54 protein-coding genes and 1 pseudogene (1 of these 55 only partly in view) are annotated in these 55,350 nt (G+C 62.8%); 30 read left to right on the plus strand and 25 right to left on the minus strand.

Annotation, left to right across the window (positions count from 1 at the left end; all coding sequences use genetic code 11):
- The 3 genes from Q0Y42_RS02720 to Q0Y42_RS02730 form a co-directional block, all read left to right on the plus strand.
- On the plus strand, positions 1–1,130 hold a 1,130-nt coding region (locus Q0Y42_RS02720; protein WP_297799905.1), incomplete at its 5' end, for a 3-hydroxyacyl-CoA dehydrogenase.
- Positions 1,131–1,153: 23 nt separating this feature from the next.
- The gene (locus tag Q0Y42_RS02725; RefSeq protein WP_297799907.1) at positions 1,154–2,404 is read left to right on the plus strand and encodes an acetyl-CoA C-acetyltransferase; all 1,251 of its coding nucleotides are present in this window, start codon (positions 1,154–1,156) and stop codon (positions 2,402–2,404) included.
- Between the two features lie 123 nt (positions 2,405–2,527).
- Positions 2,528–2,959: a hypothetical protein gene (locus Q0Y42_RS02730; RefSeq protein ID WP_297799909.1), complete on the plus strand. Its 432-nt coding sequence runs from the start codon at positions 2,528–2,530 to the stop codon at positions 2,957–2,959.
- Here the strand turns inward: Q0Y42_RS02730 and Q0Y42_RS02735 are convergent.
- Together Q0Y42_RS02735 and Q0Y42_RS02740 are read right to left on the minus strand one after the other, a co-directional pair.
- On the minus strand, positions 2,946–4,481 hold the full coding sequence (locus Q0Y42_RS02735; RefSeq protein ID WP_297799911.1) for an acyl-CoA synthetase: 1,536 nt from the start codon (positions 4,479–4,481) through the stop codon (positions 2,946–2,948). The two genes, Q0Y42_RS02730 and Q0Y42_RS02735, sit on opposite strands and share 14 nt — an antisense overlap.
- 104 nt (positions 4,482–4,585) lie before the next feature.
- Positions 4,586–7,045, minus strand: a complete 2,460-nt coding sequence (locus tag Q0Y42_RS02740) for a TonB-dependent receptor (protein WP_297799913.1) — start codon at positions 7,043–7,045, stop codon at positions 4,586–4,588.
- 181 nt (positions 7,046–7,226) lie between these two features.
- Here Q0Y42_RS02740 and Q0Y42_RS02745 point away from each other — a divergent pair, with 181 nt between their 5' ends.
- From Q0Y42_RS02745 to Q0Y42_RS02755, 3 genes are all read left to right on the plus strand, one after another.
- The gene (locus Q0Y42_RS02745) at positions 7,227–7,952 is read left to right on the plus strand and encodes a helix-turn-helix transcriptional regulator (protein WP_297799915.1); all 726 of its coding nucleotides are present in this window, start codon (positions 7,227–7,229) and stop codon (positions 7,950–7,952) included.
- A 109-nt stretch (positions 7,953–8,061) separates the two neighbouring features.
- Positions 8,062–9,672: a fatty acid--CoA ligase gene (locus Q0Y42_RS02750; RefSeq protein ID WP_297799918.1), complete on the plus strand. Its 1,611-nt coding sequence runs from the start codon at positions 8,062–8,064 to the stop codon at positions 9,670–9,672.
- An 8-nt stretch (positions 9,673–9,680) separates the two neighbouring features.
- Positions 9,681–10,874: an acyl-CoA dehydrogenase family protein gene (locus Q0Y42_RS02755; protein ID WP_297799919.1), complete on the plus strand. Its 1,194-nt coding sequence runs from the start codon at positions 9,681–9,683 to the stop codon at positions 10,872–10,874.
- A gap of 42 nt (positions 10,875–10,916) precedes the next feature.
- Here the strand turns inward: Q0Y42_RS02755 and Q0Y42_RS02760 are convergent, their stop codons facing one another.
- The gene (locus Q0Y42_RS02760; protein ID WP_297799921.1) at positions 10,917–12,179 is read right to left on the minus strand and encodes a Glu/Leu/Phe/Val dehydrogenase; all 1,263 of its coding nucleotides are present in this window, start codon (positions 12,177–12,179) and stop codon (positions 10,917–10,919) included.
- A 193-nt stretch (positions 12,180–12,372) separates the two neighbouring features.
- Entirely contained in the window at positions 12,373–13,479 is a 1,107-nt protein-coding gene (locus tag Q0Y42_RS02765) for an acyl-CoA dehydrogenase family protein (protein ID WP_297799923.1), read from the minus strand.
- An 89-nt stretch (positions 13,480–13,568) separates the two neighbouring features.
- Between Q0Y42_RS02765 and Q0Y42_RS02770 the strand changes: the two genes are divergently transcribed.
- Positions 13,569–14,711 carry an acyl-CoA dehydrogenase family protein gene (locus Q0Y42_RS02770; protein ID WP_297799926.1) on the plus strand — a complete coding sequence of 381 codons (1,143 nt, stop codon included), beginning with the start codon at positions 13,569–13,571 and terminating at the stop codon, positions 14,709–14,711.
- A gap of 163 nt (positions 14,712–14,874) precedes the next feature.
- Here Q0Y42_RS02770 and Q0Y42_RS02775 read toward each other — a convergent pair whose 3' ends face one another.
- Positions 14,875–15,510 carry a TetR family transcriptional regulator gene (locus tag Q0Y42_RS02775; protein WP_297799929.1) on the minus strand — a complete coding sequence of 212 codons (636 nt, stop codon included), beginning with the start codon at positions 15,508–15,510 and terminating at the stop codon, positions 14,875–14,877.
- 128 nt (positions 15,511–15,638) lie between these two features.
- Positions 15,639–15,899: a hypothetical protein gene (locus Q0Y42_RS02780; protein ID WP_297799931.1), complete on the minus strand. Its 261-nt coding sequence runs from the start codon at positions 15,897–15,899 to the stop codon at positions 15,639–15,641.
- A gap of 205 nt (positions 15,900–16,104) precedes the next feature.
- Here Q0Y42_RS02780 and dnaG point away from each other — a divergent pair, with 205 nt between their 5' ends.
- The 3 genes and pseudogenes from dnaG to Q0Y42_RS02795 all read left to right on the plus strand — a co-directional run bounded on the left by dnaG (position 16,105) and on the right by Q0Y42_RS02795 (position 20,696).
- The gene (gene dnaG / locus Q0Y42_RS02785; RefSeq protein WP_297799933.1) at positions 16,105–17,982 is read left to right on the plus strand and encodes a DNA primase; all 1,878 of its coding nucleotides are present in this window, start codon (positions 16,105–16,107) and stop codon (positions 17,980–17,982) included.
- A gap of 78 nt (positions 17,983–18,060) precedes the next feature.
- Positions 18,061–19,983 (plus strand): annotated as a pseudogene (gene rpoD / locus Q0Y42_RS02790) (RNA polymerase sigma factor RpoD).
- A gap of 71 nt (positions 19,984–20,054) precedes the next feature.
- The gene (locus Q0Y42_RS02795; RefSeq protein WP_297799935.1) at positions 20,055–20,696 is read left to right on the plus strand and encodes an HAD-IA family hydrolase; all 642 of its coding nucleotides are present in this window, start codon (positions 20,055–20,057) and stop codon (positions 20,694–20,696) included.
- Between the two features lie 36 nt (positions 20,697–20,732).
- On the opposite strand, the gene Q0Y42_RS02800 is transcribed toward Q0Y42_RS02795, so the two are convergent.
- From Q0Y42_RS02800 to Q0Y42_RS02820, 5 genes are all read right to left on the minus strand, one after another.
- Entirely contained in the window at positions 20,733–21,080 is a 348-nt protein-coding gene (locus tag Q0Y42_RS02800) for a DUF1428 domain-containing protein (protein WP_297799937.1), read from the minus strand.
- A 13-nt stretch (positions 21,081–21,093) separates the two neighbouring features.
- Positions 21,094–21,582, minus strand: coding sequence for a VOC family protein (locus Q0Y42_RS02805; RefSeq protein WP_297799939.1), 489 nt, complete (start codon positions 21,580–21,582; stop codon positions 21,094–21,096).
- On the minus strand, positions 21,582–22,052 hold the full coding sequence (locus Q0Y42_RS02810) for an SRPBCC domain-containing protein (protein ID WP_297799942.1): 471 nt from the start codon (positions 22,050–22,052) through the stop codon (positions 21,582–21,584). The genes Q0Y42_RS02805 and Q0Y42_RS02810 overlap by 1 nt, the downstream gene beginning before the upstream one ends.
- Positions 22,049–22,468: a lactoylglutathione lyase gene (locus tag Q0Y42_RS02815; RefSeq protein ID WP_297799944.1), complete on the minus strand. Its 420-nt coding sequence runs from the start codon at positions 22,466–22,468 to the stop codon at positions 22,049–22,051. Before Q0Y42_RS02815 ends, Q0Y42_RS02810 begins: the two co-directional genes overlap by 4 nt.
- A 99-nt stretch (positions 22,469–22,567) precedes the next feature.
- Entirely contained in the window at positions 22,568–22,951 is a 384-nt protein-coding gene (locus Q0Y42_RS02820; RefSeq protein WP_297799946.1) for a VOC family protein, read from the minus strand.
- Between the two features lie 278 nt (positions 22,952–23,229).
- Here Q0Y42_RS02820 and Q0Y42_RS02825 point away from each other — a divergent pair, with 278 nt between their 5' ends.
- The gene (locus Q0Y42_RS02825; protein WP_297799948.1) at positions 23,230–23,928 is read left to right on the plus strand and encodes a methyltransferase domain-containing protein; all 699 of its coding nucleotides are present in this window, start codon (positions 23,230–23,232) and stop codon (positions 23,926–23,928) included.
- An 83-nt stretch (positions 23,929–24,011) separates the two neighbouring features.
- Positions 24,012–24,707: a methyltransferase domain-containing protein gene (locus Q0Y42_RS02830; protein ID WP_297799949.1), complete on the plus strand. Its 696-nt coding sequence runs from the start codon at positions 24,012–24,014 to the stop codon at positions 24,705–24,707.
- Between the two features lie 142 nt (positions 24,708–24,849).
- On the opposite strand, the gene Q0Y42_RS02835 is transcribed toward Q0Y42_RS02830, so the two are convergent.
- Positions 24,850–25,062 (minus strand): flagellar hook protein FlgE, encoded by a 213-nt coding sequence (locus Q0Y42_RS02835; RefSeq protein WP_297799952.1) that lies wholly within the window; start codon positions 25,060–25,062, stop codon positions 24,850–24,852.
- 215 nt (positions 25,063–25,277) lie between these two features.
- Between Q0Y42_RS02835 and Q0Y42_RS02840 the strand changes: the two genes are divergently transcribed.
- Positions 25,278–27,224 carry a DEAD/DEAH box helicase gene (locus Q0Y42_RS02840; protein ID WP_297799955.1) on the plus strand — a complete coding sequence of 649 codons (1,947 nt, stop codon included), beginning with the start codon at positions 25,278–25,280 and terminating at the stop codon, positions 27,222–27,224.
- Positions 27,225–27,286: 62 nt separating this feature from the next.
- Positions 27,287–27,607 carry an Mpo1-like protein gene (locus Q0Y42_RS02845; protein WP_297799957.1) on the plus strand — a complete coding sequence of 107 codons (321 nt, stop codon included), beginning with the start codon at positions 27,287–27,289 and terminating at the stop codon, positions 27,605–27,607.
- 3 nt (positions 27,608–27,610) lie between these two features.
- On the opposite strand, the gene Q0Y42_RS02850 is transcribed toward Q0Y42_RS02845, so the two are convergent.
- On the minus strand, positions 27,611–28,729 hold the full coding sequence (locus Q0Y42_RS02850) for an N-acetyltransferase (protein WP_297799960.1): 1,119 nt from the start codon (positions 28,727–28,729) through the stop codon (positions 27,611–27,613).
- 269 nt (positions 28,730–28,998) lie between these two features.
- Here Q0Y42_RS02850 and Q0Y42_RS02855 point away from each other — a divergent pair, with 269 nt between their 5' ends.
- Positions 28,999–30,744 (plus strand): oligopeptide:H+ symporter, encoded by a 1,746-nt coding sequence (locus Q0Y42_RS02855; protein WP_297799962.1) that lies wholly within the window; start codon positions 28,999–29,001, stop codon positions 30,742–30,744.
- Between the two features lie 92 nt (positions 30,745–30,836).
- Here Q0Y42_RS02855 and Q0Y42_RS02860 read toward each other — a convergent pair whose 3' ends face one another.
- Entirely contained in the window at positions 30,837–32,879 is a 2,043-nt protein-coding gene (locus Q0Y42_RS02860) for a TonB-dependent receptor (RefSeq protein ID WP_297799965.1), read from the minus strand.
- Between the two features lie 152 nt (positions 32,880–33,031).
- Here Q0Y42_RS02860 and Q0Y42_RS02865 point away from each other — a divergent pair, with 152 nt between their 5' ends.
- Entirely contained in the window at positions 33,032–34,015 is a 984-nt protein-coding gene (locus Q0Y42_RS02865; protein WP_297799967.1) for a TraB/GumN family protein, read from the plus strand.
- Here Q0Y42_RS02865 and Q0Y42_RS02870 read toward each other — a convergent pair.
- Positions 34,012–34,626, minus strand: coding sequence for an isoprenylcysteine carboxylmethyltransferase family protein (locus tag Q0Y42_RS02870; RefSeq protein WP_297799969.1), 615 nt, complete (start codon positions 34,624–34,626; stop codon positions 34,012–34,014). The two genes, Q0Y42_RS02865 and Q0Y42_RS02870, sit on opposite strands and share 4 nt — an antisense overlap.
- 103 nt (positions 34,627–34,729) lie before the next feature.
- Between Q0Y42_RS02870 and Q0Y42_RS02875 the strand changes: the two genes are divergently transcribed.
- Both Q0Y42_RS02875 and Q0Y42_RS02880 read left to right on the plus strand, forming a co-directional pair.
- A complete protein-coding gene (locus Q0Y42_RS02875) occupies positions 34,730–35,038 on the plus strand; it encodes a YdeI/OmpD-associated family protein (RefSeq protein WP_297799973.1) in 309 nt (102 codons plus the stop codon).
- Positions 35,039–35,129: 91 nt separating this feature from the next.
- Positions 35,130–35,915 (plus strand): DUF4019 domain-containing protein, encoded by a 786-nt coding sequence (locus Q0Y42_RS02880; protein ID WP_297799975.1) that lies wholly within the window; start codon positions 35,130–35,132, stop codon positions 35,913–35,915.
- A 77-nt stretch (positions 35,916–35,992) separates the two neighbouring features.
- On the opposite strand, the gene Q0Y42_RS02885 is transcribed toward Q0Y42_RS02880, so the two are convergent.
- The 5 genes from Q0Y42_RS02885 to Q0Y42_RS02905 form a co-directional block, all read right to left on the minus strand.
- Positions 35,993–36,643 (minus strand): hypothetical protein, encoded by a 651-nt coding sequence (locus Q0Y42_RS02885; protein WP_297799977.1) that lies wholly within the window; start codon positions 36,641–36,643, stop codon positions 35,993–35,995.
- 149 nt (positions 36,644–36,792) lie between these two features.
- Positions 36,793–38,229 (minus strand): metalloprotease TldD, encoded by a 1,437-nt coding sequence (gene tldD, locus Q0Y42_RS02890; RefSeq protein ID WP_297799979.1) that lies wholly within the window; start codon positions 38,227–38,229, stop codon positions 36,793–36,795.
- 124 nt (positions 38,230–38,353) lie between these two features.
- Complete coding sequence (locus tag Q0Y42_RS02895) at positions 38,354–39,130, minus strand: DUF2807 domain-containing protein (protein ID WP_297799981.1); 777 nt, start codon at positions 39,128–39,130, stop codon at positions 38,354–38,356.
- Between the two features lie 31 nt (positions 39,131–39,161).
- Entirely contained in the window at positions 39,162–39,731 is a 570-nt protein-coding gene (locus Q0Y42_RS02900) for a DUF1700 domain-containing protein (protein ID WP_297799983.1), read from the minus strand.
- Positions 39,731–40,135, minus strand: coding sequence for a PadR family transcriptional regulator (locus tag Q0Y42_RS02905; protein WP_297799985.1), 405 nt, complete (start codon positions 40,133–40,135; stop codon positions 39,731–39,733). The genes Q0Y42_RS02900 and Q0Y42_RS02905 overlap by 1 nt, the downstream gene beginning before the upstream one ends.
- A 234-nt stretch (positions 40,136–40,369) precedes the next feature.
- On the opposite strand from Q0Y42_RS02905, the gene coxB reads away from it, so the two are divergent.
- The 11 genes from coxB to Q0Y42_RS02960 all read left to right on the plus strand — a co-directional run bounded on the left by coxB (position 40,370) and on the right by Q0Y42_RS02960 (position 50,601).
- Positions 40,370–41,332 carry a cytochrome c oxidase subunit II gene (gene coxB / locus Q0Y42_RS02910; RefSeq protein ID WP_297799987.1) on the plus strand — a complete coding sequence of 321 codons (963 nt, stop codon included), beginning with the start codon at positions 40,370–40,372 and terminating at the stop codon, positions 41,330–41,332.
- A 21-nt stretch (positions 41,333–41,353) separates the two neighbouring features.
- A complete protein-coding gene (gene ctaD, locus Q0Y42_RS02915) occupies positions 41,354–42,997 on the plus strand; it encodes a cytochrome c oxidase subunit I (protein WP_297799989.1) in 1,644 nt (547 codons plus the stop codon).
- A 69-nt stretch (positions 42,998–43,066) separates the two neighbouring features.
- Positions 43,067–44,035, plus strand: coding sequence for a heme o synthase (locus tag Q0Y42_RS02920; protein WP_297799991.1), 969 nt, complete (start codon positions 43,067–43,069; stop codon positions 44,033–44,035).
- Between the two features lie 5 nt (positions 44,036–44,040).
- Positions 44,041–44,283 (plus strand): hypothetical protein, encoded by a 243-nt coding sequence (locus Q0Y42_RS02925; RefSeq protein ID WP_297799993.1) that lies wholly within the window; start codon positions 44,041–44,043, stop codon positions 44,281–44,283.
- A 1-nt stretch (position 44,284) separates the two neighbouring features.
- The gene (locus Q0Y42_RS02930) at positions 44,285–44,851 is read left to right on the plus strand and encodes a cytochrome c oxidase assembly protein (protein ID WP_297799995.1); all 567 of its coding nucleotides are present in this window, start codon (positions 44,285–44,287) and stop codon (positions 44,849–44,851) included.
- An 84-nt stretch (positions 44,852–44,935) separates the two neighbouring features.
- Entirely contained in the window at positions 44,936–45,814 is an 879-nt protein-coding gene (locus Q0Y42_RS02935; RefSeq protein ID WP_297799997.1) for a cytochrome c oxidase subunit 3, read from the plus strand.
- Between the two features lie 72 nt (positions 45,815–45,886).
- Positions 45,887–46,255, plus strand: coding sequence for a DUF983 domain-containing protein (locus Q0Y42_RS02940; protein WP_297799999.1), 369 nt, complete (start codon positions 45,887–45,889; stop codon positions 46,253–46,255).
- On the plus strand, positions 46,255–47,001 hold the full coding sequence (locus tag Q0Y42_RS02945; protein WP_297800001.1) for an SURF1 family cytochrome oxidase biogenesis protein: 747 nt from the start codon (positions 46,255–46,257) through the stop codon (positions 46,999–47,001). The genes Q0Y42_RS02940 and Q0Y42_RS02945 overlap by 1 nt, the downstream gene beginning before the upstream one ends.
- Complete coding sequence (locus tag Q0Y42_RS02950; protein ID WP_297800061.1) at positions 46,998–48,290, plus strand: pitrilysin family protein; 1,293 nt, start codon at positions 46,998–47,000, stop codon at positions 48,288–48,290. The genes Q0Y42_RS02945 and Q0Y42_RS02950 overlap by 4 nt, the downstream gene beginning before the upstream one ends.
- Before the next feature lie 18 nt (positions 48,291–48,308).
- Positions 48,309–48,917 (plus strand): GNAT family protein, encoded by a 609-nt coding sequence (locus Q0Y42_RS02955; protein WP_297800004.1) that lies wholly within the window; start codon positions 48,309–48,311, stop codon positions 48,915–48,917.
- Positions 48,918–48,963: 46 nt separating this feature from the next.
- Complete coding sequence (locus Q0Y42_RS02960; protein ID WP_297800008.1) at positions 48,964–50,601, plus strand: bifunctional diguanylate cyclase/phosphodiesterase; 1,638 nt, start codon at positions 48,964–48,966, stop codon at positions 50,599–50,601.
- 9 nt (positions 50,602–50,610) lie between these two features.
- Here Q0Y42_RS02960 and Q0Y42_RS02965 read toward each other — a convergent pair whose 3' ends face one another.
- A complete protein-coding gene (locus Q0Y42_RS02965) occupies positions 50,611–51,207 on the minus strand; it encodes a YqgE/AlgH family protein (RefSeq protein WP_297800011.1) in 597 nt (198 codons plus the stop codon).
- Between the two features lie 177 nt (positions 51,208–51,384).
- Here Q0Y42_RS02965 and Q0Y42_RS02970 point away from each other — a divergent pair, with 177 nt between their 5' ends.
- Positions 51,385–51,870: a peroxiredoxin gene (locus Q0Y42_RS02970; RefSeq protein ID WP_297800014.1), complete on the plus strand. Its 486-nt coding sequence runs from the start codon at positions 51,385–51,387 to the stop codon at positions 51,868–51,870.
- A 65-nt stretch (positions 51,871–51,935) separates the two neighbouring features.
- Here the strand turns inward: Q0Y42_RS02970 and Q0Y42_RS02975 are convergent, their stop codons facing one another.
- From Q0Y42_RS02975 to Q0Y42_RS02990, 4 genes are all read right to left on the minus strand, one after another.
- Positions 51,936–53,846, minus strand: coding sequence for an ATP-binding protein (locus Q0Y42_RS02975; RefSeq protein WP_297800016.1), 1,911 nt, complete (start codon positions 53,844–53,846; stop codon positions 51,936–51,938).
- Positions 53,847–53,940: 94 nt separating this feature from the next.
- The gene (locus Q0Y42_RS02980; RefSeq protein ID WP_297800019.1) at positions 53,941–54,972 is read right to left on the minus strand and encodes a quinone-dependent dihydroorotate dehydrogenase; all 1,032 of its coding nucleotides are present in this window, start codon (positions 54,970–54,972) and stop codon (positions 53,941–53,943) included.
- The gene (locus tag Q0Y42_RS02985) at positions 54,972–55,322 is read right to left on the minus strand and encodes a DUF952 domain-containing protein (protein ID WP_297800021.1); all 351 of its coding nucleotides are present in this window, start codon (positions 55,320–55,322) and stop codon (positions 54,972–54,974) included. Before Q0Y42_RS02985 ends, Q0Y42_RS02980 begins: the two co-directional genes overlap by 1 nt.
- 15 nt (positions 55,323–55,337) lie before the next feature.
- On the minus strand, positions 55,338–55,350 hold the end of the coding sequence (locus Q0Y42_RS02990; RefSeq protein ID WP_297800024.1) for a histidine phosphatase family protein. 485 nt of this gene lie beyond the right edge of the window; only the last 13 of its 498 coding nucleotides appear in the window; its start codon lies off the right edge, out of view; its stop codon occupies positions 55,338–55,340.

Raw genomic sequence — 55,350 nt, forward strand, 5'->3', positions numbered from 1 at the left:
GCACCATGGGTGGCGGCATCACCATGAACTTCCTCAATGCGGGGATTCCGGTGACGCTGGTGGAGAACAATCAGGCGGCGCTGGATCGCGGCGTGGGTGTCATCCGCAAGAACTATGAGAACACCGCTGCCAAGGGCCGGATGACGCAGGAACAGGTCGAGCAGCGCATGGCGCTGATCACCCCGTCGCTGTCGAAGTCGGACCTCGGGGATGTGGACCTGATCATCGAGGCTGTCTTCGAGGAGATGGGCCTGAAGAAGGAAATCTTCGGCGAGCTGGACAAGATCGCCAAGAAGGGCGCGATTTTGGCATCCAACACCAGCTTCCTTGATCTGGACGAGATCGCGGCTTCGACCTCGCGTCCGGAGGATGTGATCGGCCTGCACTTCTTCTCGCCGGCCAATGTCATGCGCCTGCTGGAAGTGGTGCGCGGTGCCAAGACCCGTCCGGAAGTCGTCGCCACGGGCATGGCGCTCGGCAAGGTCATCAACAAGGTGCCGGTGCTGTCGGGCGTGTGCCACGGCTTTATCGCCAACCGCATTCTGGCCCAGCGCGGCTTTGCCGCCGACCAGCTGGTGCTGGAAGGGCCGACGCCGCAGCAGATCGACAAGGCGCTCTACGACTATGGCTTTGCCATGGGGCCGTTCGCCATGATCGACCTTGTGGGTCTGGATGTGATCGGGCGCGGCTCGAACGAGCGGACCCTGTACGGCGACCTCGTGGCGCTGGACCGTCTGGGCCAGAAGAAGAATGGCGGCTTCTATGACTATGACGAGAACCGCCGTGCGACGCCCAGCCCCGTCGCGGCCAAGGTGATTGCCGATTTCGCGGACTTTAAAGGTGCCAAGACGCGCGGAGAGGTGAGCGACGAGGAGATCGTCGCGACCCTGCTGTATCCGGTGGTGAACGAGGCGGCCAAGGTGCTGGAAGAGGGCATTGCCCTGCGCGCCAGCGACATCGATGTGGCCTGTATCCTTGGCTACAACTGGCCCGTCTATACGGGCGGTCCGATGTTCTGGGCCGACACTGTGGGCCTGCCGAAGATCGTCGAGGGCTTGAAGGCCATGGGGATCGAACCCGCCAAGCTGCTGGCCGAGAAGGCCGCCAGCGGCGGCAGCTTCACCCGATAACCGTACCCAAGGGGAGAGACGTTATGGGCGAGGCCCTGATCATTGACGCCGTGCGCACCCCGCGCGGCATTGGCAAGCCGGGCAAGGGGGCGTTGTCGCACCTGCACCCCACGCATCTTGGCGCGACGGTCCTGAAGGCCATTGCCGAGCGCAACAAGCTGGATACGGCGACGGTGGATGATGTGATCATCTCCACCTCGACCCAGCGCGGCAAGCAGGGCGGCGATCTGGCCCGCATGGCGGCGCTGGCGGCGGGATATGACACCAAGGCGTCGGGTGTGACGCTGGACCGCTTCTGCGGTGGTGGCATTACGGCTGTGGCGCAGGCGGCGGCGGCGGTGGCTTCCGGCTTTGAGGACTGCGTGGTCGCGGGCGGCGTGGAGATGATGTCCTATACGGCGCAACTGGCCGCCGAGGATCAGGCCCATGGCGTGCCGCCCCAGCTGATGGGCTCGGGCTATGAGGAGTTGGACAAGCTGCATCCGCAGTCGCACCAGGGCGTGTGCGGCGATGCCATCGCGGCAATCGAGGGCATCCCGCGCGAGGCGCTGGATGCGCTGGCGCTGGTGTCGCAGCAGCGCGCGGATCGGGCCATCAAGGAAGGCCGTTTCAACAAGTCGCTGGTGCCGGTGCTGAACACCGACGGCTCGGTGGCGCTGGACCACGAGGAGTTTCCGCGCCCGTCGACGACGGCTGAGGGGCTGGCGGCGCTTAAGGGGAGTTTCGGCGCTCTGGCCAACTGGGATCAGGGCAATGGCGTCACCTTTGCCAGCCAGATCAAGCGCCGCTATCCGGATGTCGAGATCGAGCCGGTGCACCATGCGGGCAACTCGTCCGGTGTGGTGGACGGGGCGGCGGCTCTGCTGATCACCTCGCCGGAATATGCAGCCAAGAACGGGCTGAAGGCGCGCGGCCGCGTGGTCACCTATGTGAACGTGGGCGATGACCCGACCCTGATGCTGAACGCACCGGTTCCGGCGGCGAAGAAGGCGCTGGCCAAGGCGGGTCTGACGGTCGCCGACATCGATGTGTGGGAGATCAACGAGGCCTTTGCCGTGGTGGCCGAAAAGTTCATCCGCGACCTCGGTCTGGACCGCGAGAAGGTCAACATCAACGGCGGGGCCATGGCTTTGGGTCACCCGATTGGCGCGACCGGCTCCATGCTGATCGGCACGGCTCTGGACGAACTGGAACGCTCGAACGGCCGTTATGCCCTGATCACCATGTGCGCCGCGGGCGGCATGGCACCGGCCATCATTATCGAGCGCGTCTGAGGGGTCAGACTGGCTGGATAATGACAAGCCCGCCGCGAGAGATCACGGCGGGCTTTTTGTATGCTGCGGAACTTTGGCAAGCATAAGGGGTTAGAACTCGAGTTTGTACGGGGAGTTATTTCAATGAATATTGAAGCTCTATTATTGTCGAGTTTGCTGGTTATGGGTGGCCAAGAGCCGTCGATTGATAGCTCTAAAACTGTGTTTATTGGGGCGCATCCCTATATCGCTAAGACATGGTCTGCAAAGTATGAATATGACTGCTACGGGAACAAGGTAAGCTTTGAATTGGCTGTGTCCGACGCGGTGCCGCGGGTATCCGGCTTGGACTTGGGGCGTGGACAGGTCGAAGATCGATTCTTGAATGAGCTAAATGAAGCGCTCTCGGATCGAACCTATCGCGGACAGGGGCTGTCGTGCCGTCCAAACAATCGCTGGAATAGCCTCATGATTCAGACCTATTCCGATATTTCGGCGGGCGGAATCGAGGAAACTTGGGTCGCTATCGAAACTACGGGATCCGATGTGTCAGACGTAATTGTCAGATCGAACTAGACCAATACCGGTCGCGCAGGAGGCGTTTGTAGAGTTTGCCGGTGTCGTGGCGGGGGAGTTGGGGCATGAAGTCGAAGCGGCGGGGAGTTTTGACGCCGCTGAGGCGGGCGCGGGTCCACTGGCGCAGTTCCTCGGCGAGGAGGGACTGGATTTCCTCGCTGTCGGACCAGTGGGCGGGCTGGATGACGGCGACGACCTGTTCGCCCATTTCGGGGCAGGGGGCGCTGACGACCGCGACGTCGGTGACGGCGGGGTGCTGGATCAGCAGGTTCTCGATCTCCTGCGGATAGATGTTCACGCCGCCGGAGATGATGGTGAAGCTCTTGCGGTCGGTGAGGTAGAGGTAGCCTTCTTCGTCCAGCCGTCCGATGTCGCCCAGCGAGGTCCAGCCGTGGCGGTTCATCGTCTCGGAGGTTTTGTCGGGATCGTTGTGGTAGGCGAAGGCGCGGCCATCGGAGAAATAGATCTGGCCGACCTCGCCGACGGGCAGTTCCTCGCCGTTTTCGTCGCAGATGCGGGCTTGCCCCAGAACGGAACGACCGACCGATCCCTTGTGCGTCAGCCATTCGGCGGAGCTGATCATGGTCAGGCCGTTACCCTCGGTTCCGGCATAGTATTCGGTAAGGACGGGACCCCACCATTCGATCATGGCTTCCTTGACCGGAACGGGGCAGGGGGCGGCGGCGTGGATGGCCAGCTGGATCGAGGTGACGTCGTAGGCGGCGCGGACTTCCTCGGGCAGTTTCAGCATCCGCACGAAATGGGTGGGCACGAACTGTCCGGCGGTGACGCGGTATTTCTGGATGGAGGCCAGCGCCAGCTCGGCGTCGAAGCTTTCCATGATGATGGCCGTGCCGCCAAGGCGGTGGACCGCCATGGTCCAGCGCAGGGGGGCTGCGTGATAGAGCGGGGCGGGCGACAGATAGACGCTCTGGTCGTTTATGCCGAACAGGCCCGCCGCCATCATGGTCAGGGCGTCGGGCTGGAGGATGTCGTCGGTCTCGAACGGCAGGGCGATGCCCTTGGGGCGGCCTGTGGTGCCGGAGGAATAGAGCATCTCTGTGCCCGCCGACTGGTCGGGCAGGGGCGTTGCGGGTTGATCCGCGCAGACGCTTTCAAAGTCCGGCAGGTCGGAGATCGGTCCACCGAGCGTATAGATGCGGGTGTCGGGCACATCGGAGACGGTGTTGTCGCGGCCTGTCTCGACGGCGGGGGAGATGATCAGGGCGCGGGCGGCGCTGTCGTGCAGGATATAGGTCAGCTCGTCGCGCGTCAGGCGGCTGGAGATACAGACATAGCGCAGGCCCGCGCGATGGGCGGCCCAGACCAGCGGGATGAATTCGATCACATTGGGCAGGCAGATGGCGACCGTATCGCCGCGCTTTAGCCCAATAGTGCGCAGGCCGTGGGCGCATCGGTTCGAGAGGGCCTCAAGGCCAGCATAGGACAGTTGCTGGCCGGTGCGGGCCATGATGATGGCCGGTTTGTCGGGCGTGGAAACGGCGTGGACACTGGGATGCATACGCGGCGAACTCCCCCATCTCGATCGCTATTAATCGATCAGATAATAAGCCGATAAAAAAACGACGGGTCACAACACAAGGCTGTGACCCGCCAGGGGAAAGATCAGTAGGCGTAAGACAGGTTCAGACCGAAGGTTCTGGGCTTGCCGGCGAAACGGACGGCAAGGTTGGCGTTGGAGGAGACGCTGGTCCAGTAATACTCGTCGGTCAGGTTGCGGCCCCACAGGTTCAGCTTCCAGCGACCGTCGAGGTCGTAGAGGCCGACAGAGCCGTTGAGGGTACCGAAGGCGTCGACTTCGAACAGCGGACCTTCGGAGAGGTCCGATGCCGTATCCGACTGCCAGCGGTAGTTCAGCGTTGCCTGGAGGCCGAGGCGTTCGCTGATGGGGGCGTCATAGCTGGCCGTGACACTGGCCTGCCATTCGGGACTGTTGGGGAAGGGGATGCCGTCATAGATCTGCGGCTGACCGTTAGCGTTGGTGCCGTGGTAGTTGATCACCTCGGTGGTCAGCTTGGTGGCGGCCATGTTCAGGGTGAAGGCATCGGTGACGCGCCACGTCACCTCGGCATCAATGCCGTAAGCCTTGGATTCCGGCACGTTCTGCAGGCGACGCAGGGCGGTGTAGATCGGGTCTGCGAAATAGACCGAGATCTGCTTGTCCGTGTAGTCGTAATAGAAGGCGGCGACGTTCAGCTGGATGCGGTTGTCGGCCAGACCTGCCTTGGTGCCCAGCTCATAGGCCAGCAGTTTTTCCTGAAGCGCGGGCTCGTTCTGGGTCGAGACGTTGGCGGCGTTGATCGGGGTGTTGCCGGCCTTGTAGCCCTCGGAGATCGAGCCGTAGATCAGGACGTCGTCCGAGGCCTTCCAGTCGAGGCCCAGACGCCAGCCGACGTTTTCCTCATCGATCTCGTGGCGACCTTCGGCGAAGCGTTCGAGGGCAGGGTTGTAGGTGTTGCACTCGTTCAGGCCGATGGTCGGGGCAAATACGCCGCCGAACAGGTTGTAGATGAGCGCGCGGTTCACGACGTTGACGTTCGGCAGCATGGAGCCGTTGTTGTCCGCCGAGCAGCCGACATAGGTCTGGCGGTCATTGGTCCAGCGGACGCCGGTGGTCAGGTTCAGTCGGTCCGACAGCTTCCATTCGCCGTGGGCGAAGATGGACTTGGTATCGGCATTGATGCGGCCAAGGTCGCGATAGCCGCGGAAGGCCCCCAGCATGTCGTCGGAGGTATAGCCCAGCGAGTTGAAGGGAGTGCCCAGGAGCAGGTTGCCCTGGTAGCGGATCATCGTGACGTTGGCGTTGTCGTTCAGATTGGTGATGTTGTTGTCGATGAGCTTGTCATCGGCATAGTAGGCCCCGATCAGCCACGTCAGACGTTCGGTCTGGCCCTCCAGTCGCAGTTCCTGCGAGAAGGATTTGGCTTCGCCATCCAGCCGCTGGATCATGATTTCGTAGGGCGCGCCCGACCAGTCGGACAGGGCGTTGCGGTCCAGATAGTTGTAGCTGGTCAGGGAGACGAGGCGCACGTCCTCGTTGAAGTCCAGCGTGGTGCGAAGCGCGGCACCGAAGAAGGACGAGTTTTCCTTCAGGTCACCATCGAGGCCGGGGATGGTGCCGACCACGCGGTTGCGGACATTGCGCGGGGCCCAGCTGGCATCCTTGCCGTGGGTCGGGCGGTTGGTGGCGACATAGTTGACCAGACCCGGCGCGTTGAAGGCGGCGAAGCGGCCCGGAATGCCGGGGTCGGTTGCGGGGGTGTAGCCGATAGCCTGACCGGTGATGGTGTCGCTGTCATTGGTCCAGCCCGACAAGGACAGGTTGAAGCTGAGGTTGTCGGTCGGTTCCCAGTCGAGGCGGAAGCGTGCGCCGAGGCGGTCGACCTTGCCCTGGGTGTCGCCCGACGACATGTCTTCCTGCCAGCCCTCGCCGGAATATTCCTTGCGTAGGGCAAAGCGGACGCGGGCGCGGTCGCCGAGCGGGCCGGAGACGGCGGTTTCAAAATTGACCGTCTCGTAGTTGCCGACCTCGATGGTGCCGGTGGCCTCGAACTCGTGGCTGGGGGCGTTGGTGACGAAGCTGACGAGGCCGGCGGTGGTGTTGCGGCCATAGAGGGTGCCTTGCGGCCCCTTCAGAACCTCGACGCGGCCGATGTCGAAGATCGGGCCGGACAACATAAAGGGATAGGCATAGGCGACTTCATCAACATAGGAGCCGACCGTGGAGGTCGAGGACAGGTTGATGGTGTTGAAGCCGATGCCGCGCAGGGTGTAGATCGGCACGCCGTGGTAGCCCTGCGTCACAGTGAAGGACGGGGCGACGATGGTCAGGTCCTTGACGTCGGTGACCTGAAGATTGTCGAGGGCTTCGGCCCCGAAGGCCTGAATGCCCATGCCGACTTCGTTGATGCTTTGCTCGCGGCGCTGGGCGGTGACGACGATGTCGCCGACGGCGTGGGCCTGTTCCTCCGCCGGAGCGGTCTGGGCGAAAGCGGGTGCGGACCAGACAGTCGCGAGCGCGACCCCGGCAAGCAGAATGGTTTTACCTCCAACTTGGCTACGCATACCCTTCCTCCCTGTGATGCGGGACTTGGGTCCCGTCATTGCTGATAAGGGTCGTGAAGTGGGGTCCGACGGGGTAGTGGGTCGCGGATTGTCACAACACGCCGTTATTTAGTCGGACGATTACATAGCTGTTGCCGGTGTAGAACCTCTCAGTAATGATAGGGCGGGGGAGAGGACGCGTATGATCGATGCCGAGTTGAGCATTTCCGAGCAGGCTGGCCGTATGGCGGTACTGGGTCAGGAGGTGGGCCTGCCGCAGGTTGCGGCCTGGGCCGACATTTCCTCGACGCGGCCTGTGGTGGATGCCAACGGCGAGCCGGTGCCGCATCTGTTCGACTTTGCCGCCCATGGGCGTGACTATTGGAAACAACCGGACCTGACGCTGCGGATGGCGATATTCGCGGTGGTGCGGCAGATGTCCGAGCCGTTTTTCTTTGATGACGGGGTGGTGGGAAGCTGGCGCCGGATGGTGCTGGACGAGGCGCTGGTGCAGCAGCTGGCCGAGTTCGATACGCCGCTGCGCCGCTCGATCATCTGTCCGGTCCATCTGCCGCGCAATGTCATCGGGGCGGTGGTGTGGGCGACCGAGGAGGTCATGGATGTGCGCGCGGCGTTCGAGACCTATTCCGAGCGGATGCAAGCCGAGGCCCTGCGCTTTATCGCCATGTGCGACGAGACGCGGCGCGGGCGCGAGCCGATAGGCGCGATCAAGCTGACCCGCCGCGAAATCCAGTGTCTGAAGCTGGCGGCGGGGGGAAAGACCGATTCCGAGATTGGCGTCATTCTGGGCCTGTCGACGCCGACGGTGCGCTTCCACCTGAAGAATGCGGGCGAGAAGCTGGGCCGGACGGGGCGGTTGCGGATCGTCCAGCAGGCGGCATCGCTGGGCTTTGTCAGCACAAGATGAGCAGAACCTATCGGTAACGATAGTTGCCAAGCGGCTCTAATTGGTCAGTTAATCCTTCCATGGCCCCGACAGAGGGCTGCCCGAGAGGGGCAAAACGGGAGGATTACCGATGGCGCTCGCGCAGGCTGACACCGCAGTATCCGACATCGACTATGATGCCATGCCGACGCTGGCGGACATTCCGCGTCACTATGGCCGCACACGCCCCCACAAGGTGGCCAGCGTGTTCGAGGGCCGCGAGACGAGCTGGGCGGAACTGGATCGCCGGTCCAATCGCGTGGCGCGGGCGCTGATCGCCGCAGGGGTGGAGCGCGGGGATCGCGTGGCCTTTGTCGGCAAGGGCTGTGACGAGTTTTTCGAAATCTACTTCGGGGCGGCCAAGGCCGGTGCGGTTACCGTGCCGATCATCTGGCGATTGGCGGCACCGGAGGTGGTGCATATCGCGTCGGACTGTGAGGCGCAGGTGTTGTTTGTGGGACCGGACCAGTATGAGCGCCTGCCTGTATTCGCCGAGACGCTGGCGGGCGTGAAGATCGTGACGCTGGAAGGCGGGGCGGAGGGCTATGACCGCTTTAGCGACTGGCGCGATGCGCAGGAGGACAGCGATCCCAAGGTCGAGGTCGATCCGCAGGATGTATGTCTGCAGCTCTATACCTCGGGCACGACGGGCCTGCCCAAGGGGGTGATGCTGAGCCACTACAACATGGTCGGCAACCGCAAGATTCCCGATGATTTCCAGCACATGGACTGGTCGCGGTGGGGGGATGACGACATCAACCTTGTGGCCATGCCGCTGGGCCATGTGGGCGGTGTGGGCTGGGCGACCGTGGGCTATTTCAACGGGGCCAAGAATATCATTCAGCGCGAGTTTATTCCCGATCAGGTGCTGGATGCGCTGGCGGCGGGGATCAGCAAGCTGTTCGTGGTGCCGACGGCCCTGCACATGCTGTTGCTGAACCCGCGTGTGCGCGAGATCGATTACAGCCGTCTTCGCTGCATCCTTTATGGCGCATCGCCGATTGCGCTGGAGTTGTTGAAGCAGGCGACCGAGGTTTTCGGCTGTGGCTTCTGTCAGCAGTATGGGGCGACCGAGACGACGGGGACGATCGTCTTCCTGCCGCCGGAGGATCATGATCCCAATGGCAACAAGCGGATGCGCGGGGCGGGCAAGCCTATGCCGGGTGTTGAGCTGCGGATCGTGGACAAGGACGGCAAGGTCCTGCCCAGCGGTGAGATCGGGGAAATCCAGACGCGCTCGACCTGCAATATGGTGGGGTACTGGAAGCGCGAGGATGCGACCAAGGAGGCGGTGACGCCCGACGGCTGGTTCGCCACGGGGGATGCCGGATATCTCGACGAGGACGGCTATCTCTATATCGCCGACCGCTTCAAGGACATGATCTGTTCGGGGGCGGAGAACGTCTATCCGAACGAGGTGGAGAACGCGATCTTTGGCCATCCGGCGGTGCTGGAGGTGGCGGTGATCGGGGTGCCCGACGAAAAGTGGGGCGAGGCGGTCAAGGCGGTGGTGGTGCTGAAACCCGGTGCCGAGGCCAGCGAGGACGACATCATCGCCTATGCGCGAGAGCGGATTGGCGGGTTCAAACTGCCCAAGTCGGTGGATTTCGTGGCGGCCCTACCCAGAAACGCGACGGGCAAGGTGCTGCGCCGGACCTTGCGTGAGCCCTATTGGGCCGGACGCGAGCGGCAGGTGAACTGAGCCACCCTATGCGCGATACCCCCGAGGAAGCCGAGTTCCGCGCCGAGGTGCGCGCGTGGATTGATGCCCATCTGACGTCCGAGTTGAAGGACGCCACGCGGCGCGCGACCAGCGTCTTTATCGAGGCACCGATCAGTCTGGCGTGGCAGAAAATCCTGCACACCAAGGGCTGGGTCGCGCCGTCATGGCCAGCGGAATACGGCGGGCCGGGATGGGATGAACGCCGCCAGCACATCTTCATGGAAGAGAGCGTGCGGGCGGGGGCACCGATGCTGGCCCCCATGGGGTTGAAGATGGTGGGGCCGTGCATCATGCGTTACGGCACGCCCGAGCAGAAATCCTATTACCTGCCGCGCCTGTTGTCGGGTGAGGACTATTGGTGTCAGGGCTATTCCGAGCCGGGGTCGGGGTCGGACCTTGCCAGCCTGTCGCTGAAGGCAGTGCGCGAGGGCGACGACTATGTGCTGAACGGTTCCAAGATCTGGACCACCCATGCCCATTTTGCCAACCGCATGTTCGCGCTGGTTCGGACCAGTCGGGACGGCAAGCCGCAGGCGGGGATCAGCTTCCTGTTGCTGGATATGGATACGGCGGGAATTACGGTCGATCCGATCATTACGCTGGCGGGTGATCACGAGTTGAATCAGGTCTTCTTCGAGGACGTGCGTGTGCCTGTCGCCAACCGTCTGGGCGAGGAGAATGCCGGATGGACGGTGGCCAAATATCTGCTGGAGTTCGAGCGGGCCAATGCGGTCGGGCCGTCCCTGCGCGGGATGGTCGAGGAGATCGCGGGGATGATGCGCGAGGCCCCCGATGGAGAGGGCGGCGTGCTGGCCGACCATGCCGACTGGCGGGCGGAACTGGGGCGTGCGGCGGCGCTGGTGGATGCGGTCGAGGCGGCTGAGGACAGTGTGCTGGCGGTGATTGCGCGGGGCGAGAACCCCGGTGTGGCCTCGTCGATGTTGAAGGTGCGCGGGACCGAGGCGCAGCAGGCCTTGCAGCGGCTGGCCGTGCGCGTCGCGGGACCTTACGCCTGTGTGCACGAGCCGCAGGTCCAGCAGGCGGGCGTGGATGCGCCGGTGTCGTCTATCGAGGTGCTGCTGGCCAGCGCCCGCTATATGAACGGGCGGGCGGCGTCGATCTATGGCGGATCGAACGAGATCCAGCGCGGGATTATCTCGCGGCAGGTGCTGGGCCTGTAGCGTCCCCGACCGAGGGTCAGGGACGCGTGCAGAGTGCGGCTATCAGCTGGTGAAGAATTGCTGGGTGCCGTGGGCCTCGATGGCGGTGGCGAGGCGGTTGAGGGCGTGGATATAGGCCGCCGTGCGCAGGGTGACCTTTTTGTCCTCGGCGATCTTCCAGACCACGTCGCCTTCGTTTTCGATGATCGACTTTAGGCGGGTGTGGACTTCGTCCAGCGTCCAGTAATAGCCCTGACGGTTCTGGACCCATTCGAAATAGGACACGGTCACGCCACCGGCATTGGCCAGAATGTCGGGCAGGACGATCACGCCCTTTTCAGCAAGGATGGCGTCACCCGCGGGGGTGATGGGGCCGTTGGCCAGTTCCAGCACCACCTTGGCCTTAACCTGTCCGGCATTGCCGTCGTGGATCATGTCTTCCATGGCCGAGGGGACGAGGACCTCGGTGTCCAGCCCGATCAGTTCATCGGCGGTGATTTCCTTGCCGCCGTGGGCAGCGTTGAGGACGGATTTGCCGTTGTTTTTTGCGTCCAGCAGGGCCTCCAGATCGAGGCCGCCGGGGGCATAGACAGCACCGCGGGAATCCGAGACGGCAACGATCTTGGCACCGACGCTGCGGAACAGCCGGGCGGCGTGCTGGCCCGCGTTGCCGAAGCCCTGAACAACGACGCGCAGGCCTTCGGTTGGCAGGCCGAGGCGCTCGGTCAGGTGACGGGTTAGATAGAAGCCGCCACGGGCAGTAGCGTCGTCGCGGCCCAGCGAGCCGCCCAGTGCGATGGGCTTTCCGGTGATGACGCCGGGGTGGGGTTCGCCCTTGATGGTGGCGTATTCGTCCGCCATCCAGCCCATGATCATGGCGTTGGTATAGACGTCGGGTGCGGGGATATCGCGGTCCGGTCCGATGATGTTGGCAAAGGCCTGGACATAGGCGCGCGACAGGCGTTCCAGCTCGGCCTTGGAGAGGGTTTTGGGATCGACCTGAACCGCGCCCTTGCCGCCGCCATAGGGCAGGTTGGTGACGGCGCACTTCACCGTCATCCAGAAGGCGAGGGTTTCGACCTCGTCGACGGTGGAGTCGGGGTGAAAACGGATTCCGCCCTTGGTCGGGCCGCGGGTGTCGTCATAGCGGCAACGCCATGCGAGGAAGGATTTTCTGGACCCGTCATCCATGCGGATCAGCAGACGTACCTTCATGGTCTCGCGCGGGTATTTCAGTTTTTCGAGGACATCACTGTCGATCTGAACATGGCGCGCGGCTTCATCAAGGCGGGTCAGGGCCGCTTGCAGGATATTCGGGTTAGACATTTTATTCCAAAATTCTGAGGCGTATGGTTCGTGCCAAGCACGAAACCGGTCAACAATCGGGGAAGCGCGCAATCTGCTGCCACGTTCGTCCGCGAAGAGCAAGACGGAGCGTTGATATTCCAGTCTAAAGTCCAAGGTGCGGCTATCGCTGGACGATGGGCCTGCGACCTGAAGGTCTAGGAGCGTGTCTGGATCAGGCTGCGGCGCGCAGGGCCTTGTGGTGGTGGGTGTCGCCCAGTTCGTGCTGGATCATCAGGGCGCGTTTGAAGGCGTGGCTGACGTCGAGTTCGTCAGTCAGGCCGATGGCGCCGTGGAGCTGGACGGCACCGGTGGAGACGATCTCGCAGGCGCGGTCGATGGTGAGTTTGGCGGAGGAGGTGGCGCGGGCGCGGACGGCGGCGTCGTCGCTGTCGAGCGCTTCGAGCGTTGCGGGCAGGATGGCCTCGGCTTCCTCTAGCGCCATGGCCATGTCGGCGAGGCGGAACTGCAGCGCCTGAAAGGCTCCGATAGGCATGCCGAACTGTCTGCGCTGGCGGACATAGTCGTTGGTGGCGTGCATCAGGCGGCGCATGACGCCGACAGCCTCCGCCGCAAGGACGAGGGTGGCTTCTTCCAATGCGCGGGTGATGACGGGCAGGGCCGTCCCTTCGCGACCCAGAAGGATGGCGGGTGCGTTGTCGAGGCGGATTTCAGAGGCGCGCGGACCGTCGTGCAGGGTGAGGACGGTGTGGGAAACGCCGTCAGTGGCGGGATCGACCGCGAAGAGGGAGAGGCCCGATGGGGTCTGTGCCGAGACGATCAGGGCGCTGGCCCACGGTGCGGCGCGGACGACGCGCTTTTGGCCGGTCAGGGTCCATCGGTCGCCGGAAGGGCGGGCGGTAATGAGGACAGCGGCGGGGTTATAGCGGCTGTGCGGCTCGTAAAGGGCGGGGGCGATGACGGTGCCTTGCAGCGCCTGTTGCAACAGGGCGCGGGCGGCGTCATTGCCATGGCGCAGCAGGGCCGGAGCGATCACGGCGCTTTCGAGGTAAGGCGTCAGGGCCAGGTGCTGGCCCAACTGTTCGCCGATGCGGATGTGGGCGGCGAGGCCAAGGCCCATGCCACCGTGTTCCTCGGCCTCGGCGGCGGCGAGGAGGCCAAGCTCGCTGGCAAGGGCGTTCCAGATGGAGGCGTCCCATCCGGTTTCGCCGGCGATGGCGCGTCGGCGGGCCTCGAACGACCAGTTGTCGGACAGATAGGCCGACAGGCTGTCAGCCAGCATGTCGAGGGCTTCGACTTGATCGGGATCGTGACGCGACATCGGAACCTCCCTTGACCACATTGCGCGGCCTACCGTAGTTATTTAATCAGATAAATAATAAACGCCAAGAGGGTTTGAGGGGATCGCCTATGTTGGATACCAGCCGCCGTACCGCCTTTGATGAACAGCACCAGATGTTCCGCGAGAGCGTGCGCAAATTCTTTGAAACCGAGGCCAAGCCGCATCTGGACCGTTGGGAAGAGGAGGGGCTGGTCGAGCAGGCGTTCTGGCTGAAGGCGGGCGAGGCGGGTCTGCTGTGCCCGACGGTGCCGGAGGAGTACGGCGGTCTGGGTCTGGATTTCCGGTTCAATGCCGTGGTGGCCGAGGAAATGGCCTATGCCATGGTGCCGGCGGGCTTTACCCTGCAGTCGGACATCATCGTTGATTATCTGCTGAACTATGGTTCCGAGGAGCAGAAGCAGAAATACCTGCCGCGCATGGTGACGGGTGAGTTGATTACCGCCATCGCCATGACCGAGCCGGGGGCAGGGTCGGACCTGCAGGGCGTGCGCACGACCGCCCGCAAGGACGGCGACGGCTATGTGATCAATGGCTCCAAGACCTACATCACCAATGGCCAGACGGCCGACCTGATCATCGTGGTGGCCAAGACCAATCCCGACGAGGGAGCCAAGGGGATCAGCCTGTTGCTGGTGGAGTCATCGGCGCAAGGGTTTGCGCGCGGGCGCAACCTCGACAAGATCGGCCTGCATGGTGGCGATACGTCGGAGCTGTTCTTTAACGATGTGCGTGTGGGTGCCGATGCCTTGCTGGGGCAGGAAGGCCATGGCTTCTATTATCTGATGGGTCAGCTGTCGCAGGAGCGGCTGTCGATCGCGGTCTCGGCGCAGGCGGCATCGCAGAAGGCGCTGGATCTGGCGCTGGAATACGCCAAGGAGCGTCAGGCGTTTGGTAAGCCGATCTTTGCCATGCAGACCATGCGCCACAATCTGGCGGAGATGGCGGCCAAGGTGCAGGTGGGCTGGGCGCATCTTGATTGGTGTCTGCAACGCCATGTGGCGCATGAGCTGACGCCGGTGGAGGCCTCGGCGGCCAAGCTGTTCCACACCGATCTGCAATGGGAGATGTGCGACCGTGCCCTGCAGGTGCATGGCGGGGCGGGCTATATGAACGAGTTCCCCATTGCCCGTCTGTGGCGCGACAGCCGCGTGACCCGCATCTTTGGCGGCACCAATGAGGTGATGAAGGAAGTCATCTCGCGCGGGATTTAAGGACCGCATTCGGATACGAAAAAGGCCGCGCAGATTGCACTGCGCGGCCTTCTTTCTGTTTCGACAGCGACGGGGTTCAGGACGCGACGTAGGTCTTGAACAGCGTCCCGCACGGCTTGTTCGGGAGTGCTGGCCAGTACGGCGGCCATGAAAATAGGAGCGATCATTCGGGCGTAAGACCTTGAGTCACAGTGAGATAAAGGTGCTCGACATAGCGACGTTTCAGGTCCTGGTCGATCTCGGTTACACCGAAAACGTGATTAAGCGTGGCTTTTCCGAAAAAGATGAAATCGCACGCCCCGATCAGGTGGAAATAGAACAGTAGCGGGTCGGTCTGGCGGAACACGCCGGCGTTGTGACCCTCGGCCAGAATGGCGGTCTGGGCATCGACCAGAGGGCGCGCGAACTCCTCGGCGATCAGCTTGCCAAACTCCTGACCGGCATCGGTCAGCAGATAGTGCATCAGGCGGTTCACATAGGGGTATTTGAAATAGGTGTTCACCACACCGTTGATGTGGATGCGCAGCTTTTCGGTGGGGTGCAGATCGGACTGGGCCAGCGGTTCCAGCTCGGCCATGCGCGGGCCGAGGACGCGGCGCAGCAGTTCGACCAGCAGGCCGTTCTTGGAGCCGAAATAGTATTTCACCAGCGCCGAATTCAGCCCGGAACGCGCGGCGATGTCCGACAGCGACACCTCGATAGACCGTGTCTCGGTCATCAGGGTGCTGGTGGTGTCCAGCAGGATGTCGCGCGCGGTGGGGGTGTCGGCGGGCTGGTTCTTGCGCGATGGACGGGCCAAGGTGTGCTCCGGATAGCGGCTCTGGAGCGGCCATGCTGTGAGATCGGGCCGGCCGCCCTAGGTGAGACTTTCCAGACCCTTAGCCTAAATTCGCGCCTTATACGAACCTTAGTCGGCCAAACCGCGCCCTAGGGCAGGGTGGCGGCGACGCGGCGTGTCTCTGCGGCCTTGGTCACGGCGCTGAAGGCGGCGTTGATCCAGTAGGCGGCGTCGTCCATCCGGTGCTCTTCGCGACGTTGCAGGCCGCGCTGGCGACGCAGGGCCGCATTGGCCAGCAGACGGGCGTGAAGGGCGCGCGGCGTCAGGTTGGCGATAGCGGGGGAACCGGGAACGGCGACGGCATCGGGGCCGACCGGTACCACCGCAGGGGAGGCGATGGTGAAGGGCATAATTTGCACTCGATAACTTTCCACAACAGTTGTGGATAAGTCTGTGTACCGAATAATATCGTTCGGAATCAGGCAGTTGTTATCGCAAAGCTGCCGCAAGGCTTACCAAAAGCTTAACAGATATGCACAGGCCATAGACCGGATTTATGGTCGCAAATTCGGCCCTTTGCCCGTAAGGTAAGGGCTTGAGTTTCCGGGGCATAACGTGCGGTTTGACGAACGTTTCATCGAAGAGCTGAAGGCGCGCTTGCGGCCGTCCGATGTGATCGGCCGGACGGTGAAACTGAAACGTCAGGGCCGCGAATATGTGGGCCTCAGCCCCTTTGCTAAGGAGAAGTCGCCCAGCTTTTTCGTCAATGACGACAAGGGTTTCTTCCACGACTTCTCGTCGGGCAAGCATGGCGACATCATCAGCTTCCTGCAGGAGACGGAGCGTCTGAGCTTTGTCGAGGCGGTGTCGCGTCTGGCAGCGGAGGCGGGGATGCAGCTGCCCGCCGAGGACCCGATGGCCAAGGAGCGCGAGGAGAAGCGTCAGGGCCTGTCCGACTGGATGGAGTGGGCGCAGAAATGGTTTGCGGCCAATCTGCGGCGGCAGGTGGGGACGGCGACCCGCGAATATCTGGAAAAGCGCGGCCTGCCCGAGGACCAGTGGGAGCGATTCGGTCTGGGTTATGCGCCCAATGACCGCGAGGGGCTGAAGAACGCCCTGATCCAGCGCGGGGCCAAGCCGGGCGAACTGGTCGAGGCGGGGCTTTTGATCGCGCCCGAGGGTGGCGGCCAACCCTATGACCGTTTCCGCGACCGTCTGATGTTCCCGATCCACGATGCGCGCGGGCGGATCGTGTCGTTCGGCGGTCGGGCGATGAACCCCGATGACCGCGCCAAATATCTGAACGGTCCAGAAAGCCCGCTCTTCCACAAGGGCGCGACGCTGTATGGCCTGCCCGAGGCGCGGCGCATTCTGGGTGCCGAGAAGAAGGGCGAGCAGGGGATCATCGTCGTCGAAGGCTATATGGATGTGATCGCCTGTCAGCGGGCGGGGCTTCCGGCGGTGGCCCCGATGGGTACGGCGCTGACGGAAGAGCAGATGGAGCGTCTGTGGCGCGTCTCCAGCGAGCCGGTGCTGTGTTTCGATGGGGATGCGGCGGGATTGAGGGCTGCGTATCGCGCCATCGAGCGGGCGCTGCCGCTGTTGAAGCCGGGGCGGTCGTTCCGCTTTGCCTTGCTGGAAGGCGGGCAGGACCCTGATGATGTGTTGCGTGACAAGGGCGCGCCTGCGCTGCGTCAGATGGTGGCGCAGACCAAGGCCTTTTCCGAAGTGCTGTTCCAGCGCGAGGTCGAGGCCGAGCCGCTGGATACACCCGAACGCAAGGCGGGCCTGAAGGGCCGTCTGCGGGCGGCGGCGGGCGCGGTGCAGGACAAGGACCTTGCCGAGCAGTATCGCCGCGACCTGTTTGACCGTTTCGATGCCTTGTTCCCGCGCCAGCAGAATGCGCGACCGCAAGGCGCGAGCGGCGGTTATGGCGAGCGGCGCAAATGGGGGCCGCAAGCGGTTCAGGGCCAGACCGTGGAAGGCCAGCGGGCCATGCAGGCCCTGTCCCGCGCCATCGAGCCGGTGGCGGCGGCGCTGGTCCATGGCGTGATCGATGATCCGGAGCGTCTGGACGACCATATGGAGGCCATCGCCCGTTACGGTTTTGGCGATCCGGCCCTGATGGATCTGGCAAAAGAGTTGGTGCGGTTACGTTTCTCGGGCCGGAGCCTTGACTCTGCGGCCCTGCGCCGCCATCTGGCATCATCGGGTCATGACGTCTTGATGCACGAGGTCGAGAAGGCGGCGGCGAAGTCCGGCGCGCCATTCCTGGCTGCAGACAAGCCCCTCGGCGAGGCGAGGACCCTTTGGTCGCAGGCGTTTGACGTCCTGATCCGCGCAGCGGCTCTGGACGAAGCGTTGGCATCTGCAAAATCGGAAGCCCACAAGGCTTTCGATGCATCGGCTTTCGCACTGGTGAAGGCCGAGCGTGACGCACTGCGCCGAGCCATCAAGACTGGAACGATTTGGACCCCACCGACCTCTTCTTAGATAGAAGAATTCCGGTGAGTTGCATTTTCGCCGCAGGTGGGCCGGAGCCGCCGCCTGACGGTGTTGGAGAGAGACTGAATGAGCGCGCAGAACGAGACGCAGGACACAGAGGCCCAATCGGATGGTCCGCTGCTTGATCTGACCGATGCCGGCGTCAAGAAGTTCATCAAACAGGCCAAGGCGCGTGGCTATGTCACGATGGAAGAACTGAACAAGGTTCTGCCGTCGGAAGAAGTCAGCGGCGATGCGATTGAAGACACTCTGGCCATGCTGTCGGAGATGGGCGTCAACGTCGTTGAAGCCGAAGAGGATGCCGCTGACGTTCAGGGCACCGAGGTCGCCAACGCCGCCGAAACGGCTGTTGCCGAGACCCCTGCCAAGTCGGCCTATGACCGTACCGATGACCCGGTGCGTATGTATCTGCGCGAAATGGGGTCGGTCGAACTGCTGAGCCGCGAGGGCGAAATCGCCATCGCCAAGCGGATCGAAGCCGGTCGCGACGCCATGATCTCGGGGCTGTGCGAAAGCGCCCTGACCTTTGAAGCCATCATGGTGTGGCGCGAGGAACTGGCCAACAACCGCATCCTGCTGCGCGATGTGATCGATCTGGACGCCACCTATGGCGTGCTGAACCCGTCGTCGCTGCCGCACAACCAGCCCGATCCGTCCGAAGAGCCCGAAGAAAAGCCGGAAGGCGAGGGCGACGAGGATGACGACGATTTCGACGACGGCGCCGGCCTGTCGATCTCGGCCATGGAAGCCGAGCTGCGTGACGGCGTCATGGAAGTTCTGGACGCGATTGCTGCCGACTTCGGTGGCTTCCGCAAGCTGCAGGACAAGCTGGTCGAAACCCGCCTGAAGGGCGAGGAACTGGCTGCCAAGGACCAGAAGGCTTACGAGACCCTGACGACGGCCATTTCGGACCGTCTGAAGACGATGAAGCTGAACAATGCGCGTATCGAGTCGCTGGTCGAGCAGCTCTACGCCATCAACAAGCGTCTGATCGGTCTGGAAGGTCGCCTGCTGCGTCTGGCCGACACCTATGGCATTTCGCGCCCTGAATTCCACAAGGCCTAATACGGTTCGGAGCTGGACCCGAACTGGGCCGAGAAGATCAAGGAAATGGGCGGGCGCTGGACCAAGTTCAGCGAGAACGAAGCCAACCAGATCGCCAAGATCCGTGGCGAAATCGCCGCCATCGCCACCGAAGCCGGTCTGCCGATCGACGACTATCGCCGCATCGTGCAGATGGTGCAGAAGGGCGAGCGCGAGGCCCGTCAGGCCAAGAAGGAAATGGTCGAGGCCAACCTGCGCCTCGTGATCTCCATCGCCAAGAAATACACCAACCGTGGCCTGCAGTTCCTGGACCTGATCCAGGAAGGCAACATCGGTCTGATGAAGGCCGTCGACAAGTTCGAATACCGCCGCGGCTACAAATTCTCGACCTATGCGACGTGGTGGATCCGTCAGGCTATCACCCGCTCCATCGCCGACCAGGCCCGTACCATCCGTATTCCGGTGCACATGATCGAGACGATCAACAAGATCGTCCGGACCCAGCGCCAGATGCTGCATGAAATCGGCCGCGAAGCGACGCCGGAAGAGCTGGCCGAACGTCTGGCCATGCCGCTGGAGAAGGTCCGCAAGGTTCTGAAGATCGCCAAGGAGCCGATCTCGCTGGAAACTCCGATCGGTGACGAGGAAGATTCGCACCTCGGCGATTTCATCGAGGACAAGAACGCTGTCCTGCCGATCGATGCGGCCATCCAGTCGAACCTGCGTGAAACCACCACGCGTGTTCTGGCCTCGCTGACCCCGCGTGAGGAACGTGTTCTGCGTATGCGCTTCGGCATCGGTATGAACACCGACCACACGCTGGAAGAAGTCGGCCAGCAGTTCTCGGTGACCCGCGAACGTATTCGTCAGATCGAAGCGAAGGCTCTTCGCAAGCTGAAGCACCCGTCGCGGTCGCGTAAGCTGCGTTCCTTCCTCGACAGCTAAGCCGGATCACGGCAAGGGGCGGTGTGGGGAGCACCGCCCTTTTTCTACTTCTGCCCTGATCAAGGACGAGAATGACGACGCCTAAACTGGTCATCTTCGATTTCGACGGGACGCTGGCAGACACCTATGGGTGGTTCCTGTCGATCCTGGACGATGCGATCGCCAAATTCCGGCTGTATAAACCGCATCCGGAAGAGGTCGAGGCCATGCGCGGGCTGTCGGCGCGTCAGGTCATGACCCGTATGAAGGTCCGTCCCTGGAAGCTTCCGGCCATCGTGCGCCATACGCGCCGCGAAAAGCTGAAGGCGGCCGCGACGACCCAGCTTTTTGACGGCATCACCGAACTGATGCGCGACCTGCGTGCGGCGGGGATCAAGGTGGCGATCGTCAGCTCGGACACCACGGAGTCTGTGCGTCGGGTGCTGGATCGCGAGGGGATCGAGGTTGATCTGCTGAACTGCGGTGCCTCGCTGCACGGCAAGACCAACAAGTTCAAAAAGGTCCTGAAGCAGATGGGCGTGGACGCCAAGGACGCGGTTAGCGTCGGCGATGAAATCCGCGACATCGAAGCGGCCAAGCCGATCAACATGCGCTGTGGGGCCGTGTCGTGGGGCTATACCCTGCCGGAGGCTCTGGAGAGCCACCATCCGACCTATCTGTTCAGGGATGTCGCGCACATGCGCCAGATCCTGCTGGGACAGGCCGAGGCATAGGATTGAAAAGGGCGGCCCCATTCGGAGCCGCCTTTTTTAATGTTCGAGGATGGTCTCGAACCCGCCAAAGATCATGCGCCTGCCGTCGAAAGGCATGTCCATATTGGCCATCTCCGGTTCCTGCTCCAGCTTTTCCCATGCGGCGTCGCAGGTGGCCTTGTCCGGCCAGACGATCCAGCCGATGACGATGGCCTCGTCCGCCTCCAGCTTGACCGACAGGGGGAAGCTGGTGAGCTTTCCATCGGGAATGTCGACGCCCCAGTTCTCGCTCATGGCGATAGCGCCGTGGCGTTGGAAGGCCGGCCATGTGGCGCGGGCGTGGGCCAGATAGCGGTCCTTGTCCGTGGTTTTCACGGGGGCGGCCATGATGCTGAGGTAGGTCATGATCTTCCTTCGGTTAGAGGCTGGATACGGCGGCTTCCAAGGTCGCAATGTCGATCTTGCCCATGGTCTGCATGGCCGCGAAGGCCGCGCTGGCGCGGGCGGGTACCGGGTCACTCAAGAGGTCTAGCAATCGTTGCGGGGTGATCTGCCAGTTGACGCCCCAGCGATCCTTGCACCAGCCGCAGGCGCTCTCCGCACCGCCATTGCCGACGATGGCGTGCCAGAGGCGATCCGTTTCAGCCTGATCTTCGGTGGCGATCATGAAGGACACGGCCTCGGTCTGGGGAAAGATCGGGCCGCCGTTGAGGCCGCTGAAATGCCGCCCCATCAGGGTGAAGTCGACGACCAGTTCCTCGCCCGCCGCGGTCGAGGGATTGTCGCCGGGTGCATTGACGATGCGCGTGATACGGCTGTCGGGCAGACCCAGTGATATGTAGAATTCGGCGGCCTTTCCGGCTTGGCCGTGGTCGAACCAGATAACGGTGACGAGATCGCGGGCCATCAGCCCTTTGCCTTTGCCTTGGCGTTGAGGCGTTCGGCGACTTCGGCCAGTTGGGCGGCGGCCATGCCCCAGCCCTGTTCAAAGCCCATGTCGCGGTGCTTGCTGGCGGCGGCTTCGTTCCAATGGAGGGCTTCGGCGGTGTAGCGGGTGCCGTCGCCGTCCGGCTCGAAACGGTCGAAGCGGACGAAGGCCATGTCGTCGGCCTGTGGTTCCCAGCCCTCGGTCATGGCTCCGGTGGTGACGAGCAGGCGCGCGGTTTGGACCTCGAGGACCACACCCTTGTAGCTGTGTTGCTCGCCGTCGGGGGATTGCATAACGATGTCGGCGCGGCCGCCGGGGCGCAGGTCGTAATCGACAACGGGCGTCGTCCACGGTCGCGGCGTGAACCATTCGCTCGCGTGGTCGATAAAGGCCGTCCAGACGGTCTCGGGCGGAGCGGCGATGTGGCGGCTGACGCTGAGGCGGGTCATGGCTGGTCCTGCGGAGGAACGGCGGCGGGGTCCATCCAGAACAGTTCCCAGATGTGGCCGTCGGGGTCGGCGACGCTGCGGCTGTACATGAAGCCGAGGTCCTGTTCGGGATTGGGATCGGCTGTGCCGCCTGCCGTAGGGGCGGCGTCGGTTAGCCTGTCCACTTCGGCGCGGTCATCGAGGTTGAGGGCGCACATGACCTGTGCCGAGGCGTGGGCGTCGGGAATGACGCGTGAGGTGAAGGTGCGCCATTTCTCGTGCGTCAGCAGCATGGCGTAGATGGTGTCCGACCAGACCATGCACAGCGCGGTATCGTCGCTGAACGCCGGATTTTTGCGCCAGCCGAGGGCGGCATAGAAGCTCTCGGTCCTGCCAAGGTCGGTGGACGGCAGGTTGACGAAAATCATACGCGCCATCTCGGATATCCTTGTGATGATCAGGAGCCGAGAAGGCGCGTATAATGTTGTGCGGTCAAGTTTTTGCGATTCAAAGTTGCGTGACGCGCGTCTGACGCATCAGCCGCCGAAGTGGACGAAGCTCATCTTGTTGCCTTCGGGATCGCGCACATAGCCGCCGAAAAAGTGCGGGCCATAGTGGGGGCGCGGGCCGGGCTCGCCCTCGCTGGTGCCGCCATTGGCGAGCGCCGCTTCATAGGCTTTGCGGACATCGTCCTGCGAGGCGCACAGGAAACCTGTCATCTGGCCGTTGCCGGGGGCGGCGGCCTCACCGTTGAACGGCTTGCACACCCACACCTTGCCGCCGCCGGGCAGATCATAGCTGACGGCATTGGGGGCGTAGTCGAGATAAAGCTTGCCGCCGATATGCGGCATGATGGCATCATAGAAGGGGAGGACGGCAGCGACGTCGTTCACGCCGATGGTCACATAGGCAAGGGTCATCCCACGCTCCGGTCGCAAGAACAAAGATGGAACTTTGTAATGCGACCGGCGAGGGTCTGACAAGCGCGTCGTTCAGGCCTTGGTGTCGAGCAGGGTGCCGAGCATGGTGTCGGCGGTGCGGATACCACGTCGCACCGTTAACCTCGGTTCGTGCCAGGTTAACGCAGGCGAAGTACGGACTTGAATGGGTAACAGTGATTTGTGTAGCGTGGAAATCTCTCAGGATCGATTTTTGCTACAGGAGATCGATCAAGCCTTAGAAAGAGTAATTGGCGATCATGGAAGATAAATCAAAGATCTGTTATAGTATTGCTAATTCTATTGTTTCTATGATGCCGGAAGGGTGTCCTTATCCGGAGTGGAGTAAGGATTCATTTTTAAGATCGCTTCAAAATAATGCTCGTATATTGGACGTAGGATGTGGAAATAATTCTCCACGTTTTACCAAAGATATAGTTCCATCCTGCTACTACATTGGTCTGGATGTCGGGGATTATAATCAGGGCGATGATAATCCTGCGGACGAGTATGTAATTTCTTCATCAGAAAAATTTGTTTCAACGATATATAAATATGCGGACAGTGTAGATGCAGTGATATCGACCCATAATATTGAGCATTGTGATGATCGATATGGTGTGGTCGAGGCTATGGCAAAGTCGCTTAACGTGGGGGGGAAGGCTTACCTGTCGTTTCCATGCGCAGATAGTGTGTCATTCCCTAATCGCGTGGGAACTTTGAACTATTTTGATGATGGATCCCACGTTGGAGATCCTCCGGACTTCGGTAAAGTCATTTCGATATTGGTTGAGAGTGGATTAAGTATCGTTTTTGCTTCTTCTCGATTTCAGCCGCCTATTCATTGGATTTTAGGCCTGGGAAATGAAGAGCAGTCCGCCAAGGATGGCGACCTAAAGGAAGGCATTTGGTGTTATTGGGGGTTTGAGAGTATTATTGTAGCAGAGAGAAAGAAATAATATTTATAAATTTCTTAGTTACTCGCTAGTACAAGTTCTCGTGCTTTGTCGTGAAATAGACATTATATATAGGTGTGGAATCCGTGGAAGAAAAATCGCAAATCTGTCTGGATATGGCCCATAAGCTATTTTCCATGATCCCCGAGGGAGGGCACTATCCTGAATGGGGTAGAGAAGCTTTTCTTGAGTCGTTATCACCGGAGGCGCGTATCCTGGATGTAGGGTGTGGAAATGGATCTCCTCGCTTAACCAAGAATATACTTCCATCCTGTTATTATGTTGGTCTTGATGTTGCTGACTACAATCAAGACCCTGACAATCCTTCGGATGAATATATCCTATCTACATCTGAGAGGTTTAGGTCAGAGATCTATAAATATGCCGACAGTATGGATGCAGTAATGTCATGGCATAATATCGAACACTGTGAAGATCGATACGGTGTTGTTGATGCCATGGCTAAAGCATTGAGAGTCGGCGGTAAAATCTATATTTCATTTCCATGTGCGGAGAGTGTGAATTTCCCTAGCCGCGCAGGCACTCTAAACTATTATGATGATGCCACCCACGTTGGCGAGCCTCCGGATTTCGGCAAAGTAGTTTCAATTTTGTCTCAGAACGGGTTGAGCATCATCTACGCCGCATCTCGTTATCAACCGCCGATCCACTGGCTTGTTGGTCTAGGAAATGATGAGTTGTCGACCCGTGACGGCGTTCTTAAAGATGGGACCTGGCGCTATTGGGGCTTTGAGTGCCTGATTTGGGCAGAACGGCGCTAACTTCGTCTTCGGGATGGGTGTGGTTCTGCGGGCGCACTATTCGGGTCAAAGCGCACTAACGCTTTGACCCGCTTGCTATCCAACAGCCGATTAGGGGAGATCAGCTTTCCGCGCTCGACACCGCGCACTTATTCTTTAGCCCTCAGGCCTTGGTGTCGAGGAGGGTGCCGAGCATGGCGTCGGCGGTGCGGGTGACGGCGAGGCTGGCGGCCAGCTGGGTGCGGGCGGCGGCGGCTTCGACCGAGCCGGTCTGGACGTTCTGGAGCGGGGCGACGGCGGTCTTACGGGCCACGGCCTCGAGGCGGTCGGCGGCGGCTTGCGGGGCGACGGTGGTGGTCGGAAGCGATTGAAGCATGACCTGATCCCGTGAAATGCCCCCAAGGGGGAGGGGCGAGTGGGGCCAGATTGCCACGGTTTGCGTCAATGGGGAATGAACCAAGATGGTGAACGCCGATTTCGCCCCACCGCGGCCTTGTTTCATGTATATAGCGCACCGATCGCCCGGCCCGAGGACCGTCCTCTGGCCGGGCGCGACCGTTTTAGGTCGAGTTCTATTTAGATCGTATATCCATGCCATTTCCAGCCGTTCATCCTGCGTTAGACCGCGCTCTCTCCAAGAAAGGGTACGCTGAACCGACTTCGGTTCAGGCTGCCGTGTTGGAAGTCGGGCATGGGGATGCAGATCTGCTGGTATCGGCGCAGACGGGTTCGGGTAAAACCGTAGCCTTTGGTCTGGCCGCTGCCTCTACACTCTTCGACGGCGAAGAGAACCTCGGTCAAGCCGGCGCTCCGCTGATGCTCGCCATTGCTCCAACCCGCGAACTGGCCCTGCAGGTCGCCGCCGAGCTGTCGTGGCTCTACGGTGAAGCCGGTGCCAAGATCACCACCTGCGTCGGTGGCATGGATTCCCGCAAGGAAGCCCGCGCCCTCAGCTTCGGCACGCACATCGTGGTGGGCACGCCCGGCCGTCTGAAGGACCACATCGACCGTGGTGCTCTGGACCTGTCGGCGGCGCGCGTCATCGTGCTCGACGAAGCCGATGAAATGCTGGACATGGGCTTCCGCGAGGACCTCGAGTACATCCTCGAGCAAGCGCCGGAAGACCGTCGTACCCTGCTGTTCTCGGCCACCATCGCCCGTGACATCGCTGTTCTGGCCAAGCGTTACCAGCGCGACGCCGTGCGTATCGACACCGTCGACCGCAGCCAGCCGCACAACGACATCGAATACCGCGCCATGCGCCTGTATCCGAACCAGATCGAACATGCGGTCGTGAACGTGCTGCGCTACTTCGAAGCGCCCGCCGTTCTGGTCTTCTGCTCGACCCGTGCCAGCGTGAACCACCTGCAGGCTGCCCTGCTGGAGCGCGGCTTCGGCTCGGTCGCCCTGTCGGGTGAGATGGGGCAGCGCGAGCGTAACGAAGCCCTGCAAGCGCTGCGTGATGGCCGTGCCCGCGTCTGCGTCGCCACCGACGTGGCCGCCCGTGGCCTCGACCTGCCGGACCTGGGTCTGGTGATCCACGCTGAACTGCCGATCAACAAGGCCACCATGCTGCACCGTTCGGGCCGGACGGGCCGTGCGGGCAAGAAGGGCATCTCGGTCATGCTGGTTCCGGCTTCGCGCCGCCGCAAGGCTGAAATGCTGCTGCACTCGGCCGGTGTCGAAGCTGTGTGGTCGGCTGTGCCGAGCGCCGAGGAAATCCTCGAGAAGGACGAACAGCGCCTGCTGGCCGCCCCGATCTTTGCCGAAGAGGCGAACGAGGACGATGCAGGCCTGATCGCGCAAATGGTCAAGGAGCGTACGCCGGAAGAACTGGCCACCGCCGTGATCAACATGCTGCGCAAGAACCTGCCGGCACCGGAAGAGGTTAACGATCCGGGCGAAGGCCCGCAGCGCAAGCGCCGCGAGGACGGCTTCGACAAGGGTGCCGCCGGTGCTTCGCCGTTCGACCGCCTGTCGTCGGAAGAGTGCAGCTGGTTCCGCATGGACATCGGCCGCAACCGCAATGCCGATCCCAAGTGGCTGATCCCGATGATCTGCCGCATCGGTGGCATCACCAAGCAACAGATCGGCTCGATCAAGACCTTCCCCGAAGAGACCCGTTTCGAGATCGCAAACACCCACGTGGATGCCTTCGCCAAACTGGCCCAGATGAACACCGAAGAGGCGAACATCACGCCGTCGGAAGCCCCGCACGCGGGCATGTTCAAGGGCGGTCGCGACCGCAATTTCGGTGACCGTGGCCCGCGCGAGGGTGGTCGTCCGCCGTTCGCCCGCAAGCCGTTCGGTGACCGCGACCGTGGCGAGCGTTCGGATCGTCCGCGCGGCGAGTGGAAGGAACGCGGCGAGTTCAAACCGCGCGAGGGCGGTGACCGTCCGGACCGTGGCGCCAAGCCGTTCCGTCCCAAGCCCGCTGGCGGTTTCGCCGGTAAGCCGTCGGGTGGCTTCAAGGGCGGTGCGGGCAAGCCTGCCTTTGCCGGCAAGGGCGGCCCGCGCAAGGCCAAGCGCTTCGACTGATTGACGCGCTAACGCTGATAGATGAAGGTGCCTCCGGAAGCGATTTCGGAGGCATTTTCTTTATGACGAACCCGAAAACCGGCGAGCGTTACGCCTCGTTCGAAGCCTTCTATCCCTATTACATCCACGAGCATTCCAATCAGGTCTGCCGTCGCATCCATGTGGTGGGGACGGGGCTGGTGATCGCGGCCTTTGTGGTGTTTCTGGCGACGCGCAATCCGTGGTGGCTGCTGGCCATGCCGCTGGTGGGCTATGGCTTTGCATGGGTGGGGCATTTCTTCTTCGAGAAGAACAAGCCCGCGACATTCAAATATCCGCTGTGGAGCCTGATGGGGGATTTCCGCCTGTTCTGGGAAACCGTCAGCGGCAAGCGCAGATTCTGAGCCTTAGGCCTCGGTGACGGCCAGCGCGGAGTTGCGGCTGCGCGAGCGGGCGCGGGGCTGTTTCACCTTGGGCTGGCGCAGGGTGAAGCCATAGCTGCCCTCCAGCGCCGTCGGCTCCCAATCAGCGAAGTCTTCGGCTTGGCCGGTGAAATGGACATAGGCGTGGCCCCAACCGCCCTCATTGCGGGCCTTGGGCACCTTATGGTCAAGGGCTTTGAGCAGGCTCGGCCCCAGGAGAGGCAGGCGAACCTTGCAGGCACCGGACTTATAGCCTGCCGTCTTGAGTGCGCGGATCAGGGTCGGGATGGTCAGCGGCGGTGCGCGGTCCAGTTTTACCAGATCGATGATTTCGAGCGTTGGCACGTCGACCGGACCTGTCTTGGACATGATGGCCATGGCATAGGCGCACAGCCCCTGTGCGTCATGGTAGCCGAGCAGCAGGGGCGGATAGGTCAGGTCCGGTTGGGCCATGCGCCAGCGGATGACGGCAGGACTGCGGTCAGCGACCAGTCGGCCCTCGGCCTGTAGCGACTTCCATAACTCGGCGTAGGAGCCGCTGTCGGACAAGTCCTCGATGGGGTGGATGCCCTTGGGCCAGATGACGCTGCGCGGGTCGAACATGGCCGCGCCGCGCGGGGAAAAGGGCTCGCCGATGAGGGCGAGGGTCTGTGGCCAGACCTCAATGACCTTGCGCAGAATGCGGGCGCTGAAGGTGAGCGACGGGGACAGGATCCACGACAGTTTGATCGCGCTGGTCTCGGCGGGGTAGGGCTGCATCCCCAGCTTGGCATAGATGGGGCCGCCGATCTGGTTGGCGTTCAGCATGCTGGCGGCAAAGACGCCGGATTGGCGGGTGAAGGGCTCCAGCAGGTCGCGGATCGCTCCGCGGGCACGTGGCGAGACAATGACGGAGTGGCCGCTGGCGGCGATATAGCGTTGGCGTTCGCGGAAATAACGGCTGACGAAATTGCCGATGAAGCCGTCTATGCGGCCATCATGGTCCAGCACCCAGCCCAAGGGCATGTCCGGCGGGCGCGCAGGATTGCTGGCCAGCCACTGCCATTTGGCTGGGGTCAGTTCCGGCCAGTTAATCTCTGAATGGAGGGCGTTGACGCCGTCCATGTCGCTTAACTCAAAAGGCCGAATCGACATGCCCCACCGTCTGTCGGCTAACCTTATAATGGCCTTGAGAGTGTCATATTGTCGCGGAGGTGTCGATGCCGTTGGTGTGCGGCAAAGCTTCACGAACGGCGATTTTCGTAGGTGATTTATGGCAACTTTGCGCCGCCAAGTGGACGATTATATCGGTTAACATCTTGTGACATCGCCCGCGTCGTGCTGTTTCTGACCCTTTAGCGCCTAAGGTGGCGCCAGCAGACATGGAGTTCCGTGTGTCAGCGACGGAAAGTGGAGGCCCCCTCGCGGTTGAGCCTCGTAAGACCATTCTCGGGCATCCCCGGGGTCTGGTCATCCTGTTCCTCACCGAAATGTGGGAACGCTTCTCCTACTACGGTATGCGCGCCCTTCTGGTGCTGTATCTGACCCAGCATTTCCTGTTCGGTCCGAAGGAAGCGCAAGGCATCTATGCCGCCTATGCCGCTCTGGTTTACCTGATGCCGGTCGTCGGGGGCATGATCGCCGACAAATATCTGGGCTCGCGCAAGGCTGTGATCATCGGCGCGGTGCTGCTGGTGTTCGGCCACTTCATGATGGCCTTCGAGGGTACGGGCGGTAAAGAACGTCTGACCATCGGCGAAACCACCTATGAACTGCGTGTCGATGGCCGCGATCAGGACCGCAAGATCTTTGCGGTGAATGGCGAGCAATCGACCCAGATCAAGGTCACGCCGGAAGGTATCGTCAATCTGGAAGCCAAGGCCGATGCAGCAGACGCTTCGGTGCTTCCGGCCCTGACGCCATCGGGCGAGTACAAGCTGGAAACCATTCGTGACACCGGTTTCGGTGAGCCGATCCTGTTCTTCGCCCTGTCGCTGATCATCGTCGGCGTTGGCTTCCTGAAGGCCAACATCTCGACCGTGGTGGGCCACCTGTACGAAGAGAACGATCCGCGTCGTGACGGCGGTTTCACCATCTTCTACGTCGGTATCAACCTCGGCTCGCTGCTGGCGACGGCGGCGTGTTCGTATCTGGGTATCAAATATGGCTGGGCCTATGGTTTCGGTCTGGCCGGTATCGGCATGCTGCTGGGCCTGATGACCTTCATCTTCGGCCAAAGCTGGCTGGAAGGTCGCGGTGGTCCGCCGAATCCGGAAATGCTGAAGACCCGCAAGGTTCTGGGTCTGCCGTTCGAAGCCATCTTCTGGATCGGTGGTCTGGTCGCTGTCTTCCCGACCTGGCTGCTGATGCTGCGTAGCGAGATCATCCTGACCGCCCTGCCGTGGCTGGCCGGTATCATCTTCGCTGCCGTGGTCGGTTACAGCCTGATCAAGCTGGCCGGTGCAGAGCGCACCCGCATGCTGGTGGCCCTGACCCTGATCTTCTTCTCGGTTCTGTTCTGGGCCCTGTTCGAACAGGCCGGCTCCTCGCTGACCCTGTTTGCCGACCAGTCGACCGCCATGCCGTCGTGGTTCAATGCCCCGATGACCCAGATGTTCAACCCGGGCATCATCGTCATTGGTGGTCCGATCATGGCCGCCCTGTGGGTGTGGCTGGGCAAGCGCAACCTCGAGCCTTCGACCCCGGTCAAATTCTCGGTCGCGCTGGTTCTAGTGGGCGCAGGCTTCCTGCTGCTGACCTTCGCCTCGAACAATTTCGCGAACGTGGACTTCCGCGTTCCGCTGATCTTCCTGTTCCTGACCTATCTGCTGCACACGCTCGGCGAGCTGTGCCTGTCGCCGGTCGGCCTGTCGATGATCACCAAGCTGTCGGTTGACCGCGTGGTGGGTCTGATGATGGGCGTGTGGTTCCTGTCGTCGTCGGTGGCCCACATCGCCGCCGGTCTGATCGCACAGGCGACCTCGTCGGAGACCGTGGCCGGTGTGGTCACCAATCCGGAAGCGGCGCTGAACACCTATGCAGAAATCTTCGGCACCATCGGCTGGACCGGTGTGGCTGTGGGTGTTGTCCTGCTGGTGCTGTCGCCGATCCTGAAGAAGGGCATGGCGGGCGTCCGCTAAGCCTTTCCCACGGTGGAATGAAAAGAAGGCGGCATCCCTTCCGGGGTGCCGCCTTTTTCATGCCGGTTGATAGCGTCCGGCGGGGGAGAACCTTAGAAGGTCTTGCGCAGGCGCAACTGGTAGATGGGGCGCGGGGCGATGTCGCGGACCTCGCTAAAGGAGATCGGGCGGGTGTCGCGGTCGGCATAGACCTCGCGCTGCCAATAGAAGCTATCCCACACCGTCATCTGGGCGCGGATCGACAGGGTCGGCATCGGCTTATAGTCGAGCCACAGCTGGTAATAGTCGCGGCCCGTCCAGCCCGACATCTGGTCGGGACGGTAGGAGTACTGCTTCATCAGCGGGATCCAGTCGGCCCCCCAAGACAGCTTCCACGACGGGACGTTCTGTTCAAAGGAGATGCGGCCGTCGGTAGGGCGTAGGCCCGAGATGGGGCGGCTGCGGCCCGTCGTCGGGTCGGTGACCTCGCTGCTGTTCCAGGTGTTGGTAAAGGTCAGCTTTCCGCGCGGGATGAACAGGCGGTCGGTCGGGACCGTCAGGGTGGCGTCCAGCTGGTCCAGCGTGCCGTCGCCGATGTTGCCCACGGCGGACAGACCACCGTCCAGCGGGATGACGTCGATGACGTCGGTGATGTGGTGGCGGCTGTAGGTGACGCTGAAAATGCCTTCCTTCATGAAGCGCTGCTCGAAGGCGATCTCGCCGATCCAGCGCTGCTCGGGGGTCAGGTTGACGTTGCCGCCCATGACGCCGTCGCTGGCCAGTTCGGCCGAGGCGGCGAAGTCGCCGAAGTTCAGCTGGCCGACGCTGCGTTCCACACGCACGCGGATCTGGGTGTTTTCGCGCGGGTTCCACGTCAGCTGGACGCGGGGCTTGGCGAAGAAGAAGCTTTCCTCGCTATCGACGTCACCCGACTGGCTGATGGTGGAGTGTTCCAGGCGCAGGCCCGCTTCCATCGTCCATTTGGGATTGATGCGCCACGTGCCCTTGCCGAACAGCTCGCCGCGCAGTTCCTCGACCGTGACCGAGGCGGAGGGCAGGGCGACGGGGACATTACCGATGGAATAGGCCTGCTGGGTCTCGAGGCGGTTGAGGGCCACTTCGCCGCCGACCTCATATTCGAGGGTTTCGGACTTCTGGAAGCGAACCAGGCTGCGCAGGATGGTCTCGGAGCTGGAATCTTCGGTGGTGAAGAGCTGCTCGTCGCCCGCCACATCGTTGATGGTTTCCAGAGCGCGGGCGACGCCGTCGGTGTCATCCCATTCGTGGATCAGGCGGGTTTCGGACTTCAAGCGAGGGGTGATGGCGCGGGTATAGGTGGCACCGAACTCGCCGAACTTCGAATCCGAGTCATAGAAGCTTTCGCTGAGGATACGGTCGCCGGTTTGTAGATCGACATTGTGCCAGTCGGAGATGCCGTAGCGGGCCGTCAGGTTGATGTTTCCGCCCAGCAGGGGGCCGCTGAAGGTGCCGCGTATGGCGTTACCACCGCCGTAGGCGTCGGAGTCGTAATCCTCATAGCGGGTGACCACGCCATTGGCGTCACGGCGGATATAGGGACCTTCGCCGACCGAGTCGCTGGAGGCGATGGTGTCGTTGATGAACAGGCCATAGGTGTATTCGCCCTTGCGATGGGTCAGCTGGTAACTGCCGCCGAACAGGCTGCGGCCACCGTCCCAGATCAGGCTGTTGTGGGAGATCACCTGTTCGGTGCTGGCACCGGCTTTCAGGATGACGTTCACGACCACGCCATAGCCCTGCATCTCGATGCCGGGGGCCCCGCCGCGGATCAGCTCGATACGCTCGACGCGATGGGCGGGGGTGCGGGCCAGAAGGGATGATCCGGTATCATTCTTGGAGGCCGGGCGGGCACCGTTGATCAGCACATTGCCGACAGCCCCCTCAAAGCCGCGGGCACCATCGCCGTCATTGACGGAGAAGCCCGGAACGCGGTCCACCATGTCGGCAGCGGTGCTGGGGTTGTAGCTGGCGAAGAAGTCAGGGGTGAAGGTCAGGACACCCGTTTCGGAGACCTGCGGCTGGACAGCGGCGGGTGCAGGCGCAGTTTCTGCAAACGCCAGAGCAGGGGCGGTTGCTGCACCGATAATGGCGGTCGTCGCGAGAAGAAACTTACGCATTGGCTGGTGTCCCGTGTTGAAATCTTGGGCGCACCATGGGAGCGAGGCGTCGCCTTACTCCAGTTACAATCCAGACAGCTGCATTAAATCGAAGAAAGGCATTAACAGCATGTAATGTCTAAATTTTATTTCACGTGTTACATGGGGTCACTATGAAGCACTTCGCGAAGTTCGCCGCCGCCGCCAGCATGACTTTGAGCATGCTTGCTGTCATGCCTGTACAGGCCCAGGAACACTCTGCCGAGGCAGATGTGGTTCAGGTCGAGGAAGTCGTCGTCTCGGCGCGGCGTGCGGGGCTGCCGATCTGGACGGTGCGCAAGGGCGATGAAGGTGTCCTGATCCTTGTAGGCATGATCCGCGAGGTCCCGCGAGGTTTTGAATGGCGGAACGAGGCGCTGGAAAGCGCCGTGCGGCGTGTGGACCGCGTGCTGTTCTCGCAGGACATGCGGGCCTCGCCTGCGGACATCCTGCGTATTTTGTGGCGCGCGCGAACCATTGTGATGCTGCCCGATGGCCAGACGCTGGATCAGGTTATTCCGGCAGAGGACTATCAGCGGCTGGTGCCGCTGATGGCGGACGAGCGCAACGAGACGTGGCGCCGGACCCGCCCCTTGATGGTGGCGATGGATCTGGTGCGCGGCAAGGCGGGCGAGGATGGCTCGCGCGATCCACGTGTGGAGCGGGTGGCCGAGCGGGCGGCGCGGCGGGCTGGCATCAAGACGCACAGCATCGGCGTGGTGCGCGGCAATGAACTGGTGGACTCGCTGATCTCTTCTCCGCCGGAAACCCAGCTTCCGTGCCTGCGTGCGGGTATGGCGGCGGCGGAATATGGCGACCGGGCCATGGCCGATCGCGCAGAGGCGTGGCGCAATCTGGATGTGCGGGCTGTTCTGGCCTCGCCCTTCGATGCGGTCATGGACGAGTGCTGGCCTTGGGGCGATCCGGCTGTGCGCGGACGGATGCGGACCGAATGGGTCAATGCCATTTCCACCGCCATTGCCGATGAAGGCGTTACGCTGGCTGTCGCGCCGATCCGCACTCTGGGTGAGGCGGAGGGTGTGCTGGATCAGCTGGTGGCGGCCGGATACGAGATCGACGGGCCGGACTGGAAGCCGGTTGTCGAGGATGCCCGTTAATAGATGAAGGGCAGCAGGCGGTATCGGACGCGTACGGCATGCTGTTGGTAGCGGTTGTCCTGCATCAGGATGCGTTCCTCGGCATGGATGCGGGACAGCTGCAGGATCGCCCAGAGGGTGAGGATTGAAGCGTTCCAGACCGAGGGGTTGAGGGCCAGTGCCGCACCTTCCGTCAGGAAGTAGCCGAGATACATCGGGTGGCGCACCACGGCGTAGAGGCCGCTTGTTTTGATCCCCCTGTTGGCGGCGACGATGCCGAAGCTGCGGCGCAGTGACAGCTTGGCACCGATGGAGATCAGCAGACCGGCCAGGAGGATAGGCACGGCTCCCAGCCAGCCATTACCATTGGGGATCAGGAGCAGGGGAAGGCAGGTGCCTGCAAAGCCGATGACCCAATCCACGGGCCGCAGGGAGATGAGGCCCGCCCCGCGCCGCAGGAGAACAAACAGGACGACCGTCGCCTCGCCGATCAGGAACAGGATGTTCCACGGATTCACATCCATGCTGAGGAAGATGCGGTAGGCCAGCGCCGAGAGCAGCAATGCCACCACGAACTTCTCGACCACATCGAGGATGCGGGGGAGGGGGCGGCTGGGGCTGATATCGGACATCGCGTCTTCCTGTCGTGGGAGAAGGCAAACAAGACGAACAGTGTTATCAAATGATGGATGCGATGGCCCCTTCGCTTGTGCATGAGTTCAGGAGGCAAGACCGATGCAGGACGAAACCCCGTTGTCAGGCGGCGTTGTTCACGACATGCCGTCCGATCTGGCGCAGGCGTTGCGTGGCGATGCGGAGGTTGCCGCGCTGTGGCAGGGGCTGACGCCGCTGGGGCGCAATGAGTTCATCTGCTGGGTCGAGGATGCCAAGCAGGCGGCGACGCGCCAGAAGCGTATCCATCGGACGCTGGAGGAGATGCGCGAGGGCAAGCGCCGCCCGTGTTGCTGGTCCGGCTGTGTCCACCGGACCGACAAGGCCCCCGGCAAGTGGCAACAGGCCATGATGGACAAGGGCAGGCTGTGATGGCCGATTTGCGGAGAATGGCTTTGAGTCAGGCTGCTGCCTCGGGCACAATGGGCCGCTACTGCCAAGCTTTTGACCAAACCGACGGACGATGAACGCCGAGCTTTTCGAGACCCTGACTGACCGCGAAAAGGACGTGCTGCGTTTGCTGGTGGCCGGACACGAGGCCAAGTCGGTGGCGCAGGTGCTGGGCCTGTCAGTGCATACGGTCAACGAGTATCTGCGTAGTGCGCGGCGCAAGCTGGATGCACCCAACAGTCGGGCGGCGGCGCGGCAGTTGGCGGCCTTTGAGCAGGAAACCTACAAAAATTCTGGGGACCCCGAATTTCTTGGAAACAAGGAATCTGGGGAAGATCATCGGGCATCCGGCGGGCACAGACGGGGCTTGAAAGCGGGCGGCAAGGTGCGGCTCGCATTGATCCTCGGAGGACTTATGCCTGTGCTGTTAATTCTGGCTTCTGTTATCGCGCTGACCACGGGAGTGGTGACGGTGTCGGGCCCGTCGCAATCCGCCACGGCCGAAGCGGCGGACGCCCTTCCGGCCAAGGCGGTCACAGAGGCGGACAACTGGCTGAAATATATTGATGCCGATGACTGGGCGGGCAGCCACGCCGCCTTTGATCCAATCGTCAAAGAGAATATGTCGGCGCAGGAATGGGAAGCCAACGTCAAGCCGGTGCGCGAGGGGCTTGGGACATTGCTGGGCCGCGAAAAGCTGACCGGCAGTGTCGCGGAGAACCTGCAGGGCATGCCGGAAGGCCGTTATGGCGTTCAGCAGTATCAGAGCCAGTTCGAGAACCACGACATCGCGGTCGAGACGGTGGTGCTGCGATACGATGCCGGTGACTGGAAGGTCATCGCCTATCTGGTGCGATAGGCCGTAAAATAGAAAGGGCCACCGTGATGCGGTGGCCCTTTGCTTTTGCCAGGTCTCGCCGTCTGGGGGCGCTGTCCTTATTTGCCGTCGAAGAATTTCCAGCCCTCGTTGGTGAGGTAGAGGACGGCCTTGTCGTCGACGGGACCGTCGACGATGGTTTTCAGTTCGGGATAGGCGGTGGTCATGGCCGCGTTCGAGGCCCAGCTGGGGAGATCGTTGACGGTGAAGCTATAGTCGACCTGGGAGATGGTCGTGCCGGCGCCGGAGGGGGCCGGTTCGGTGAAGAGTTTCACCGACTTGACCTCGGGCTTGCCGAAGCAGAGCTGGGTGCCGCTGCCGCCCCAGACGCCCGTGGCCTCGCTGGCTGCAGCCTTGCCCATGTCGGTCAGTTGATAGATGCGAACCTTGACCGTGTCGGAAGTAAAAAGGCGCTGGGTCTGAACCGTGCCATCGGTGCCGTTGGCGAGGCCAGCCTGAACCAGAGCCTCGTATCGGGCGCGCAGCGGCGTTTCGATAGGGGAGCTGTCGTCAATGCTGATGTAGCGCGGCCAGTCGCTGGGCTGGGTATTGGCCGGTGCCGCATTGCTGTTGGGCAGCACGATGCACGGCGGATGCTGTGCGATATATTCGTTGATGACCTTTTCGAAATTGCGCTTGGACGCATCTTTCGGGTCGGAACATCCGGCCAGTGCCAAGCCCGACAACGCCATAATCGCGAAGCGATTCATCTGATCAGCCCTCAAAGTTTGATCTTAAACTGTCGGGGGCGGTGATGGTTTCAAGCGTGGCCGTGTCGGGCGGGCGCGGAACTGTTACAAACTGTCAGGGCGCAGGCGGCCAAAGAAAAAGGCCACCCGCTGGGGGTGGCCTTTTCGATTTAGACGGCGGTGCCGCCGACGGTGAGCCCGCCCATCTTGAGGCTGGGTTGGCCAATGCCGACGGGGACGCCTTGTCCCGCCTTGCCGCAGGTGCCGACACCGGGATCGAAGGCGAAGTCGTCGCCGATCATCTCGATCTTGGTCAGGGCCGTGGCACCGTCACCGATCAGGGTGGCGCCGCGAACCGGCGTGGTGATCTTGCCGTCCTCGATCAGATAGGCCTCGGTGCACTGGAACACGAACTTGCCGTTGGTGATGTCCACCTGACCGCCGCCGAAGTTGGCGGCATAGAGGCCGCGCTTGGTCGAGGCGATCATGTCGTCGAACTTGTCCTTGCCGCCTTCCATGAAGGTGTTGGTCATGCGCGGCATGGGCTGGTGGGCGAAGGACTGGCGACGGCCATTGCCCGTGGCGCGGGCGTTCAGCTGGCGGGCCGACAGGCGGTCGTGCATCAGGCCGACCATGATGCCGTCCTCGATCAGGACGGTGCGCGAGGTCGGGGTGCCTTCGTCATCGAACGACAGCGAGCCGCGACGGTCGGCGATGGAGCCGTCATCGACAACCGTGACGCCGGGGGCGGCGACGCGCTGGCCCATCTTGCCGGTAAAGACCGATGAGCCCTTGCGGTGGAAGTCGCCTTCAAAGCCGTGGCCGATGGCTTCGTGCAGCAGCACGCCCGGCCAGCCTGCGCCGAGGACCACGTCCATCTCGCCTGCAGGGCAGTCGATGGCCTCAAGGTTGACCATGGCCTGACGCAGGGCTTTGTCGACCTGACCCTGCCAGCTTTCCGGCTTGATCCATTCCTCGAACGCGGCGCGGCCACCGGCCCCCGAGGATGCAGTTTCGCGGCGGCCGTTCTTTTCGACCGTCACCGAGACGTTCAGTCGCACCAGTGGGCGGATGTCGGTCAGGATCTGGCCATCGCCGCGCAGGATGTCGATGCTGCGGCGCTCGCCGACGATGGAGGCCGACACCTGAACCACATGCGGATCGCGGGCGCGGGCGAAGGCGTCGATCTCGGCCAGCAGGGCGATCTTGTCCGAGAAGGACGGGTTGAGCAGCGGGTCGACTGGCGCATAGAGGCGCTGGTTGGTGGCCAGCGGCGCCTCGGCGGCGGTGCCGCTGTAGCCGCGCTTGGCCAGTGCCGCGCTGTCGCCCGCACGGGCGATGGCGGCGGCGGAAATCTCGTTGGCGTGGGCAAAGCCCGCCGTCTCGCCCGCGACGACACGCAGGCCGAAGCCTTCGCAGGCGTCATAGTTGGCGCTCTTCAAGCGGCCATCGTCGAACAGCAGGGACTCGCTCTCGGTCTTTTCGAGGAAGAGTTCGCCGTCATCGGCACCGTCCAGCGCGGTCTGCAGGATGGACAGGGCGTCACCGGCATCGACACCGGCGGCTTCGAGAATGGGCGAGGGCGAGGAGACAGGCGTATTGCTCATAGCCGCTAGATAGGCGCGGGAGCGGGCGCGCGCAAAGAAAAAGCCCCGCCGACCGGAAGCAGGAACCGGATCGGCGGGGCCTTCTTTAGGGTGCGACGGGGGGGGAGAGGCGTCGCGGGCGAGATCAGTCCTGACGGACTTCTGCCTCCTGCGAGAGCTGTTGTTTCAGCTCTGCCGGACGTCGGGTCAGGCGGACGCTGCTGTCGCCCGAAGCGTCGATCTCGACCTTGCCATTGGCGGCGGTCTTGACGTCGGCGTTGCCGCTGGTGCGGATGATGGCATCGCTGCCCAGCAGTTCGTCCAGTTCGGCGGACGAGTTGCCAGAGGCATCGACCGTGACCTTGTTGGTCGTGCCGATCACCTCGATGTCGGCATTGCCCGTCAGGGTCAGATTCAGTTCGGGCTGGTTGAAGCCCCGAACCTCGACATCGGAGTTGCCGAACAGCTCGAGGGTCTTCAGCGAGGGGACGCGGATGGTGACCTTCAGGCCGTCGCCGTCGTTGAAGGAGCGCAGGCCCGTCTTGTCCCAGACCACATAGCCGCGGTTGTCACCGCTGCGGCTGTTGCCGTCCAGCGTCAGGCGCCCGTTCAGCAGCACCACCCGCTCGGCCAGACCCTTGCGGCCTTCGACCGTAATGCCGGTGGCGGCATCGTCCTGAATGATGACCACATCGCCGGGCAGGTCGATGGCCAGCTTGTCGGTGGCCTGCCATTCGATCTGGCGCGTGACCAGCTCGGGCAGGGGCTCGCGGGCGATGCGGACATTGTCGCTGGCGTCGTCGACGACCCAGGTCCAGCTGTGGCGGGCGAGGTCGGCACCCCCCATGGCTAGGGAGCCGCCGATGCCGACGATGGCGAGGACCAGACCCGAGGCCCCGATGATGAACATATTGCGGATCATGTGAGTGTTCCTTTGTCCTTAAGGGCCGCGATCAGGCGTTAGCCGGTTCGAGGGCGGGTTTGGCGACGCGGTAGTGCAGGCGGGCGTACCAGATGGTGGCGTCGATCAGCCATTTGATCAGGATGACCATGGTCGCGATCATGAAGACGCCCAGACCCATGAGGCCGATGCCCATCAGGATGGCGGCGAAGATACCGCCCGGCAGACCGGCGAACGGTCCGACAACCATGACGCCGCCACCCGCGATGAAGACACCGACACCGGCGACCAGGAAGGTCAGGATGGTGCCGAACACCGGCAGGACCAGAGGCAGCAGGATCAGGATGTCGATGGCACCCAGACCCAGAATACCCAGCACGGCACCCAGGGCGTTGGAGGCGGTCGGCTGCTGCGCCCAGGCCTGGGCTCCGGCTTCCGCCTTCAGTTCGCGGGCCAGACGGTCGGGATCACCCAGGGCGGCCGAGATGTCGGCTTCGGAACGGCCGGCGGCGATGGCGTCGTCGAAGTGGGCTTCATAGTCGGCCACGATTTCGTCGGCAGCGGCCTTGGTCAGGCCCACAAGCCCACGACGGAGACGGGCGAGGAACTCGTTGCGGTTCATTATTCAGCTCCCTTGTCGGACCCCGTGGCCGAGATGGCCAGAACAGGTTGCGGTTCACCCGCGTAAATGGTTTCGGCAGAGGCGGCGGCGTTCACCAGATCGCCGACGGCATTGGCAAAGGCCTTCCACTCGGCGCTCTGGGCGGCCAGAGCCTCGCGGCCCTTGGGTGTCAGGCGGTAATATTTGCGGGACGGGCCGCTGGACGATTCGACCAGATAGGTCTCGACCAGCCCATCGGTCTGCATGCGGCGCATCAGCGGATAGATGGTGCCTTCACCCATTCCGATAGCATCCGACAGGCGAGAAGCGATCTCGTAGGCGTAGCTGTCGCTGCGGGCGAGCAGGGCAAGGACGCACAGGCCCAAGACCCCTTTCTTCAGTTGGATATCGATTGTGTCGGGCATTTCATTCCCTCGTTTGCTGAACAATCGGTATCGCAAGGTATCTTGCGACGCAAGGTACCTATTAAAACATGAACACCTTTTAATGATCGGCTTTCTAACAACCTTGTGCGGTGGAATGTGTCAGACACCTTGCCCACGGCCATTTTGTCCGATAACGACCGCCGAAACGCTGCGGTTCGAACGGGCCTCAGCGCGTTTGCGATTGCTTCGCAGGCGTCTGCTGCAGAACGGTTTATGAGGACTTCTCGAATGGGGATGGGCACGCGAGCGAAAACGCGGTTCGGGGCGGGTATCGCCACGACTGCGCTTGGCGCATTCGTCGCTGCGCCGACTTGGGCGCAAGAACTTGTGGGGCAGCCGACCCCGGGCGGTATTGGTCTTCAGGCGGCAGCATCGCCTCTGAAGCATCAGGTACACTTCTTCCACCAGGCTGTGCTGCTGCCGATGTGCGTCGGTATCAGCCTTTTGGTGCTGGGCCTGCTGCTGTGGATCATTGTCCGCTATAACAAACGTGCAAACCCGGTGCCGGCCAAGTTCAGCCACAACACCACGATCGAAGTGATCTGGACGGTTGTTCCGATCCTGATCCTGATGGTGATTGCGCTGTTCTCGTTCCGCCTGCTGTTCTCGTACGAGAACATGCCGGAGCCGGACGTCCGCGTTAAGATCACGGGCAACCAGTGGAACTGGGCCTATGAGTATCCGGACCACAAGGTGCCGGAATACATCTCGAACATACTGCCGGAAGACAAGACGACCAAGCAGCTGTACCGTCTGGCCGCTGACCAGCCGATCGTTGTGCCGGTGGGCGCGACCGTCGAACTGCTGATCACCGCCGCCGACGTGATCCACGCTGTGGCCGTTCCGGCCTTCGGCGTGAAAATCGACGCCATCCCGGGCAAGACCAACCACACCTGGTTCAAGGCCGAGAAGACCGGCATCTACTATGGCCAGTGCTCGGAACTGTGCGGTGTCGACCACGCCTTCATGCCGATCCAGGTCAATGTTGTGACCCAGGCAGAGTTTGAAGCATGGGTTGCCTCTAAGGGCGGCTCCATGCCGGGTTCGGAGCCTGCGGCTCCGGCCGCTGCTCCGGCTGCCGCCGAAGCCGCTGCCCCGGTTGCTGCAGACGCTGCTGCCCCGACCGAAGCCCCGACCGAAGCTGCTGCAGCCCCGGCTGCGGCAGCGGCCCAATAATAGATTTGCGAGAGCACACTCATGGCTAGCGCTAGCGCAACAGACAATCACATGCCGGGGTTCTTCACCCGTTGGTTCTTCTCGACCAACCACAAGGACATCGGCGTTCTTTATCTCATCTTCGCCATCTTCACCGGTCTGGTGGGTGGTGCCCTGTCGGGCCTGATCCGTTGGGAACTGGCAGAGCCGGGTATCCAGCTGTTCAAGGAAGGCACGATCATCCAGCAACTGGGTATCGTGGAAGCCTCCAAGCACGGCTTTAACGTCACGGTCACGGCCCACGCCCTGATCATGGTGTTCTTCGTGGTCATGCCGGCCACGATGGGCGGTTTCGCCAACTACTTCACGCCGATCATGATCGGTGCGCCGGATATGGCCTTCCCGCGTCTGAACAACATCTCGTTCTGGATGCTGGTTGCCGCCTTCATCATGCTGTGCATCTCGATGTTCGTGGACGGTGGTCCGGGCCGCGGCTTCGGCGGTGGCTGGACGGCCTATCCGCCGCTGTCGACCATGGGCCACGCCGGTCCGTCGTTCGACATGGCCATCTTTGCCCTGCACATCGCCGGTATCTCGTCGATCCTGGGTTCGATCAACTTCATCACCACCATCTTCAACATGCGCGCGCCGGGCATGACCCTGCACCGCATGCCGCTGTTTGCGTGGGGTGTTCTGATCACCGCCTTCCTGCTGCTGCTGTCGCTGCCGGTTCTGGCTGGTGCCATCACCATGCTGCTGACCGACCGTAACTTCGGCACCTCGTTCTTCGATCCGGCCGGCGGCGGTGACCCGGTCATGTACCAGCACCTGTTCTGGTTCTTCGGTCACCCGGAAGTGTACATCATGATCCTGCCGGGCTTCGGCATGATCTCGCACATCGTCTCGACCTTCTCGAAGAAGCCGATCTTCGGCTACCTCGCCATGGCCTACGCCATGGTCGCCATCGGCTTCATCGGCTTCATCGTGTGGGCTCACCACATGTACACGGTCGGTATGTCGATCGAGCTGCGCACCTACTTCGTCGCTGCCACCATGATCATCGCGGTTCCGACCGGCGTTAAGATCTTCTCGTGGATCGCGACCATGTGGGGTGGTTCGCTGACCTTCAAGACCCCGATGCTGTGGGCTATCGGCTTCATCTTCCTGTTCACCGTCGGTGGTGTGACCGGTGTGGTGCTGTCGAACGCCGGCATGGACTACTCGCTGCACGACACCTACTACGTCGTCGCCCACTTCCACTATGTGCTGTCGCTGGGTGCCGTCTTCTCGATCTTCGCCGGTTTCTACTACTGGTTCGAGAAGATGTTCGGCGTGAAGTACAACGAGTTCCTGGGCCAGCTGCACTTCTGGATCATGTTCGTCGGTGTGAACGTGATCTTCTTCCCGCAGCACTTCCTGGGTCTGCAAGGCATGCCGCGTCGTTACATCGACTATCCGGAAGCCTACTCCCTGTGGAACCACGTCTCCTCGATGGGCTATCTGATCACCATCGTCGGCGTCGGCGTCTTCCTGATCATGCTTCTGGAAGCGGCTATCCGTCGTCGTCCGGCAGAAGCCAACCCGTGGGGCGAGGGTGCAACCACCCTGGAGTGGACCCTGTCCTCGCCGCCTCCGCACCACCAGTTCAACGAACTGCCGGTGGTGAAGGCGGACGACCACCACTAATCCCTCTCCCGGGATAAAAAATGGAGAGGCCGCCCTTTCGGTGATACGGAAGGGCGGCCTTCGCCTTATATGAGTATGACCCAGCACCAAGCCCCCCTTATTTCGACCGCCCAGCCGGAAGACTTCTTCCAGCTTCTGAAGCCGCGCGTGATGTCGCTGGTCGTGTTTACGGCTGTGACCGGACTGATCGCTGCACACGGGCATCTGGCGATCCTGAACGCGGTCGTGGCCGTGATCTGTATTGCTGTGGGGGCAGGGGCTGCTGGCGCGCTGAATATGGCCATCGAGGGCGAGACAGACGCCCTGATGCGCCGCACCCGTGGCCGCCCCGTTGCGGCAGGCCGCGTACGCAAGAACGACGCCATGGCTTTCGGCGTCATTCTGTCGGTCTTTTCGGTCATGCTGCTGGGCATGACGACCAACTGGCTGGCCGGTGGCCTGCTGGCCCTGACCATCGTCTATTACGCCGTTTTCTATACGATGATGCTGAAGCGCCGGACGCCGCAGAATATCGTCATTGGCGGCGCGGCGGGGGCCTTCCCGCCGGTGATCGGCTGGGCGGCCGCGACGGGCGCTGCACCGTGGCAGGCCTGGCTGCTGTTCCTGATTATCTTCCTGTGGACCCCGCCGCATTCTTGGGCGCTGGCACTGTATTCGGCGGGCGACTATGCCAAGGCCGGTATCCCGATGATGCCTGTGGCACGCGGGGCCAAGTCCACCCGTCTGCAAATCCTGCTCTACACCCTGATCTTTGTGCCGGTGGCGATTGCGCCGACCTTTGTGGGTCTGGGCGGCGTCATCTATGGGGTGGTGTCGATCGTGGGCGGTGTGATGTTCCTGTATCTGGCGCTGCGCCTGTGGCGCTCGCGTGCGGGCGACCAGCCTGACAAGGCCGAGGCCGTGGGGCGAGAAGCCGCATTGTATGACGTGCGCGCCGAGGCCAAGCCTGCCCGTAACCTGTTTGCTTTTTCCATCCTGTATTTGATGGCGCTGTTCTCGGCTCTCTTGGTCGAGCAACTGCCGCTGATCGGAGCCTAAGTCTGATGACCCAGTCCCAGCCGGAGTTCGTAAAGCTGACCGACGAGCAGGTCCGCGCGCGCAAGCGTCGTAACGTGGCCATCGCTCTGGGCCTGCTGGTGTTTATCGCCACCGTCTATGCGATCACCGTGTCGCGCATGCACGCCAATAACGAAGCCCGCAAGGCCGCCGATGCGGCCGCCAACGCTGCAGCTGGCGCTGTACCCTCCACTCCGCAAGCGGAAGTGGCCGTCGCGGAGCGTCCGTAAGATGGCGGCGGGGGAGGACAACAGCCGCAAGGCTGCGGCCCGCAAGAACTGGGTCGCGATCGCCTGTGTGTTCGGTGTGATGGCGATGACCGGTGCGGCCTTTGCGGCGGTTCCGCTGTACCGTCTCTTCTGTCAGGTGACAGGCTTTGGCGGCACGGTGTCCCAAGCCACCGAGGCCCCCAAGGAAGTACTGGACCAGATGGTGACGATCCATTTCGACACCAATGTCCGCAACCTGCCCATGACCTTTGTGCCGGAGCAGACCACCCAGCGCGTGCGCATCGGTGAAACCGGCATGGCCTATTTCAAGGTCAAGAACACCTCGGATGAGCCTATCCACGCTACGGCTGCTTACAATGTCGTGCCTGACAAGGCCGGTCCTTACTTCCAAAAGCTCCAGTGCTTCTGCTTCGAAGGGCAAGTGATTGCCCCCGGTGCCGAGGTGGTCTTTCCCATCCAGTATTTCGTAGCGCCGGAAATGGCGACGGATCGGGAAGGCCGCGGGATCAAGGAAATCACGCTGAGCTACACGTTTTACCCAACCAAAGGTTTTGATCCTGCGGTTTAAGCCTCAATAGGCATTGGCAAAGCCGGATAGGCAACGCTATAGGCCTAGATAACTCGACTCTTGCCTTAATTCAGAGACCCTGGAATGGCCCACGCGAAACCACAACACGACTACCACCTGGTTGACCCCAGCCCCTGGCCGCTCGTCACCTCGATGACCGTTGTGGTCATGCTGACCGGCGCCGTCATCTGGATGAAGGGCATGTTCGGCCTGCCGGAAGGCACCAAATGGGTGTTCTTCATCGGTCTGGCCGGTGTTCTGTACTCCATGTTCGGCTGGTGGCGCGATGTCATCAAGGAAGGCCAGCAGGGCGACCACACGCCGGTCGTTCAACTGGGTCTGCGCTATGGCATGATTATGTTCATCGCCTCGGAAGTCATGCTGTTCGCCAGCATCTTCTGGATGTTCTTCGACATGGCGATCTTCAACGAAGCCCGCACCCTGATCCCGGAATACGGCAACTGGACCGACACCGCTGCGGCGTGGTCGACCTGGCCGCCGAAGGGCGTCGAGCTGCTGGATCCGTGGAGCCTGCCGCTGCTGAACACCGTGATCCTGCTGCTGTCGGGCACCACGGTGACCTGGGCGCACCATGCCATCATCAAGGGCGACCGCAAGGGTGCCAAGCTGGGTCTGTGGTTGACCGTCGGTCTAGGTGCGATCTTCACCGCCATCCAAGCCTATGAGTACTACCACATCATCCATGGCCACCTGTTCTTCAACGAAGAGGCCCTGAACTCGAAGCTCTATGGCTCGCTGTTCTTCCTGGCCACCGGCTTCCATGGCTTCCACGTTCTGGTGGGTACCGTCTTCCTGGCCGTCTGCCTGCTGCGTCTGTATCTGGGTGAGAACCACCTGACCCCGCAGAAGCACTTCGGCTTCGAAGCTGCCGCCTGGTACTGGCACTTTGTGGACGTGGTCTGGCTCTTCCTCTTCGCCTTCCTCTACGTCGTTTACGGCTGATAGGCGCAGACCAAATCTGATATCAGAACGGCGCGGAGCTTCGGTTCCGCGCCGTTTTCTTTTGGGTACCGTATGGACACGAGCGAACACAGGCTGAGGGGGAAGGCCGCCGTCTGGGCGGGCGTGCGCGGGCGCTGTCCCAACTGTGGGGAAGGGCGGCTGTTTTCCGGCTGGCTCAAGGTCGAGGCGCGATGCGCGGCCTGTGACTTTCCGCTGCGCGAGATCGAGACGGGCGACGGGGCGGCGACCTTCATCATGCAGATCACGGGCGCAACCGTGGGCATGGCGGCGGTGGCGTTCAATCTGGCCTATCGTCCGCCGCTGTGGCTCAACCTCGTGATTTGGGTGCCCTTGGTCATACTGGTGGCGGGGGGCTTGATGCGCCCCGGAAAGGGGTTGATGACGGCCCTGAATATGCTGCGAACCCGCAAGGATCCCTGATGTCGAATGATCCCTCCAAGGCGGCACGCCCGCGCTTTCCCGTCGTGCTGACGGTGCTGACGGCGGCATCGCTGGTGGCGCTGGTGTCGCTGGGCACATGGCAGGTCCAGCGGCTTCAGTGGAAAGAGGACCTGATCGCCGCGGCGGACAGGGCGGCCGGGACGCCGCCTGCGCCCGTGGATCAGGTGCTGGCGTCCGACGCGCCCGAGTTCCGCAAGGTGATGATGGTGTGCCGCGGGCTGAACACCGCCCCCTTTGTCGAGCTGCGCTCTATCGAGGAGGGCCAGCCGGGCTTTCGCCTGATCTCTGCTTGTCCGCTGGAGGACGGGCGCGCCATTCTGGTGGACCGTGGCTTCATCGCGCAGGAACTGACGGCGCGGCCTGTGGTGCGGGCGGGCGACACCATGCCGGTGTCATTCGTGGGCGTGGTCCGAGAGGTCGTGAAGCCGTCCAGCATGACGCCGCCGCCGGAGGGCAATGTCTTCTTCGGGCGTGATGCCGCCGCCATGGCGAAGGTGCTGGATGTGACGGGCGAACTGTCGCCGTGGCTGGTCTATGCAGAGAGCGATGTGAACCCCGAGGTCGAGGGCCTGCATCCGTCGGTGCCGCCTGCCGCTTTCAGCAACAACCACGCCGGATATGCGGCGACATGGTTCGGCCTCGCTGTTGTCCTGATCGGGGTCTATATAGGGCTGCTTCGCCGTCGCCTGATGCGACCGACCGATCTGCAAGGAAATACCCCCTGACTGTCCGCCTTCACACGCTGTCCAACGGCGTACGCCTGATCTGTGATCCTCTGGCCGAGCGCCGCACCTTTGCCCTGAACGTTGCCGTTGCCGGTGGCGCACGGATGGAAAGCGAGGCGCAGTCGGGCTGGTCGCACTTCCTGGAACATCTGGTGTTCAAGGGCGCAGGGGACATGGGCGCGCGCGATATCGTGGAGCGGATCGAGGCCACGGGCGGCACGATCAATGCGGCCACAGGCTATGAGCGGACCGCCTTTGACGTGCGCGGCGTCGATGGTGCGCTGGAACTGTCGATGCAGGTGCTGTCGGACCTTGTGTTCCGTCCGACGCTCGATCCGGTCGAGCTGGAGCGCGAGAAGGATGTGGTGGCGCAGGAGATCGCCGAGGCGTTCGATACGCCCGACGACCACGTCTTTGAAATGGCGCAGGCCACGGCCTTCTTCGATCAGGCGCTGGGGCGTCCGATTCTGGGTTCGGTCGAGAGCCTGAAGCCGGTCACGCGCGAGATGATCTCGGCATGGCGGGCGGCGCTGTATTCACCGGAGCGGATGGTGGTGTCCGTATCGGGCGGCGTGGACGAGGACGACTTCCTCAAGATGGCCGAGACGTGGTTCGGCAGCGAGGTGGCCGGTCCTGCTCCCGTAGTCGAGGATGCGGCCTTTATCGGCGGCGAGGCCCGCATGGCCCGCAAGATCGAACAGGCCAATCTGGTCTTTCAGCTGCCGTCCCCTGCGGCGACGTCGAATCGCATTCCGACCGCGCGGCTGTTCACCGAGATCTTGGGCGGCGGCATGGCCTCGCGCCTGTTCCAGTCGGCCCGCGAGGAGCGGGGGCTGGCCTATGCCATCGACGCCTATATGGAGCCGTATAACGATATCGGCCTGATCGGCATCTATGCCGGTGCGGCGGCCGAGCGTTCGGAAGAACTGGCCAAGGTGTGCGCCGAGGAGGTCGTGACACTGGCTACCGATGGCCCGACCGAGGCGGAACTTCAACGCGCCAAGGCGGTGATGAAGGCCGGTCTGTGGATGGCAGATGAAAGTGCGGCCAACCGTTCGGGCCGTCACGCGACGCAGGCGCTGGTCTGGGGCCGTCCGGTGCCGTCGGACGAGCTGGCCGATTCGCTGGAAGCGGTAACGGCGGACGATATGCGTGATTTCGGGCGTGATCTGCTGGCCCCGGGGGTATCCGCGACGGCGGTTTTGGGGCCAAAGGCGGCGATCAAGGCCGGAAAAGCCTTTGCATCCACAGTTGAAGCGGCGTCTGCGGGCTTTCGCAGCCAGCCCTGAACGGCGTAAACAGGATCGATGGCCCTGTTTGATTGGAAGTCAGAACACGAGGGGCCCGTTCTTGAGGGAGCGGGTGTGGTTCTGCGCCCGCCACGGCCATCCGACTATCTGGAATGGGCGACTATCCGCGAGGCCTCGCGCGATTACCTGCAACCGTGGGAGCCCGCGTGGTCGGTCGATGACCTGTCGCGCGCGGCCTATAAGCGCCGTCTGCAGGTCTATGCCCGCGAGATGGAGCTTGGCACGGCCTATCCGTTCTTTGTGATGGACGCCCAGACCAACGCTCTGGTGGGGGCCATTACCCTGTCCAACATCCGCCGCGGTGTCGCCGAGACGGGGACGCTGGGCTACTGGATCGGGCAACCCTATGCGGGCGAGGGACGCGGGACGGCCGCCGTGGGGGCCATGCTGCAGTTCGCCTTTGGCGATCTGAAGCTGCATCGGGTCGAGGCGGCCTGTGTGCCGCACAACCATGCCTCGCAGCGCGTGCTCGAGAAATCGGGTTTCCGCCGCGAGGGACTGGCCAAGGCTTATTTGAAAATTAACGGCCTTTGGGCAGACCATATCCTGTTTGCAGTTCTGGAGTCCGACCTAGGGGGGCGGCCGCGGCCAGAGCGCATCGTATGAGGCGGATTTGAACAGCCGTTCGAGAGTTATGGCTTGGGACCCTTCTATGGCCCTCGAGGCTCTGGCGGCTGCCGAGTCGGCGCTGTGGGTCTGGACGCCGGCACAGGACAGCATCAGCTTTGGCGGGGCGACCCTGTCGCTGGGGCTGGGGCCTCTGGCACCCGAATGTTCCGCCGCGACCTTTGTCGCCATGGCCTTGCCGCAGGACCGTGCGCTGGCCGAGCGCCTGCTGAAGCCGCGCGAGGAAGGCACCGAGATTTCCGTCAGATTGCGTATGCGCGGGTCCGAGACCTGTCTGTGGCGCGGGGTCTGGCTTGAGGACGGCCTGAGGGCCGCAGGCATTGTGACGCTGGAACACCGGATGGCGGGGACGGGGATGTGTCCGCTGACCCATCTGTTGGACCGTCGCAGCTTCCTTGGCCGTGTGGCCGAGACTTTGACGACGCCGGGTGACTATGAACTGGTTGTCGCCGATCTGGACCGTTTGAAGCGGTTGAACGAGGCGCTGGGGCCGGAGAGGGCGGATCTGGTGCTGTCCACGCTGGGGTCGCGTCTGTCGACCGCCTTTCCGTGTGAATGTGCGCCCGCCCGTATCGGCGAGGACGAGTTCGCTGTCTTTGTGAAGCGCGACCGTCTGGCCAGCGTCAATGCGACGGCAGAGCGGCTGCGCGAGGCGCTGGAACTGCCGATGTCGGTGGCGGGCTATGACATTTATCCGACCGTCGCCATCGGGGCGGTGACCTGTGAAGGCGGGCCGGAGGCACCGGCAGCCGGAGAGTTGCTGCGACGGGCCTCGCTGGCGCTGGAGCGGGCCAAGGCCGCAGGGCGCGGCGGTGCGGCGGCCTATGGCCGTGCGCTGGAGAATGACAGCCTGTCGCGTCTGGCGCTGGAGAGCGAGCTTCGCAACGCCTTCAGCCGTGGCGAGATCGAACCCTTTTATCAGCCGATCGTGAACCTCTCTACGGGGGCGGTGGCCGGTTTCGAGGCCCTCGCGCGTTGGCGTCACCCGCAGCGCGGACTGGTGCCGCCGGACGAGTTCCTGTCCCTGACCGAGGAAATGGGTCTGATGGGCGAGCTGGGTCTGGTGATGATGCGTCAGGCGGCGCGTCAGCTGGCCGAGTGGCTGGCCCGCCATCCGTCGGCAGGGTCGCTGTTCTGCAGCGTGAACCTGTCGGTGGGCGAGATCGAGCGTCCGCATCTGGTGGAAGACGTGGCCGACATCATCGGCACCAGTGGTCTGCCCAAGGGGGCGCTGAAGCTGGAAGTGACCGAGAGCGATATCATGCGCGATCCGGTGAAGGCCGCCGCTGTGCTGACATCGCTGCGCGAGGTCGGGGCGTCGCTGGCGCTGGATGATTTCGGCACCGGCTTCTCGTCGCTGTCCTATCTGGCGCGTCTGCCGTTCGATACGCTGAAGATCGACCGCTATTTCGTTCTGACCATGGACAAGGACGAAAGCTCGGCCAAGATCGTGCGCTCGGTGGTCAACCTCGGGCGCGACCTGTCGCTGGAAGTGGTGGCCGAGGGGGTAGAGAACGCCAGCCTCGCCTATCTGCTCGTGCAGGACGGCTGTCACTACGGGCAGGGCTTTGGCTATGCACCGGCGCTGTCGGCGCAGGAGGCCGAGGTCTATCTCAATGAATCGCTGGCCGACGGTGCGGCCCCGATCAAGGCGCGCAGCTAGGCCTTCAGATCAGGCGCGACCGCCCTGTGGCGACAGGTTGGCGGCGTCGATGCCCAGCTTGGCCAGCGCACGGCTCCATTTGCTGGCGTGGTCGTCGTCGAAAATGAAGGACGGGTCCGCTTCCATCGTCAGCCAGACATTGTCGTTCAGTTCGTCTTCCAGTTGGCCCTCGTCCCATCCGGCATAGCCCAGCACCAGCTGCGAGCGGGCGGGGCCGGTGATCTCGCCCATGGCGATCAGGGCTTCGCGTGTGCCGGTGACGGCCAGGCCGCCCTCGATGCGCAGGCTGGTCGATTCGCTGAACCAGTCATCGGTGTGCAGGACAAAGCCGCGCTCTTGCTCGACCGGGCCGCCGATCAGGACGGGACGGCCATCGGCCCCCTGGGTCGGGGTTTCCAGCTTTTCCAGCACAAAGGCCAGATCGACGCCCGGCGCGGGCATGTCCAGCCGCAGCCCCATGGCGTGTTCGTCATCATGGGTGCAGATCAGGATGACGGCATGCTCGAAACGCTCGTCATCGATCCCGGGCATGGCGACCAGCAGTTGGCCGGCCAGCGATGGCCAGTTGGGAGCAGCGATGTCGTCGTGGGGGGAAACTGAACTCATACCCCTATAGTTGGGTCAGAGGGCCGTCGAGGCAAGTGGGACGACTTGCCTCGCCCGGAAATCGACAATCGACATGCAGATTTATGGTCGCGGTGACTTGGCGAAGAGGGTTCGGCCTCTATGTTGTTTGGGAAACTGTTGCCGGATGTGCTGGCGACGGTATGCGGAGGAAATCCCATGACCATCCAGATCGGCGACCGTCTTCCTGACGTCAAACTGACCCGCGCCACGGCCGAAGGCCCCCAGCCGGTGAACTCGGCAGAGTTTTTCGCGGGCAAGACCGTGGCCCTGTTCGCGGTGCCGGGTGCCTTTACCCCGACCTGCTCGGTGCGCCACCTGCCGGGCTATAAGGACAATCTGTCGGTGCTGAACGAAAAGGGCGTCGATGTCGTGGCCTGTGTTTCGGTCAACGACGCCTTTGTCATGAAGGCCTGGGCCGAGGCCAATGGCCTGAACGGCGACGACATCGTCATGCTGGCCGACGGCAATGGCGAGTTCACGGACGCTCTGGGTCTGGCGCTGGATGCCACCGGATTTGGCATGGGCAAGCGCTCGCAGCGCTATTCCATGCTGGTCAAGGACGGCGTCGTGGAGAAGCTGAACGTCGAGCAAGGCGGCGAGTTCAAGGTCTCGTCGGCAGAGTTCCTGATCGGCGAACTGTAAGCGTCAGAGCCGTTAGAGCTTGAAGAAGGAGCGTCCGGATACGGGCGCTCCTTTTTTCTTGCGCGTCAGGCGGCGGCCTGTTGTTCGGCTTTTTCCAGTGTCGCCTGAAGGGTGGCGATGAGGCTGGCAGGGGTCAGGGGTTTGGACAGATAGGCCGTCATGCCGGCGGCGGCACAGGCCATCTGGTCCTCGGGCGCATTGTCCGCGGTGACGGCGATGACAGGGGTGGAGGCGTTCGGACCGCCCGCCTTGCGAAGGCGGCGGGTGGTCTCGCGGCCATCCAGTTCGGGCATCCGCACGTCCATGAAGATGACGTCAAAGGGCGTGTGCGAGGCCAGTTCCAGCGCCGTGCGGCCATCGGCGGCCATGCTGATATCGCAGTCGAAGGATTGCAGGATGAGCTGGATGGCGCGGCGGTTGATCTCGTGGTCGTCGACGACGAGGACGCGCAGCGGTGTGTCGTTGAGACTGTCGTTCTCGGCTGTCTCGGCAGAGACGGGGGCGGGTGCGGGATCTGGCGCGGCGACGGGCGCTGCTGTCGGGGCCGGAGCCTGAACCTGTGCGGGCGTTTGGATGGCCTCAACCGGCACGATGCGCGGGATATAGGGCGCGGCACGTTCGGGCGCCTGGACGGGCAGGGCGCTGGCTTCGGCCTCGGGCAGGGTGACGGCCACGGTGAAGATGGTGCCACGGCCGGACTGGCTGCGAGCGGTCAGGCGTCCGTCCATCAGGCGCATCAGGTCGCGGCAAATGGACAGGCCCAGTCCCGAGCCGCCCTGCATGGCGCTGGGGTCGGCGGATACCTGTTCGAACGGGGTGAAGAGGCGGGCGAGCTGATCCTCGGACATGCCGCTGCCGGTGTCCTCGATCTCGATGATCAGGGCGAGGTTCTCGGCTTCGTCGCGGAAGCTGGAGGTCCGAAGGGTGATGGTCCCCTCGGTCGTGAATTTCAGCGCGTTTGAGATCAGGTTGTTCAGCACCTGACGCAGGCGCATCTCGTCGCCGATGAGTGCGCGGGGCAGGTCGCGCTGGGTTTCCAGACGTAGCTTCAGCCCCTTGGCGCGGATGGCGGGATGCCACAGGCGCACAGTCTGGGCGATCATGCGGCGCAGGTCGAACGGCTGGGCGCTCAGGGTCAGGCGACCGGCATTGATACGGGCCTGATCGAGCAGGTCGTTCAGCAGGCTGTTCATCATCTTTCCGGCGTCACTGATCAGGGCCAGCTGCTGGCGACCGCCTGCGCTCAGATCGTGCTGCAGGCTGTCGGCACCCGTGGTGATGGCGGTGATGGGCGTGCGAAGTTCGTGGGCGATGGTGGCCAGAAGATTGGTGCGCGCGGTCACGGCGGCCTCGGCCTCGATCCGTTTGCGCTCGGCCAGCTCATAGGCCTGGCGTTGGGCACGGTCGGCTTCGTGCTGGCGACGGGCCGCGACCTGACAGATGCCGAGGAAGACGACGCAAGCCGTTCCGACCGCCAGCATGGTGTTCTGGTCCGCCCCCAGTTGGCGCACGAAGAACGGGGCCGCCAGCAGGGTGACGGCACACGGCGTGGCGGTCAGGGCGACGACACGCAGGGACGATGCGCCATGGGTGACGGACTGGACGATCCCGGCGGCCAGATAGATGACCGCGCAGATGCCGCCATAGACACCGCCGACATACCACAGCGGCAGGGCCATCCACGCAAAGGTGGTGGAGGAGGTGAAGAGGATGGAATCGTAGAGGAAGCCCCTGAGCCCGCGCGGACCTGAATCCCCTTGCGCGAACTGGGTGCGGATGACGTAGCGTTCCATCAGCAGCACGACCAGATAGGCACAGAGCCAGCCCAGAATGGGCGCTATGCCGATGATCGGTGCCGTGACAACAGCGGCGGCAGCCGCCGCGCAGACGCGATGGCTGATCGTGCGATGGCGTGAAGCAATGGCATTGCTCCAGCCATAAGGATGGGTCTGCGTTGAATCACTGGCCAAGGCCATGGTCCCCCACGCTCCTGTTTCAACAGGATTTTTGGTCCCCCGACCGATCCTGTGGGCAGGAGTATGCGCGATGAGCCCTAATGGACTGTCAACGTTATGCGGAAATTGCTTCCGACAGTGAGGTGAAGCCGTCTGCCTTCAGGCGGGCCAGCAGGTCGCGCTTGATATCCGTCACAAGCGACGGGCCGCGATAGACCAGAGCCGAATAGAGCTGGACCGCCGATGCACCCATGCGGATGCGTTCATAGGCCTCTGCACCGCTGTCGATACCGCCGACGGCGATCAGCGGCAGACGGCCTTGGGAAGCCTCGGCTGCCGCTTGCAGGGCGCGGCGGGCGAAAGGCTTGATCGGCGCACCCGACAGGCCGCCCGTCTCGCCCTTGAAAGACGACTTCAGATGGTCGGGGCGTTCCAGCGTGGTGTTGGAGACGATCAGGGCGTCGATCCTGTGGGCCAGCGAGGCCTCTACGATCATGCCGATCTCCTCACCGATCAGGTCGGGCGCGATCTTGAGAAAGACCGGAGCGCCGTCCGACGGGCGGGCTTCATTGATGCGGCCCAGAAGGTCGTCCAGCGCCTCGCGGCCCTGAAGGGCGCGCAGGCCTGGCGTATTGGGCGAGGAGATGTTGACGGTGAAATAGTCGGCAAGACCCGCCAGACGCTTCAGGCCGGTGACATAGTCGGCAGCCTTGTCCTCGGTTTCCTTGTTGGCACCGAGGTTGGCACCGATCGGCACGCCGCGCGGGCGGTCTTTCAGGCGGGCGGCAAAAGGCTCGAGCCCATCGTTGTTGAAGCCCATGCGGTTGATGACGGCCTGATCCTCGACCAGGCGGAACAGGCGGGGCTTGGGATTGCCCGGCTGGGCACGGGGGGTGACCGAGCCACATTCCACGGCACCAAAGCCCATGCGGGCGAGGCCGTGCAGGGCTTCGCCGTTCTTGTCCAAACCTGCGGCCAGACCGACAGGGTTGGGGAAGGTCAGGCCCGCAATCGTGACAGCCAGCGCGGGATCATCCTTGGGCGCGGCGAGCAGGGGCACCAGCCGCGCGGCATGGATGGCAGCACGGTGGGCTATCTCGGGGTCGAGGCGGCGAAGCAGGGCAGTGCCCAGATCGGTAGCGGGCATCAGTCAGCCTGTTCGGGAAGGATCATTTCGCCGCTGTCGGTGACCGACAGCGGTTGGGCCCCGAACGTCGCCGTGACGGGCAGGGGGCCATAGATGTGCGGAAACAGGGCACCGCCACGGGACGGTTCCCACACGAGAGTGTCGCCGAGGGCATCGAGGTCGACCTCGACCAGCATCAGGTCCGACTGGCCCGCATAGTGTTTGGCCGCCGTGCCTTCCAACTGGTCCAGAGTGGACAGGTGGATATAGCCGTCGGCCTTGTCGACGACGGAGCCGTTGTACTGGCCCTCGGCAAGGGCTTGGCGCCAGTCTGATGCGGAGAGGATCTTGAACGCCTTGGTCGGCAGCATTGCGGTGCCCTTAGGTTACACGGACGCT

It is taken from the genome of uncultured Brevundimonas sp. (genome assembly GCF_947305955.1).
Classification (GTDB): domain Bacteria; phylum Pseudomonadota; class Alphaproteobacteria; order Caulobacterales; family Caulobacteraceae; genus Brevundimonas.

Bases quoted from the DNA above. Each gene is read 5' to 3' on its own strand.
- Q0Y42_RS02725 (WP_297799907.1), top strand. From the start codon at position 1,154: ATGGGCGAGGCCCTGATCATTGACGCCGTGCGCACCCCGCGCGGCATT.
- Q0Y42_RS02730 (WP_297799909.1), top strand. From the start codon at position 2,528: ATGAATATTGAAGCTCTATTATTGTCGAGTTTGCTGGTTATGGGTGGC.
- Q0Y42_RS02735 (WP_297799911.1), bottom strand. From the start codon at position 4,481: ATGCATCCCAGTGTCCACGCCGTTTCCACGCCCGACAAACCGGCCATC.
- Q0Y42_RS02740 (WP_297799913.1), bottom strand. From the start codon at position 7,045: ATGCGTAGCCAAGTTGGAGGTAAAACCATTCTGCTTGCCGGGGTCGCG.
- Q0Y42_RS02745 (WP_297799915.1), top strand. From the start codon at position 7,227: ATGATCGATGCCGAGTTGAGCATTTCCGAGCAGGCTGGCCGTATGGCG.
- Q0Y42_RS02750 (WP_297799918.1), top strand. From the start codon at position 8,062: ATGGCGCTCGCGCAGGCTGACACCGCAGTATCCGACATCGACTATGAT.
- Q0Y42_RS02755 (WP_297799919.1), top strand. From the start codon at position 9,681: ATGCGCGATACCCCCGAGGAAGCCGAGTTCCGCGCCGAGGTGCGCGCG.
- Q0Y42_RS02760 (WP_297799921.1), bottom strand. From the start codon at position 12,179: ATGTCTAACCCGAATATCCTGCAAGCGGCCCTGACCCGCCTTGATGAA.
- Q0Y42_RS02765 (WP_297799923.1), bottom strand. From the start codon at position 13,479: ATGTCGCGTCACGATCCCGATCAAGTCGAAGCCCTCGACATGCTGGCT.
- Q0Y42_RS02770 (WP_297799926.1), top strand. From the start codon at position 13,569: ATGTTGGATACCAGCCGCCGTACCGCCTTTGATGAACAGCACCAGATG.
- Q0Y42_RS02780 (WP_297799931.1), bottom strand. From the start codon at position 15,899: ATGCCCTTCACCATCGCCTCCCCTGCGGTGGTACCGGTCGGCCCCGAT.
- Q0Y42_RS02795 (WP_297799935.1), top strand. From the start codon at position 20,055: ATGACGACGCCTAAACTGGTCATCTTCGATTTCGACGGGACGCTGGCA.
- Q0Y42_RS02800 (WP_297799937.1), bottom strand. From the start codon at position 21,080: ATGACCTACCTCAGCATCATGGCCGCCCCCGTGAAAACCACGGACAAG.
- Q0Y42_RS02805 (WP_297799939.1), bottom strand. From the start codon at position 21,582: ATGGCCCGCGATCTCGTCACCGTTATCTGGTTCGACCACGGCCAAGCC.
- Q0Y42_RS02810 (WP_297799942.1), bottom strand. From the start codon at position 22,052: ATGACCCGCCTCAGCGTCAGCCGCCACATCGCCGCTCCGCCCGAGACC.
- Q0Y42_RS02815 (WP_297799944.1), bottom strand. From the start codon at position 22,468: ATGGCGCGTATGATTTTCGTCAACCTGCCGTCCACCGACCTTGGCAGG.
- Q0Y42_RS02820 (WP_297799946.1), bottom strand. From the start codon at position 22,951: ATGACCCTTGCCTATGTGACCATCGGCGTGAACGACGTCGCTGCCGTC.
- Q0Y42_RS02825 (WP_297799948.1), top strand. From the start codon at position 23,230: ATGGAAGATAAATCAAAGATCTGTTATAGTATTGCTAATTCTATTGTT.
- Q0Y42_RS02835 (WP_297799952.1), bottom strand. From the start codon at position 25,062: ATGCTTCAATCGCTTCCGACCACCACCGTCGCCCCGCAAGCCGCCGCC.
- Q0Y42_RS02840 (WP_297799955.1), top strand. From the start codon at position 25,278: ATGCCATTTCCAGCCGTTCATCCTGCGTTAGACCGCGCTCTCTCCAAG.
- Q0Y42_RS02845 (WP_297799957.1), top strand. From the start codon at position 27,287: ATGACGAACCCGAAAACCGGCGAGCGTTACGCCTCGTTCGAAGCCTTC.
- Q0Y42_RS02850 (WP_297799960.1), bottom strand. From the start codon at position 28,729: ATGGACGGCGTCAACGCCCTCCATTCAGAGATTAACTGGCCGGAACTG.
- Q0Y42_RS02860 (WP_297799965.1), bottom strand. From the start codon at position 32,879: ATGCGTAAGTTTCTTCTCGCGACGACCGCCATTATCGGTGCAGCAACC.
- Q0Y42_RS02865 (WP_297799967.1), top strand. From the start codon at position 33,032: ATGAAGCACTTCGCGAAGTTCGCCGCCGCCGCCAGCATGACTTTGAGC.
- Q0Y42_RS02870 (WP_297799969.1), bottom strand. From the start codon at position 34,626: ATGTCCGATATCAGCCCCAGCCGCCCCCTCCCCCGCATCCTCGATGTG.
- Q0Y42_RS02875 (WP_297799973.1), top strand. From the start codon at position 34,730: ATGCAGGACGAAACCCCGTTGTCAGGCGGCGTTGTTCACGACATGCCG.
- Q0Y42_RS02880 (WP_297799975.1), top strand. From the start codon at position 35,130: ATGAACGCCGAGCTTTTCGAGACCCTGACTGACCGCGAAAAGGACGTG.
- Q0Y42_RS02885 (WP_297799977.1), bottom strand. From the start codon at position 36,643: ATGAATCGCTTCGCGATTATGGCGTTGTCGGGCTTGGCACTGGCCGGA.
- tldD (WP_297799979.1), bottom strand. From the start codon at position 38,229: ATGAGCAATACGCCTGTCTCCTCGCCCTCGCCCATTCTCGAAGCCGCC.
- Q0Y42_RS02895 (WP_297799981.1), bottom strand. From the start codon at position 39,130: ATGATCCGCAATATGTTCATCATCGGGGCCTCGGGTCTGGTCCTCGCC.
- Q0Y42_RS02900 (WP_297799983.1), bottom strand. From the start codon at position 39,731: ATGAACCGCAACGAGTTCCTCGCCCGTCTCCGTCGTGGGCTTGTGGGC.
- Q0Y42_RS02905 (WP_297799985.1), bottom strand. From the start codon at position 40,135: ATGCCCGACACAATCGATATCCAACTGAAGAAAGGGGTCTTGGGCCTG.
- coxB (WP_297799987.1), top strand. From the start codon at position 40,370: ATGAGGACTTCTCGAATGGGGATGGGCACGCGAGCGAAAACGCGGTTC.
- ctaD (WP_297799989.1), top strand. From the start codon at position 41,354: ATGGCTAGCGCTAGCGCAACAGACAATCACATGCCGGGGTTCTTCACC.
- Q0Y42_RS02920 (WP_297799991.1), top strand. From the start codon at position 43,067: ATGAGTATGACCCAGCACCAAGCCCCCCTTATTTCGACCGCCCAGCCG.
- Q0Y42_RS02925 (WP_297799993.1), top strand. From the start codon at position 44,041: ATGACCCAGTCCCAGCCGGAGTTCGTAAAGCTGACCGACGAGCAGGTC.
- Q0Y42_RS02930 (WP_297799995.1), top strand. From the start codon at position 44,285: ATGGCGGCGGGGGAGGACAACAGCCGCAAGGCTGCGGCCCGCAAGAAC.
- Q0Y42_RS02935 (WP_297799997.1), top strand. From the start codon at position 44,936: ATGGCCCACGCGAAACCACAACACGACTACCACCTGGTTGACCCCAGC.
- Q0Y42_RS02940 (WP_297799999.1), top strand. From the start codon at position 45,887: ATGGACACGAGCGAACACAGGCTGAGGGGGAAGGCCGCCGTCTGGGCG.
- Q0Y42_RS02945 (WP_297800001.1), top strand. From the start codon at position 46,255: ATGTCGAATGATCCCTCCAAGGCGGCACGCCCGCGCTTTCCCGTCGTG.
- Q0Y42_RS02955 (WP_297800004.1), top strand. From the start codon at position 48,309: ATGGCCCTGTTTGATTGGAAGTCAGAACACGAGGGGCCCGTTCTTGAG.
- Q0Y42_RS02960 (WP_297800008.1), top strand. From the start codon at position 48,964: ATGGCCCTCGAGGCTCTGGCGGCTGCCGAGTCGGCGCTGTGGGTCTGG.
- Q0Y42_RS02965 (WP_297800011.1), bottom strand. From the start codon at position 51,207: ATGAGTTCAGTTTCCCCCCACGACGACATCGCTGCTCCCAACTGGCCA.
- Q0Y42_RS02970 (WP_297800014.1), top strand. From the start codon at position 51,385: ATGACCATCCAGATCGGCGACCGTCTTCCTGACGTCAAACTGACCCGC.
- Q0Y42_RS02975 (WP_297800016.1), bottom strand. From the start codon at position 53,846: ATGGCCTTGGCCAGTGATTCAACGCAGACCCATCCTTATGGCTGGAGC.
- Q0Y42_RS02980 (WP_297800019.1), bottom strand. From the start codon at position 54,972: ATGCCCGCTACCGATCTGGGCACTGCCCTGCTTCGCCGCCTCGACCCC.
- Q0Y42_RS02985 (WP_297800021.1), bottom strand. From the start codon at position 55,322: ATGCTGCCGACCAAGGCGTTCAAGATCCTCTCCGCATCAGACTGGCGC.